Genomic DNA, 56,252 nt, shown 5'->3' on the forward strand with positions numbered 1-56,252 from the left:
TACAATCCGACGTTGTACATGTTCTTGGCAATATGGCACAGTTCTCGAAGAGTCAAGTATTCTTCTTTGGTCAAACCATTTAGCTGTTGTTTGATACAAAAATACATGTTTTCACCTCCCATCTAACTATATTATACTATATTTTACTGAATCTATCCTATTTTCAGCAAAATATAGTTAAGGCGATTCATCTCCCACTTACTCCGCTTCGCTTCGTTGAAGTGGGAGTCTTCTCGCCTAATTAAGATAAACACCAAATTCTGAAAATTAAGACTCGCATTTTTCATCCGGCAAGCAGTGGAGGAGGTGACCGGCGCCGAGGGGAGAACGCCCTCCCGACCGCGCCTAAGTATACATGGAGCAACGTACATATCGTTTGGCAAACGAAGCGAACCAGCGCGGCGCCCTGTTGTTGGCGGCAGTGGAAAAGCGGAACATCCCGACCAACGAACATGTCCAAGCTGTCCTTCAGGCGCTTGCCCAATGGGGCGCAAAAGGAAACGCTGCGATTCAGCTGGACATCCCGCGCAAACTATGGATGGAAAAACTCGCGAATGCTGGACAAAATCCGGAAATTGCAACAAACAGCTATTTCACCGTCGGTCATATACACGTTGCGCCTTCCGCTGACGCTGAGCGGGTTCGGGCGCACCTTCGTCAATTGTGCAAACAGTTTGGCTTCATTCTTCTGTTCGAAACCATCCGGCCATCCGCAGATGAAAGCGCCTTGTTTTGGCAAATCGCCATGCTGCCAGGCGATGTATTTTCGTTATCAGACCGCTTGTTTCGACTGACGGCCGCTATGGAACGCGAGCCGCACGTCCGCGTTGCTTCGCTCGGCCACACTCATGTGATCTATCAAGCATATACACTGGCTGATTTGTTGCGCGAACCGGATATATCCCATCCGTTTTTCGCCTCAGCCGCTTTGTTCGCCTATGCCAATGGGGCGGAGTCTTTCTTTTGCCATCAGCGGCTCGGTTCAGCCGGCATGCTTGTCCATTGCGGGGAAATGTCTGTTGGCGCTTTGGAAACGCTCATTTACGACCACGGTTACAGCCTGCTCGAGGCAGCCGGAGCTGCCTTTTGGCCCGACACGGCCAAACGACACAGCTTGCCGTCTATCGGACAGCTGCCGGCATGTTTGGCCGCCAGCTTCGAACAAGAAGCCGTATGGGTCGCCGGAACAGCCGGAGCGCTTTGGAAAACGGATGATTCCTCCCGTGTATTCATCGCCTCTCGTCCGCAGGGCGGCCATGCTGAACCGCTCGCTCCCGGCCAGCCGCTGGCGCTCATCCGTTCCACAACGGGGCGAACCCAATGGCTGAATGGCGACCATTTCCTCCAAGAGATGGCAATCCGCCTCTCCAATCGGCGCGATGCACATGCTCCGATCGCCTTTTGATCCTTCACGCCCTGCTGATTTCGGCAGGGCGTTATATTTTTTCCTTGCACTCATATCTAAAAGTGTGTATAGTACTGAATGGTCTACGAAAATGGAAAAGGAGAGGTTTCCATAGATGAAGCTCGGTGCCCGCATTTTCAGAACGGGGATCGCGGTGGCGCTCGCCTTGTTTTTGGCGGCGCTCTTTCACTTTCCGTCACCGGTGTTCGCCGGCATTTCCGCTGTATTTGCCATGCAGCCAACCATTTATCGCTCATATTTGTCACTCATCGAACAAGTGCAGGCGAACGTGATCGGCGCCTTGTTCGCGATTGCGGCGGTTCTTATCCTCGGCCGCGACCCGCTGGTCGTCGGCTTGACGCTCATGGTTGTGATCGCTCTTTGCCTAAAAATGCGCCTTGAATCGTCGACAATTTCCGTGGCGCTTGTCACCGTCATTGCCATTATGGAATACACGGACCGCCAATTTATCGAATTTGCGGCCATCCGCTTTTTAACGATTATGTTCGGCATTTTCGCCGCCTTTCTTGTCAACTTGATTTTCTTGCCGCCAAAGTATGAAAAGAAATTGTACGAAAAAATTCGCGATGAGACGGAAGCAATTTTGAAATGGATTCGCCTTTGTCAACAGCAGGCGGCCGATCATCATCACTTAAAGGACGAGATCGAAACGTTGCACGAGGAAATGACGAAACTGGAGCACTTGTATTTAATGTATAAAGAAGAACGCACCTATTTTCGACGCCAACGCTTCCAAAAGTCGCGCAAGCTTGTGCTGTACCGGCAAATGATCGCCTCAGCCGACCGGGCGCTGTCCGTATTAAAATGGCTCCACCGCCTTGAGAATGAGTTGGGCCGCCTGTCCGACCCGTTTCGCCATGCCATCTGCCTGCACCTTGGCAGCCTGGTTGGGTATCACGAGCAAATGTTGCTGAAGTTTGTCCATCAAGCAAAGCCGCTTCCCCATCACATGTGGGCAGAAGGCATCGATCGCGAACGGGGGCAGCTCGCTTCCATGATTTACGCCGACGGGCAGCCACCTTCCGATTACCGCCTATTTTCGTTACTCGGCGCCATCATTGATTATGGAGACCGGCTTGAGCATTTAGACAAGTTAATTGATAGTTTTCACCATTACCATTACGATGACGAATTGGCCAAACAGCTCGAAAAGTCGGCAGGCGGCCGCTCCTAGCAGGCCGCCTGTCTCAATTTTTCATCCGCGGGTCAAGCGCGTCGCGCAGCCCGTCGCCCATTAAGTTAAAGCCAAGCACCGTCAGCATGATCGCCAATCCAGGGAAAATCATCGTCCACGGTGCTTGGGTCAAGAAGTCTTTGGCATCAGACAACATTTTCTTAATATTTTTGCTTACTACTGCAACTGCTGGATCGTCAACAAATGATAATAGCTTCCTCCCTTTTCCATCAGTTCCTCATGCGCGCCTCTTTCGACAAAAAAAGCAGAAAAAACCTGCCAGCGATGCCGAACAGGCTTTTTTCATGCCGCTATTTACGTTTGGTACGCCTGAAACACTCCGTACCATTTGTCGATGAACTCGGGCGCAAACGGCCCTTTCCGCTCCTTAATCCAGCCGATCAGTTTTTGAACGTTGTTTTTTAAAATGCGGTCGATCACATCGGGATAGTGCATTTCGCGGCGATGCCGCTCATACTCATCTTCATCCAGCAGCATGTACGTCATATCGGGAAACACTTTAATATCCAAATCATAATCGATGTACTTCAGCGCTTCTTCATCCCAAACGAACGGCGAGCTTAAATTGCAATAGTAGTACACCCCGTCCTCACGAATCATGGCGATAATGTTAAACCAATGCTTAGCATGAAAAAAACAAATCGCCGGTTCGCGCGTCACCCACGTCCGGCCGTCCGCTTCCATGACGAGTGTTTTGTTATTGCCGCCGATCACATACGATGGCGTCCCTTTTAATACGACCGTTTCCTGCCAAATCCGGTGAATCGTCCCATTATGTTTGTAGCTATGGATTTGAATGATTTTCCCTTCCCGAGGGTAAACTGGCATCATTCTTCCCTACTTTCCGATGGGAGCTTCTTCGTTATATTATACCCTGTTCCTTTTGCAAAAGGAAAGAAAAGCAGGCCGCCTTACTGAGGAAAAGGCAACTGGCGCGTTGGCTCAAGGACGCAGCCTGTCCGTCAGACACCGGGTGCCATCTGCCCTAAAAATGCGCGGCGGATGGCTTCCACCTCCCGTTTCATTTGCCGCACTTCCTCGCGCAAGGCGGCGGTCGGCGCTTCACGTTCAAGTTCATCCAACTGGCGGGTGATCTCCTCGCAACGCTCCATCTCCTGTTGCAAAAACAGCGCCTCGTCGCCTACATTCGTCCATGCGTGCTCCATCGCCATTCCGTTCTCCCTTCCCCTTTGCCGTGTGATTTCCTTTCATCATTTCGCGCCCGCACCCACAAATCCCTTTCACTAATCTTGTAAAGAGATGACAGCTTTTGTCGACAAAAAAAGCAGAGGCGCGCCGCCCCTGCTTTTTCCTTCCATCTTCGGCCTATCGCCTGCGCTCTTGTAGCAACATACGCCGTCGTCACAACCGCCAGGCGTCAGCCATGGATGATCGTTGGTTATTGATTGACATTTTGCGCTTTGCGGGCTTCCGCTTGCGCATTTTGTTGTTTTACGTGTTGCACATTCGTCTCAGCCGCAAATTCCGTCGCAAATTGGCCAGCTTGAGCGGCTTGAGCCGATTGGGCATTTTGTTGTCTTACTTCTTGAATGTTTGTGCCAGCTGCTGTTTTGTTCGGTTGTTTGGCCATTGTTCTCACCTCCACGTGCTTTACTATGCCCCGGGGGTGATCGTTCTATCCGCTGACGTTACAAAAGTAAAGATCTTCCACCATCGACAATGATCGTCTGCCCGCGAATCATCTCGGCTGCATCCGAGAGCAAAAACAAAACCGCGTTGACGATATCATCGGGTTTGACCGGGCGGCCAGCCGGCGTGTTCGCAGCCGCGTCGGCGAGCAGCTCTTCACGGTTCGGGAAGTGCTTCAGCGCATCGGTATCGACCGCCCCGCCGGAAACGGCGTTGACGGCGATGTTTTTCGGCGCCAGCTCGACAGCTAAGTAGCGGGTCAGCGCTTCCAGAGCGGCTTTCGAGACGCCGACCGCCGTATAGTTTTCCAAATAGCGGATCGACCCAAGCGAGCTGATGCTCACAATTTTCCCGCCGCCAACCCGCTCCATCCGTTTCGCCGCTTCTTGGGCGCAAAAGAGAAGCGCTTTGCTGTTGATGTTCATCGTCCAGTTCCAATGCGTTTCCTCAAGTTCCAGCGCCGGGCGCAGCACGCCGGAGGCAGCGTTGTTCACGAGCACGTCGACCCGTCCGAACACCTCATCGATTTGGGCAAACATGGCGTGAATTTTCTCAACGTCGCCGACGTTCGCTTTGACGACGAGCGCTTTTCTCCCGAGCGCTTCAATTTCGCGCGCCGTTTCTTCGGCAGCTGTTTTACTGCGGGCGTAGTTGACCACGATATCGTATCCTTCCTTGGCCAGCCGCAAGGCGATCGCTTTGCCAATGCCGCGGCTGCTGCCGGTGACCACTGCTACTTTTCCGCTCATGTTTTTCACTCCTTATACATATAATATAGCCGAATTCCATAGATGAGGGAGGGGCTGCCTATGTACGTCGGCCGCGATATGACTGAGCTGTCGATGATTCCGAAAACGGAATGGACCGATGACGAACTCGCTTATTTTCATCATTCGTTCCAACAAATCGCTCCATATTTAAACGTCGAAGGGCAGACGATTCACCGTGAAATCATCGAGGAAATCGAAGCGCGCGGCGGCCTTGGGCGCCGTGAAGCAACGTATACACACGGCACGATGCCGGTGCCTGATTAATCGGGGCGGCGTACTCCGCCCGCCCATTCTTTATATTCGCGCCAAACACGTTGATGGGACACCGGAAAGGCGTACGCTTCGAGCTCATCTTCAGACACAAGCCGAAAAGGCTCCTTGATGGACTCGCTGCTGATCAGGCGGCCGGGAAACACGGTCAACTGCCAGACTAAATGGGAAAACGCATGCTCAAACGAAACGATCGGTTCTGTAAGCTCTACTTGCAAACCGTATTGCTCCCCAACCATTTGCTCGAGCTTCTCTTTTCCATCTGCACCGTCCGTTTCGCAGCTGGGGAACTCCCATAAATTCGCAAGCAAACCGGTGTTGTCGCGCTTGCGAATGAGAACGCGGCCTTCATCATCGGCCAGCACCGCTACTGCGAGCGGCACTTGTTTGACCGCTGTTTTTTTCGTTTTCACCGGCAGCTCTTCCGCCACCCCTTCGGCGAACGCTTGGCAGTAGACTTGCACCGGACAAAGAAGGCACGACGGGCGGCGCGGTGTGCAAACAAGAGCGCCAAGCTCAATCAGCGCCTCGTTAAACGCTCCCGGGTTTTCGTACGCCATAATTTCGCGGACGATTTGTTCAAATCGTTTTCTCGTCGACGGTTTGGCAATATCGTCTGTCACGAGAAACAGACGCGACAAGACACGCATTACGTTGCCGTCAACAGCCGGCTCCGGGACGCCATAAGCGAGGCTCAACACCGCCCCGACCGTATACGGTCCGACTCCTTTCAGCCTAGAAAATTCATCTGGATCGTCCGGCACTTTGCCGCCATAGCGCGTTTTCACTTCTTTCACCGCCGCGTGCAAATTGCGCACGCGCGAGTAATAGCCGAGCCCTTCCCACGCCTTCAGCACCTCGTCCTCATCAGCGTCAGCAAGCGCCTCCAGCGTCGGAAATTGCTCAATAAACTTTTCGAAATACGGAATGACCGTCTCGACGCGCGTTTGCTGCAGCATCACTTCCGACACCCATACTTTATATGGGTCGCGGCCTTTCCGCCACGGCAGGTCGCGGCGCTCGCGGGCGAACCAGTCAAGCAAATCGCGCTGAAACTCGCGCGCTGGAAATCGCTCTGTTTCTCTTGTCACTCAACGTTTCCCCCATGATGCCTATGATCCATATCCACCTTATTATATCAAAAAACCCCCGGCGTGGCTTGCCGCACGCCGAGGGGGCGTGCTCGTCACCGATCGAGTCAGAGGCAATGAACTGTTCTTGCCGATGCACTCCACAGCCAATGAGAGCGCCATTAACATGCTGACCGGCCCACAAACCGACCATCGCACGAACACGCCGGCTTACAAACAAGCCCGAGTGCACATGGAAGTCATTGAACGGTCCGACAAGACGCCGCTGCCGCGCACAAATCCGCGCTTTAAAAAGCGGCATCCGCAAAACGGCGTCGAGGTGGAGCGGAAGTGGCGGCGAAGCGACTACGTGCCGCTCACCGAGGAAAACAAGGGGGTGACGGTCGGTGGCTAAACCGATTACCGCCATTCAAAAACGCCGCGTCACAGAAGAGGAAAAACGGGCCGAAGCGCTCGCCAAGCTGAAAGCCGCCGTCGGCGACAGCGAAGAGGCGGTCCGCGAGCTCTTGGCGTTCATCGAGCAGCTCCATGAAAGCGGCCTGCTCGAAGCGGCCAACGCCTTGTTAAAAGCGCGGGAAGACGTGGCGAAAATCGTCGTCGGCCAGCTCAACCAAAAACCGGTGACAACGATGATCAACCATGCGTTCGCCATAGCTGGCCTTGTTGCTTCACTTGATCCGGAGAAAACGGCGAAACTGCTTGAGCACATCGCCGCCGGCGCCATGGAGGCGTACGAACAGACAGCTGTTGAGACGAAAAAGATCGGGCTGTTTGACCTGTTGAAGGCGCTGAACGATCCTGATGTCAACCGCGCCATTCGCTTTTTCCTGTCCGCGCTTAAAGCGATTGGCCAGCGGCTTGGAGCTGACAACTGAAACCTCTTCTTCCAAAACCAACAGCGTCCTGTGCAAAAGCAGGGCGCTGTTTTGTTTGCCAAAATACCATCCGCTGCCGGCTTGCGTCGGCCATGAATTTTAGTGATTCCGCCCCTCCCCGGCTGTCGGCGTCGTATGATACAATATCCATACCGTTGTTTGCCCCAGCTGGACAAGAGAATGGTTATTGGCCCGACCCCGGGCGGGATATACTAACAAACGACGCTGACAAAGGAGGCGCCTTCACGTTGGATACAGGCACACATGTTTTGATGGGGGTGGCGCTCGGCAGTCTTGCCTCTCTCGATCCCGCCATTGCCCATGACCCGTTTTTATCCCATGCCGTATTGATTGGCACGCTCGCCGGATCACAGGCACCCGATATCGATACGATTTTAAAGTTGCGCAATAACGCCAAATATATTCGCAACCATCGCGGCATCACCCATTCGATTCCCGCCGTCGTTCTTTGGCCGTTGCTCATCGTCAGCGTGATGGCTGCCATCTATCCGAAAACGGATTGGCTTCGCGTTTGGCTTTGGACGTTTGTTGCCGTCGCCTTGCACGTATTTGTTGACATTTTTAACTCTTACGGAACCCAGGCGTTGCGTCCGTTTACAAAAAAATGGATCGCCCTTGGCGTGATTCATACGTTTGATCCGGTCATTTTTGGGCTTCATTTGGTCGGCGTCGGCGGCTTGTTTCTCGGCGCCCATCCCGGTTATACGTTTCTTGTCGTCTACGTGCTTATCGCTGCGTATTATGGGCTTCGCTTCCGCCAGCAGGCCAACATCAAACGGCTCGTGCACGCCTCGATCGCCGGGGTGACCGAGATCATCACCGTACCGACATGGCGGCCGCGCGAATGGCATTTAGCCATTTCAACCTGCGACAAATTTTACGTCGCCCGCGTCAAACGCGGCGAGCTCATCATCCTTGACCGCTTCCAAAAGCGTGCGCTTCCCGACCATCCGGTGATGAACGCCGCCAAACGCGACGAAAATATCGCCGCTTTCTTATCTTTTTCCCCGGTTTACCGTTGGGAAATGAACGAATACGATGATTACTACGAAGTGCGCTTTACTGATTTACGCTATCGAAGCAAAGGGTATTACCCGTTTGTCGCTGTCGTCCAGCTCGACCGCGATCTCAATATTGTCAGCTCATACACCGGCTGGATTTTCAGCGAAGGCAAACTGCGCAAAAAGCTCGAACTTGCTCCAAACGGCTGATGGGCTCCGCCCCAATCATTGCCACACATAAGCGCTACAGGGTGTCCCATAATAAAAATACGTGTTGGCCATCCAACACGAGCACGCCGTTAAGGAGGGAATGTGCCGTGCGGAACAAAGCGCACAACTTCCCGAACCAAAACAACAACAAGCTCGAAGGCGAACCGCGCGCCAAGGCCGAGTACGCCTCGAAGCGGGCCGACGGCACGACCAACACCCACCCGCAAGAACGGATGCGCGCCTCCGGCGAACGAAGCGATTTCTTTTAACATGAAGGGGGAGCGCGGCATCGTTCGCCGCACTCCCCCGGCACATTCCGCAGCGAGGTGAACAATCATGGGTCACCATCGGCACAAAAAATTTTATGACAACTTTTATTCGAACCCGTTTCAGCAGCCGTGGGCCAATCCAAAACACGCCCACTCGCAAGTGAACGGCGAAACGCAGCAAACGCTTGACCTCATCATTTTAGAGCGGCAGACGCGCAAGCAGTCGTAGCGGAACAACCTAGGGAGACACCCTCCCTAGGTTTTTAGGCTCTCTTTCCGTCCGACTGTGAACTTGTCCCGCCCGTCATGATTGAGGCAAATTCGGTTTACGAAGCAGTGAAATCGGCAGCGCCTCCTCCTCTCCGTTTCCTTTCAACCGCCATCCCCAGGCAAACACTCCTTTTAAATAGCGGACTTTAAAATACTCTCCAGGCGCCCCTTCCATTTCATAAATCTCCCCAGGATGAAAATCAGCTGGATTAAGCATATACGCCTTCGCCATGGCGATTTTCCGCTCGTAGACGGCGTATTCGTTCACCATCCCCATCTGCTCCGCCTTGCGTGCCTTTTCCGTCAACATGGCGATTTCTTGTTGCAGTTCTTCTTTCGTCATTTCGCTGTACCGTTTTTGTTCTCCTTTGATCATAGGCAAGCCTCCTTTTTGAGCATTCCCGATGGATCGTTTTCATCCACATGGAACTCGGCAAAGGGCTCAGAACATCTCTTGATTTATAGAACTGAAACGATTTTGTGATCAACATTCAACGACAAAACTGATAATATCCCCTAATTTTTTCAAATCCTTTCATTCGAGATCACTCGTCATTACCGTGCATGCGCAGCCATTCATTGATCAAGTCAAGTGCGAATCCTTTTCGGTACAGGGCTTGGCGCATCTTTTGCTCATAAAGCGGCCGCGGGTGGTGCGCATAACGGCGGTGCGCTTTCTCCGCCTGAACACTGAGCGCCTCCCGTTCTTCTTGTTCAGTATGAGCGCCGCCATCCGCCAAAACGGCGGCAATCACCTCATGTGGAAACCCTTTGCGCATCAGCTGCTGCCGCACCCGTTCCAAAAACGCGCGAGCCGATTCATCCCGGCGCTGTTTTTTCGCTTTTTCGTAAAGCGAGCGGGCGATGGCCATCTGTTCATCCAACGTATACTCCGCCAAACTCTGCTCGATCAAGCGGTCGGGAACGCCGAGCCGTTCCAGTTCGGCGCGCACAAGAAGCGGCCCTTTCGCCGCCGTCTTTTTTTGCGTGCGCACATAAGCGGCGGCAAACGCCTCGTCACCGACATACCGCTCGGCGCGAAGTTTTTTGAGCACTTCATCAATCACCGAATCCGGAGCGCCTTTTTTTCGCAAGTGTGCGGCGACCTCATGCTCCGAACGCATCCGGTGCGCCAAAAAGTAAAGCGCCTGTTGATACGCCTTTTTCACCTCATCGGCATACACAATATGTTGAAGCAGGTCGTCGCTGATCTCCATCCCTTTTTTCAAGCGGAATTGAAGCAATACATCTTGATCAACTGTCAATCTCAACGATGGTGCGCCGTCACGGTGCACGACAATCCAAAATCGTTCAGCATTTTGTTCGGTTGCGGCAATGTCGGCAATCGTTCCCATTGTTTGTCCCCCTTATCTTTTATCGTATCATAAGCAGGAACTTCTGACACCAAAAGCGAAGTCATAAAATAAACCAATGGAAGAGGAATCAAGATGCGCATCGCCATCAACGGCGGCACTGGGCTGATCGGCCAGGCGCTCGCCCGCCATTTTTCCAAGCAAGGACATGAGATTTACATTTTCACCCGCTCTCCCAAACCTTCCGAAGGCAGCATTCATTATCTTTCCTTCGACAACGACCGAAAGCCTGAAGTTGTCGATGTCGCCATTAATTTAGCCGGGGAGCCGCTCAATCGAAAACGTTGGACGGCGAAGCAAAAAGAGATCATCCTTGACAGCCGCCTTCGATCCACCGAAGCGATGGGCCGCTGCATCGATTCACTGTCCCGCCCCCCGTCGTTGTTTATCAACGCCAGCGCCATCGGCATTTACGGCACTTCGGACTCCGCAACATTTACCGAACAAACGACCGATTACGGCGGCGACTTTCTAGCCCAGACCGTCCAAGCATGGGAAGCATCGGCCCGTCCGATTGAGCAGCTTGGCATTCGCACCGTCTACGCTCGCTTTGGCGTCGTGTTTGCCCGACATGGCGGCGCCTTGCCGATGATGATCAAGCCGTACCGGCTGTTTGTCGGCGGCCCAATCGGCAGCGGACGGCAATGGCTGTCGTGGATTCATCTTGAAGACGTCGTGCGCGCAGTCTCGTACATCATCGAACACGAGGAATTGTCCGGCCCGATCAATTTCACCGCTCCCCATCCTGTGCAAATGGACGAGTTCGGCCGCACAGTCTCTCGTCTTCTTCGCCGTCCGCATTGGTTTCCGGTTCCCGCCTGGGCACTTCGCCCTGTCCTCGGTGAAATGAGCATGCTCGTTGCTGATGGGCAGCGCGTCATCCCGGAAAAGCTGTTGCAGGCCGGTTTTCGCTTTTCGTTTCCGACGTTGGAAGACTGTCTCACGGACCTGTTTTTTTCAGACGCTCGACAAAAAATATCCAAAAAAAATTAACAAAAAAGCAATTCCCTTTTTACACTTGATCGTGTATGATAAAAGAGACTTCAGGCCAGTTGTTGTTCATAACCGCATACTGACAAGAATGAGGGGAAGGCAAATGGTGCGCCACCAGCGCTCGCGCTGGTTCTAGTGGGTTCGATTCCCACCCCGAAATTTTTTTAACGATGTTTTTATAAAAAAATTTCGAGGGTGGTTTCCCGCTAGGAGGCTGCCCTCGGGACTAAAGGAGGGATTGGCCATGCTGAAAAAACGCGAGCTGCAAGACTGTCATGCGCTGTACGAGCTGATGGTGCACCCGGATGTCTTCCCTTTTGTGCGCCAAAAAGCCGGCTCGTATGAGGAGTTTTTGTTCATGACGAAACAGCTCATCGAGGCGGAAGAACGAGGCGAGCTCATTTCGCGCACGATTTTGGACGAATGGGGAAACCCGATCGGCACGATCAGCCTCTTTGATATCCAAGATGGCGCCGGCTTTTTAGGAACGTGGCTTGGCAAACCGTATCACGGGCTCGGTTACAATCGGCGCGCCAAGGAAGCGTTTTTCCACGAACTGTTTTATGAGCTTTCCATCGAAACGGTGTTTTTGCGCATCCGCAAAGTCAATGTGCGCTCGATCAAAGCGACGGAAAAACTGCCGTACGTCACGCCGGCCAATGAAACGCGGCGGGCGCTGCTCGAGCAAATCGGCGCGGATGTATACAATTTGTACGAAATTACAAAAGACAACTACACGCTCTATACAATGCGCCATCCTTCCTTTGCCCACAATGAAGAACAGCGCAAAGAGGCATAAGCCGCGCAAGAGCGCATCTGATGCAAAAAGAGGCTGTCCAAACGGACATCCTCTTTTTTACGCATAAAAACGGCTGGTTTTGCGCAAAATGGAACTAAAGGAATATTGATGCAAAGCGAGGGAACAAGCGATGGCGGAAAAACGAAAACGCGAAAAATCGAAGCATACGCTGACAAGCGCCCAAGAAGTAAGCTATGCCCGCGATTTTAAAATGGCGGACCAAGCGGGCGGCTATACGGCCAAAAAGGCGCGCCACTAGAAACGATTGCTATTTATACGCTGGCGCCGTCCATGCCATGCTAATGAATGAATCGTACGATTCACACTTCTTTATAGGGGGCATGGATGATGGGCCGTTCTCGCGGACAACGGACGCGCGACAAAAACAAGGCGACTTTGCCGCAGGTTCCCAAACAATTGAAATCTGACGGCATTGACGTCGAATATTCGGCGGAATTTGCCGACCGTCAACTACCCCCACTTCGCGAACGCTTGAAGTGGGGGCTTGCAACTCCCCAGAAGTGCAAACGGACTTCGTCCTCCTTCCTTGACTTGGGGTTGCATCAGGGGGCAGGTTGACGACTACCCAACGACGCAGGTCATGCCTGCATCGTTACCGATTCTCTCGGTGTGTCTGTTGGCAGTACTTGGCTTCCACACACAACAGACAGACCTACGCTCGATGTTTTACGGTTGCAACGTTTCCTGCAACCAACTCCATCCATCGAGCAGCCGTTATTGGAGTGCCTTTATTGAACGGTTTTCTCCATGCCTTTATTATATCATACACAAAAGAAAGGGGGAACGCACATTCCTCTCCCACTTACTCCCTTTGGTCGTTGAAGTGGGAGTCTCCTGCGCGAAATAGGATGAAGACCTCGAGGCGCAGGCGCGCGCTGCGGCAGCCGGCATCCGCCGGCAAGAGCGCAAACAGTAATCGAACATGGCGCCCGCTTTGATGGGGCGCCTTTTTCCTGTGAACCGCTTCCACTTCGCTTTGCTTGAAGTGAGAGACTTTCTTTGGTGAACTACCCACCACCTACGCTTCGCTTAGAGGTGGGGGCTTCAAGCGACTTGTGTGTGTTCGCTGAACGGTAAGCCACACACAAGAACCCTTTACGCTTCCCTTCGTTCCGAAGGTGTCCGTTCTAGCCATATTCTATCATATTCGTTGGCTAACGCCAACCGAAATTCATCTCCTACTTTCACTGGTGCTGGCGCACCTTCACGTTTAGAAGTAGGAGACTTCTTTCGGAGGGAAGTTAAACACGTCTCTCAAGCCGCGCTACACCGTCGCCTCGCCCTCGAGCTCCAACACTTGGCTGTACCGTTTGTAAAACCGCCCCAACTCCCCTTTGTAATTGTCTTTCCACGGTTTTTCCTTGCCGCAATAATGGATAAAAACGGTGTTTTCCTCAATCCAAGCTAAATCGTGTTTCGGGTTGGGCAAAAGCTGCAAAAAGTCATAATAGCGCGCGTCGTAGTTGTAGCGGTAGCAGTCGACCGGTTTAATTTTGTCCCAGTACAACCCGTTTAAGACGTCTTGGTCAGGAAGAACAAGCTTGAACCGGTTGTCGCGAATGAACTGGTAAATGTCCGCAAGCCGAACGTGTTCGCGCATCGCCGCGATGTTCATCATCATGACGCCCGTGTTGAAATAGCCTTTCGCGTTCGGCGTTTTTAACCGCAACTTGTTGAACAAGTTTGCCACCTTCGTCGAATGGGTATGCTCAGCCGCAATGAACAAGTTCCCTTCAAAATCCATGTCATACAGCTCATCCATCGGGTTGATCGCCACAATATCCGGATCAAGGTACAAGACACGGTCGACGTCTGGCGGCAAAAACAAATGCGCCGCCAGACGGTAATACATCTCCACCGTATAGTGGCGGAAAACAGGCGCATCATGAAACAGTTGCGGATCAACGTAAATCGGCACCAGCTCATGCCCCTGCCGGCGAACAAACTCGCCAAGCGCCTGAATCTCTTCCTCGGCAATGCGCGAGTAAAGCAAGTAAAACGTAAACGGGCGCCGGTTGTTGCAAAACAGCGAATGCATCAAGACTCTCAGCGGCGGAAGATAATTAGCGTCTGTCGTGACTAACACTTGAAACATGCACCATCACTTCCTTTTTTGCGTCATCGATTCCCCTTTCTCTACAATTATATAGAAATTTAGGTGAATGTTGCGCCCTTTTCATGCCAAATTGTCCGACCGGGCGACGATTTCTTTTCATTCATTTGTATCGAAGAGCTATTCACGCGGCTACGTGCATCTTCTCCTCGCCAGCCGGCTTTCGCTGACGAATTTCTTGTTCGACTATTTACAATTATCAAACAAATCACTATAATAAACGTATAAGCCGTCTCCTGCCAGCTTGGCCGCTTGTGCAGACCGGACGGCCCCTGCCATCTGTCCGATAGCCCCGTTGCCTGACAGGCAGCGTTGGCAGCTTTTATGCATCGACCACAAAAAGAACTGTACGGCCTGACGGCATCTCCGCGCCGGAATGCCTTCTCAGTCCGTTCAAGCCGGTTCCTATCTTGCACGCTGTATAGGAACCGGCTTTTTGCATGTAAACAGAAAGGAGGGAAATCGATGCCAGGAGCGCTCGATGGCGTGCGCGTGCTCGACTTATCGCGCGTGTTGGCTGGTCCGTATGCGACGATGATTTTAGGCGATTTAGGCGCTGATGTCATCAAAGTCGAAGCGCCCGGGGGGTCGGATGACACCCGGTTTTGGGGGCCGCCGTTCCAAAACGGCATGAGCGCTTACTATACCGCTGTCAATCGAAACAAACGAAGCATCACCGTCAATTTAAAATCGGCAGAAGGACAAGAGACGATCCGCCGCCTCGCCGAAACAGCTGATGTCCTCATTCACAATTTTAAGACCGGAACGATGGAACAGTGGGAACTTGGCTATGAATCGTTGTCACGCCTCAACCCGCGCCTCATCTACTGCTCGATCACCGGGTTCGGCGAAACCGGTCCGCTCGCTTCGCTTCCCGGCTACGACTACATCATTCAGGCGATGAGCGGCTGGATGAGCATTAACGGCACTGCGGACACCGGCCCGCTCAAAGTCGGCGTCGCCGTCACGGATGTGTTCACCGGCCTGTATGCCGCCATCGCGATCGAAGCGGCGCTTTTGGCTCGTGAAAAAACGGGGCGCGGACAAAAAATTGATTTATCGCTCTTTGACTGCGCTGTCAGTGCATTGGTGAATGTGGCGGCGAACTACTTAATGTCAGGTGACATTCCGCAGCCGCTTGGCAATGAGCATCCGAACATCGTTCCGTATTCAACGTACGAGGCAAGCGACGGTCCGATCGTCATCGCCGTCGGCAATGACCGACAATTTCAAGCGCTTTGCTCGTTGTTGTCCGATCACTCGCTTGGAACCGATCCGCGCTTTCAAACCAATCCCGGCCGAGTCGCCCATCGCGAAGAGCTGAACCGGCGGCTGAACGAGGAAATCAAGCGGCGGACGCGGGCCGAGTGGCAGCGCCTTCTCGCCGAGAAAGGCATTCCATGCGGACCGGTGCAGACGCTCGATGAACTGTTCCGCCATCCGCAAACGGCGGCGCGCAAGATGACAGTCACGGTGCACCATCCAATCGTCGGTCCGTTAACGCTTGTCGCCAGCCCACTGAAACTGTCTGACACGGCGGTGTCTTATCGGCTGCCGCCCCCGCTGGCCGGCGAGCATAACGGCGAGGTCGAAGCTGGATGGCAAGGCAAACCGGCCGCTGAAAACGGTCCGTACGACAAAAACCAATGAATAAACCGTTGCTCTCCTCAACCGCTTCAGCGCCCGCTGAAACAAGGGAAACGAACGTTGACACGAAAACCATGAAAAACAAACAGTTGCATAGGGGGATGGAAACGATGATGAACTTCGACTTTACACCCGAACAAGAAATGCTCCGGCAAACGGTGCGCAAATTCGTCGACAAAGAGATCATGCCGTATATCAAAGAATGGGACGAACGCGGCGAATTCGACCGCAACATTTTCAAACGGCTCGCCGAGCTCAATTTAATGGGAGTGTGCATCCCGGAAGAATACGGCGGCATGGGCATGGATTACAACTCGCTTGCCATCGTCTGCGAAGAGCTCGAACGCGGCGATACGGCGTTTCGCACCGCCGTATCGGTTCACACCGGGCTGAACAGTTTGACGCTCCTTCAGTGGGGAACTGAAGAACAAAAGCAAAAATATCTCGTCCCACAAGCCCGCGGGGAAAAAATCGGCGCGTTCGGCCTGACCGAACCGAATGCCGGCTCAGACGTCGCTTCGATCCAGACGACCGCTGTCCGCGATGGCGATGACTATATTTTAAACGGACAAAAAACGTGGATTTCCCTCGCTGACATCGCTGACCATTTTCTCGTATTCGCCTATACGGACAAATCGAAAAAGCACCGCGGCATTTCCGCCTTTATCGTCGAACGGACGATGCCCGGCTTTTCGTCGCGCCCGATCAAAGGGAAGCTTGGCATTCGTTCCGGAAACACTGGCGAGCTGTTTTTCGACAACGTCCGCGTCCCGAAAGAAAACTTGCTCGGGGAAGAAGGCGAAGGATTCAAAATCGCCATGTCCGCGCTTGACAACGGCCGTTTCACCGTCGCCGCCGGCGCGGTCGGCCTCATTATGGCATGTCTTGAGGCGAGCGTGAAATACTGCCACGAACGAAAAACATTCGGCAAAGAAATCGGCCGCCATCAGCTCGTCCAGCAAATGATCGCCCGTATGGAAGCCGGCCTGCAAATCAGCCGCCTGCTCGTGTACAAAGTCGGCTTTTTGAAAAACGAAGGCCGCCGCTGCACGCGGGAAACATCGCTCGCCAAATGGATCGCCTGCGACTACGCGAACCAGGCGGCCGACGATGCCGTGCAAATCCATGGCGCCTACGGCTATTCGAACGAATACCCGGTCGAGCGCTACTTGCGCAACTCGAAAGCGCCGGTCATTTACGAAGGAACACGGGAAATTCATACGATCATGCAGGCCGAATATGTGCTCGGTTACCGCCAAGACAAACCGTTGCGCAAAACGCTGCCGGCATGGCGGCCAGCTGAAAACTGAATCACGAACGAAATCATGGGGGGCCAAACCGCTGACCCGCACCAAAACGCCGCTGCCCCCCATCAACCGATGAGGGGGCAGCGGCTTATGGCTCTTTCTCCTCCATTTTGCAATATTGTTTGTACAAATCTTTCAGCGCCGCGCACAGAGCAGAATGGGCTTTCCCTAAATACCCTTCGTCAAGCTCCGCCAACAGCTCGTCAATGCCGTCGCGCAGTGAATGGCCGCGCAGCAGCCGGGCGACATAATCGCGCCCATGTTCAGTAGCCAGTGTGCATGATGCCTCCACGATCACCCCGTATTTTTTATCAATTTCCGCTGTGATCGTCAGCGTATCGTAAAGGCTTTTGGCCGCCATTCCGGCCGGCAGCCGCGCATGGCCGGCGATAAACTGCGTTTTCATCCGCTTTCCCTCTTTCCTCGTCTTTCTTGTTGCTGTTATACCAACTATTATCTTGTTTCGCGGCGTACATCCATTTTCCCTGCCTCATTTGGCAGTCAACGAAAAAAAGCCGCCCGCCAAGCAAACTCGGCAAGCGGCAAATCGTTGCTTTTTAGCGCTTCTGCCTTGATGCAAGACGGCCTGCCGCCCAGTTCACCCACGCCCCGCTGTCTGGGTCAATCGAGGCGAGACGGAGCCAACCGTTTTGCACTTTGCGACGAAACTCTTCATTTCTGTCGAGCAGCTGCTCGATATAATAGGACGGCGCTTCGATGATGACAAGCAACCGAAGCGGAGCATGAAACAGTTCGCGATCGGACGCGGCGACCGACTGCCATGGAAAGCCGGCTAACAAGTCGCTCCCGTTCCCTTGCATGACGCCGATGCCGCCGGTCACCGTCTGGGTCGTTTTATCGCCGCTCCCATAGTAGTGCGGTGCGACTGTTGAAGCGTAATATTGCAAGTTAATCCATTGTCCGACGGTCGCCGGCCCGGCGATAATGCCGGCGAGCGCCTCACCGGTCGGATCTTCGCGCCAATCGTAGCTATGCAAAAACACCCGGCCGTCTAAGTCCTTTCCTTTTGTCAACTTGCGGCGGCCGATCAAGAACGCAGCGTTCCGAGCCAATCCCCATTCTGGACGGATCTCGCTCCAATCAATGGCGCGCCGTTGCGCTTCCGCCACCGGATCGCGCGGCGTCTGTCCGACATGGGGGAGCTTTGCCATCCGCTCAGCGTTCGCACGGCGGCTCGCTTCGCCAAGCGCCTGCTTCAGCTGTCGAAACGCCGCCTCAGCCGCTGCGGGCAACGGCGGCACATCAAGCCAGCGGACTTCATCGACGGTCGTAATATGTTCCGCAGCGACAAACACCGTTTCATCCGGAATGTTGATCCCTTCAGCCGCCAGTCCAGCGCGCACTTCCGGCAAGTTGGCCAACGCGGCGAATACGCGGGCGTTGAACGCCCCGGCCGCACCGCCGCACGCCCCGCAATCGAGCGCCGAAGCGTACGGGTTGTTGGCCGTCTCGCTTTCATGGCCGCAAACAACCACAAGCGGAGCGAACGAAGACGTCAAGCCAATGTTGACGAGCAGCTGCTTCACGTATTGCACTTGTTCCTCGGTTGTAAAGCCGATCGGCAGTCCAGACGATTCATCCTTTCCATGGCGGTGGAGCGACAAGTCCGTCTTCGGCTTATGTTCGGCTGCCGCTTCCGCCTGGCGGACGACCCGGCCAGCCCAAGCCGGCGCGGCGCTGCGGGCGAAGGTATGAAGGCCGAGCCATGGTCCGCTCATTTCCGGAAGCAATAAGCCGGCCAACATATGCTGTTTGATCTTTTTAAACGTCTGGCCGACAAAGCGGAATGCATCGCGCCGGCGACGGTACGGACGCGCCGCTTCCAAAGCGGCGGTTTCGTTGATTTCATGCTGCGGCGCGACGATCGCCGGGCATGACGGGTGAGCGTCATCGCTGTCAAGTGCGCGCGTTTGAATCGGCAAGCCGAAAAAGCCGGCGCAGCCATACGTTTCAAACGGTCCGGCCGCTTCCAAATGGCGGCGGAACGGCTCGGAACGGACGTCGATGCAAAACAATAGCTGCGCTGCCGCCTTCTTCGTCTCATCCATCGGCTGATGCGCCAATACCGCTTCTTTCAATTTCGCTTCATACGTATCTTCCCACGCTTCAAGCCAAAGATGACACCGGTCAATTCGCCAAAACCGATCGATAAACGCCAACCGGGCGCGCTGCTCTTTGCCGGACAGGTTCCGCCAGTCTTCCAGCGTCATCCCTCCCCAATGCAGCCAAGCGGCCAACAGTGAAAGAGCAGCGCCGATGTCCGCATGATCCTCCCGTTCAAGCGGCAAATATGGCGCCACAAGCGTCCATTCAAGCGACAGACGGACCGCCAAATAGTCAATCAATCCCCGCAATTCGTCGCCCGTCCGGCGCGACTGCCATACAACCATGCCAGCCCAGCCGGGCAACGCCAACAAATGCGCCTCCAAGTAAGCGGCGGTCTCTTCCTCCTGTACGCCAAGCTTCATCAACGCTTGACGCAGCGCCTCTTCCCCGTCGTGCGGCCAATCGGCAAGCCGCTTCCGTTCCTCTTTCGAGAGCGCCGGGTCGGCGGCGATGAGCCGGCGCCATGCTCCGTAAAACCCCAGCTCGCGATGTGGAAGCGCCCATGGCGCCGTGTTCGAACCATAAAACAGTTTGCACCATTTGACGGTTTGTTGGTCAAGGCGTTGGCTTACGCCGTGCAACGCGGCGCCCGCCGTCCGAACAGCCGCCGGACGCCATGCCGCCGCATGCGCCAGCTCCGCCAGTTCCGGCAGACGAAGCGCCTCGTTGGGCACCGTCTCATTCCAAAGGAGGGCGCGGCACATTCGCTCTGCTTCTTGGCGCCGCACCGGGAGCGGCTTGTTGTCAAGCCAACGCTGCAGCCGCCGCTCGACGAATACAAGGTCAATCTCCCCTTTTGCCATCGCCGCATGGAAAACCGCCATCGGCGGATACAAATCAATTCCATGCGCCTGCTGCAGGCGGTCGGCTGCGTCGGAAAACGTCTGCTCTTCAAGCCCCATCCACGGATGGCGGGCGATAAAGGCGGAAATCGGCCAAAGCGGCGCAACCGCCTTTGCCGCTTCGCTGACAAGCATAGCAAGCGGGCGGGCTTCTGCGCCGGTGGGCTTCGATTCCCCCGTTAGCCGTTCAAGCGGCATTGCACTTTTACTCATGAGCCATTCCCTCCTTCAGATAGGATGCCAAATAACGGGGATGCGCCTCCATAGCCGCTGGGCGCGGCTCCCCGAGATGAACGAGATGCATATACACCCGAACGGCAAGCGCCGATGTGCGCCGGTTTGCCAGCCAGGCAGCGGTCAATGCCGCCATCGCAAACAAGACGCCTACTGTCCATTCAAACGCGGCAGGCGGCACAAAAACCGTCGCTTCCCCCTGGCCGAGCAGCGTCAAAAACTGATGGCGCACCGTTTCCGAACCAAACGCCAACACAGCCACCGCCGCCAGGCCCATCCAGCGGCCTTCGCGGAAATCGGCTAGCCGTCCCCAAGCGACCGCCGCCGAGGCCCCAAGCAAAAGTGCGCTCAGCAGGCGGGCCGGTTCATTCGGGGAAGCGAACCAAAAAGACACCCCAAGCAGCACGCCAAGGAGAAGACCTCCCTGCCATGACCCGCTTCCTCGTTGGAATCCCGGCCGGCCGATCCTCGGAACAACCGAACCGGACTGCAGAAAAAGCGTCGCTTTAAACAGCCCGTGCAGCACCAAATGCACAACCGCCGCCCCGTAGGCGCCGAGAGCGCATTGCACAAGCATAACTCCCATTTGCGCCATCGTGGACGCGACCAGCTGGCGTTTATAGTCCGCCTGCACCAAACTAATGCCCATACCAATCAAAATCGAGCAAAAGGAGATCACAAACAATGCGATATGCGCCCCCGTCCCGCTAAAGAGCGGGGAAAAGCGCCAAAGCAACAGCCCGCCGGCATTGACGAGCCCCGCATGCATCACCGCCGACACCGGCGTCGGCGTCACCGCCGATTCCATCAGCCAACGATGGAACGGCCATTGTCCAGCCGGGATAATGGCAGCCAAAATAAGCAGTCCGTTCATCACCGCCTTCTCCCAGGCGTCTAGGCGGGCAAGGCGCTCCGCCGACAGCGCAGAAGCAAGCTGCCATTCGCCGGCCGCCGTTCCGAGCCAGACGACAGCGATGACGACGGCCAGCCAACTCAGGCTGAACACGACCGCCATTTGCCGGGCGACAAACTGCGCCGGCCTCCATTCTTTTTTCAATGCCGTTAACGCCACAAGGCCCATCAATGGAAGCCCCCAGCAGACGGCAACGAGGCGCATGTCGCCGCTTGCCCATGTCAGAGAAGCGGCCGACACCGTCCACGTCAACAAGGAAAAATAGCGCCGGTAAGCGCGGTCGCCATGCAAATAGCGAACGGCAAACCGTTGAATCGCCCAACTGAGAAGTGAAATATAGACGGCCACCAACCAACTGACCGCATCAAACCGCCACGGCCCGGCCTCTGCGTTGCCGGCGCCGATCCATCCGGCGGCAGCCGCCGCTCCCGGAAGAAGCAACAGCCAGACGTGCACATGCACATACCGCTCCGGCATGCGCGGATGCAGCCATGCGGCTGCGCTGATGAAAACGATGGCCACTGCGGCGAGCCATCCCCATATGAACCATTGTGCTGCCATCACATTCTCCTCCCCTCGTCCTTTGTCTTCGTTCGGGAGAAAAAAGAAAAAACCGGCTATGTCAATCAGGCAACGCGACCAAAAAGGCCGCACCATTGCCTATCGATTGCCCATAGCCGGTTTACCTTCAACCAATCGTGAGGCGATTGTTTGAAGATCTCCCGCTGTGCAACAGACACCGGTCGGTTTCCCTTCAACGAACCTAAACGACGTTTATGTAGGTTTTTTGAAGGACTCCCGACCTTATCGTTTCCATTTGATTTTATATTCACTATACAAAAGTTGTTTTAATTATACAACAACTTTGTCAACATTTCATCCATGAATTTATTTTGCAAGCTGCTTTTCTAAATCGTTGAACAGCTTGAAGACGATCACCCGCTCGCCCGTTCGGGTGCTTAAATCCGTATGGAAGCTCTTCACCTTCTCGCCGGTGATTTCAAAAATCATTTCTTTCAAGTCATCGACTCCAGACTCCACTAAACTCGTCCGCGACCGCTTCACCGATAACATTCCTTCTTTTGATTCGCAAAGCGCGTACTCGGCGGGCGTCAGGATGCCGTGCAACGAAACGATGATCATATCGCGCAAAATATCGGTTTTCACCGATACCGAACCGCGGCCAAGAAAATCTTTTTCCCATTTTGTCAATGCTTTGCTGATTTCCGATTCAATCGAACCTTTTGACTTGCCCATGCCTCGATCCCCCTTCAGCCAAACCGCGGCCTCCCCGCCGCCAGCCGTTTCATTGAACTGATAAACATAATTATAACGATAATCGAAAGGGGATGCTAGACAAAATCAACGGAAACGAAAAGCGAAAGCGGGTTCAATCCGCTTCCGCCCGCAATGGTTCAGCGTTGGCGGCAACGGAGCGTCCGCAGCCGATTGAGCGCCGCCGCCAGCTCGAATCGGCGCGGGCGGGCAAGTTCACCCGGATGCCCTTTTCGGAACGAAACGGAGCCCAAGCCTTGGCGATCCCATTGTTCTTCGATCGCATCGAGCAGTTGGCGGACGGTTTTCTTTCCGTCGAACCATCCTTTTCGTTCCATATACAGCAGCGCCGCGGCAATCGCCCGCGTTTGGCTGTCATCGACCAGCTGCTCAAGCGCATAAAGCAATAGATCGGTTTGCCCGTATTGAATGACGTGCCGTCCGCGCGCGACCGCTTTTTCTTTTTTTCCTTTTTGGCTGTTTAAACTCCCAGGCAGCGGAATGCGCTCATGAATGCAGCCGAACGACTCGCCGCCTTCCGCTTTCCGTCCCGACGGCATCTGCAAGGCGATTTGTTTTGCCTCTGCCGTCACATCAAACGGGGCGTACTGTTCCATTTTGATCACGCAATCCGCGATGTCCAAGTAATCCCCCAACCCGCCGACGACAAGAACGGTCGAAATGCCGTAATCGCGAAATAGTTGGCGCGCCTTGTCGATATACGGCGTGATTGGTTCGGCATCTTTCGCCACAAGCGCCTGCATGCGTCCATCTCGGATGAGCAAATTCGTCGCGCTCGTATCTTCATCAATCAAAAACGCCGATGCCCCCGCTTCAATCATTTCGATCATGCTCGCGGCCTGTGAGGTGCTGCCGCTCGCGTTTTCCGTCGAAAACTGTTTCGTCTCTTTTCCATACGGCAGCGTGCCAATGAGCGGAGAAATGTCAACACTGGCGACGCTCCGGCCGTCTTCGGCGCGAATCTTCACCGCCCCGCTGTCGGTGATGACAAACTCCCGCCCGTCGCCGGCGACATGATCATACACGCCGTGCTCAAGCGCCTGCAGCAGCGTCGATTTGCCGTGGTAGCCGCCGCCGACAATCAGCGTAATCCCTTTGCGGATGCCCATGCCTTTGATCGGTTCAGCGCGATGCGGAACGGGGATCGCAATCTCCAGCTCTGGCGGACTTTGAAACGGCACCGCTCCACGTTGCAGCGGCTTGTCGCTCACTCCGCTCTCCCGCGGCAAAACCGCACCGTTCGCGACAAACGCCACCAATCCGTGTTCACGCAAATAGCGGCGAATGGCGTGCTGCTGATCGGCAAGCTCGACTGCCGCACGAATATCCTCCTCCCGAAGGCCGTACACCGCCCGCTCGATGACGGATGGAATTTGCTCGAAAAAGATGGCCTCGGCTTCTTTCGCCAAAATGCGCCGCCCGTTCGCCGGCAACCCGACCGACAAACAGACAGTGACCGTCTCGTCCGTCACTTGCACTGCTGTCCGCTCGAGCACCTTCTGCTCCGGGGCATCGATCAAGACGAGCCCGCTTTTTCCCGATCCACGCGCCCGCAGCGGCCATTGCCGCAATTCATGATAGACGCGGCGCGCCAGCACGTCTTCGCAGCGAACGCGGCGCGGTTTCGTATTCGTCCACTCCGATGTCAACACCGTCTTCGTCCGCGGCACGAGCACCCGAATTTTCGACGGTTCGGCAAACGGATCGCCCTGCACGTGGTCAATCGCGAGCGTAAACAATGGAAACGAATACGTCCCTTCGATCGTTTTATACGCTTTATATCCCTTTTGATCAATGGATCGCAGCCGTTGTCTGAGCGTTTCCATACATACAGCTCCTTTCATCCCGGTCATTTTTTCTATATTGGTTATGTACATCCTTCCGCCATCTAGATTGTACCGAAAACCGCCCCGTACGTATAGCGGCCGGCAAAAAAAAACGCAGCCTGCCTTCAAACGAGGCAGGCTGCCGATCAATTAGCCGTTTTTCATCCCGGTATAAATCAAAATCGCTTCTTTCAAAAATTCAGCAGCGCCTGGATGAACATTGTCATAATACGCTTTGAACCGTTCGTCGTCGACATACATTCGGGCCAGCCCGGCATGCGCTTCCTTCGAGTAGCTGTCCCAATAATAGCTGAGCCACTGCCGGTGGAGATCAGCCGCTTTTTGCGCCTTCTCCCCGGCTGGGTCGCCGGTCAAAATGGCTTCTTTCAATGCGTCGAGCACTTCTTTGCCGAGCCGTTCCGCCTCATCAAACTGCTCTTTTGTCATTTGCCGCAGCTTTTCGTTCGAGCGGTCGATTTGTTCATCGCCATATTTTTCGCGGATTTCCCGGCCGTATTTCCGTTCGTTTTCTTCAATCAATTGTTCCTTAAACGCAGCAAATTTTTCTTTGTCGTCCATCGGTATTCCTCCTTCTTTTGACGCTAATGTTCGTTCGACATTGGCGATCAGCGCATCGAGATGCCGCCGTTTCAAAAGCAGCTGCTCACGGTGCTGTTTGAGCACCTTGATTTCATCAAATGACGGGGAGTGGATGATTTGCTTAATCGTTTCTAAATCAACGCCAAGTTCACGGTAAAAGAGAATTTGCTGCAGCAAGTCGACTTCCTTCGGCCCGTACAGGCGATACCCTGCTTCGCTTAATCGGGCTGGTTTGAGCAATCCGATCTCATCATAATACCGCAGCGTCCGGCTCGTCACCCCTGCCAGTTTTGCCAGCTCATGCACCGTGTATTTCACTTCCCTCACCTCCCCATCGATGACGATATACCTTGACGCAACGTCAAAGTAAAGAGAAAAAATGAAAAATGGGCAAAAAAACTTTGTTTAAAAAATAAATAAAGGGGCTCGGCATTCGGATGAGCCCCTTTACGCGTCAACGGAAGGTCTGTTTGATTGTTTACGAAAACAGTCCTCGCAAATAAACTTACCTTCATTTCGCAAGTACGCTTGGATTTCCGTGAATCCTTTACGCTCCGGATAACGCATTTTCACAAAAACAGCCTCACCGCCTTTGATTTCTTTTCCGCAAATCGAACATGCAGGTTTTTTCGAGAACACTTGCCATCCCTCCACGAAACAAATGGAGACGGGAACATCCGCATACGGTTACCCGCCTTTGCTTCCTAACAATCTCGATACGGCCAAACAAATTCCTCCAGCCAACCATATGACGGCAGCCAGCCACCAACCGCCTGCTGCGAACGAAGCAATGAGCACATATAGCCCTAATGCCACAACGAACCAACCAATGACAAAGAAAACACTGAAAAAAATTCAGACCACATTCTTTTCCCTTCACCGTTCGGCCGCTGCTACGGGCGATTGGCGTCTATTTGCGGCATTTTCGTGATCACAATCGGATCATCCAAATTGACGTTTGGCAGCAGCTGCGGCTCGTTTTTCTCTTCCATCGCGCCAGCCTTTTTCACCTCAGGCGGAAGCGGGTCATCAACGGAATCACGGATGATGACGCGCTGGCGAAAGGGTTCGACCGTCTTTGACTCTTTTGGCTCATTAGACAAAAACAACTGGAGGCTGAATACGGCTAAACAAGCCAACATAACTGCAACAGAACATAACATTCCTTTTCGTCGCATTCCCAACACCTCTATCAATATAGACGAAGGCCGCCCGTTTTTCGTTTCACCCTTATTTCGGATCAAACCGCCATCCAGCCGATAGCGCAAAAAAGGGCCTCAAAGGCCCCACAGTCATTCCTAACCCGCCTGTTTCCTTTCACGTCCCGCAAAACGTCCGGTACGGGCGGTCGGACGGCGGAGGCAGTTCCGCGTATTTCTCTTGTTCCGGCGAGTAGGCGTACGGGTCAGACAGCGCTTCAAGGAAACGCTCCATCACGCCGTAGTCGCCGTCATGGACCGCGGCGGCCAACGCCTCTTCAACCCGGTGGTTGCGCGGGATCACAGCTGGATTATGGCGGCGCATCCGCTCATACGCTTCTTCCCTTGACACCGATTCTTGGCTGAGCCTTGTTTGCCAGCGCTCCTGCCACTCCCGGAACTCAGCGGAATCAAACAGCGCCATTCCCGTATACTCGCCTAACGTCAACGCCCGGAACGTGTTCGTGTAATCAGCGCGATGTGCTTCCATCAGCCGCAATAAATCCGCAATAAGCTCCTGATCCCCTTCCTGCCCCTCGGCAAGGCCGAGCTTCGCCCGCATCCCGCTAAACCAATGGTGGTGATACCGCTTCGGATACTCATCAAGCGCCCCTTGGGCAAGCGCGATCGCTTTTTCTTCATTCTCATCAAGCAACGGCAACAAGCTTTCCGCAAACCTTGCCAAATTCCAGCCCCCGATGTACGGCTGGTTTCCGTACGCATACCGCCCTTCCGTATCAATCGAACTGAACACCGTCTCCAGGCTGTATGTGTCCATAAACGCGCACGGCCCATAGTCGATCGTTTCCCCGCTGATCGTCATATTGTCCGTGTTCATCACCCCGTGGACAAAGCCGACAAGCTGCCATTTCGCGATCAGTTCCGCTTGGCGTTCGATCACTTGTTCAAGCAAAAACAAATAGCGGTTCTCAGCTTCCTCAAAGCCAGGAAAATGGCGCCAGAGCGCATAATCGGCCAGAGCGCGCAACTCCTCTATCGTCCCCCATTGCGCCGCGTATTGAAACGTCCCGACGCGCAGATGGCTCGAGGCGACACGGGTCAACACCGCCCCAGGCAATTCCGTTTCGCGCATAATGGTCTCTCCCGTTGTGACGACCGCAAGACTTCGCGTTGTCGGGATGCCAAGCGCGTGCATCGCCTCGCTCACAATGTACTCCCTCAGCATCGGCCCAAGCGCCGCCCGCCCATCGCCGCCGCGCGAATACGGCGTCCGGCCCGAGCCTTTCAGCTGGATGTCCACCCGCTCCCCGCTTGGGGTGACGTGCTCGCCCAGCAACACCGCCCGTCCGTCGCCAAGCATCGTAAAATAACCGAACTGATGCCCTGCATACGCCTGCGCCAGCGGCTCAGCTCCGTCTGGAATTTGGTTTCCACCGAACACAGCCACCCCATCTTCACTTCGCAACGCTTCCTCATTCAACCCAAGCTTGACTGCCAACGAACGATTGAGCACCGCAAGCTTCGGCGCGCGCACCGGCGTGGGGAGGACTTTGCTGAAAAAGCGCTCCGGCAGCCTTGCATAACTGTTGTCGAACTTCCATCCTGCGTCCAACATCGTCATCTCCTTTGCGGCCAAAACAGCCTTTTTATATGAGTTTATTGTACGGCAAAGCGGACGGCATGATAAACCGAAAACGCGCGATCCTAAACCAAAAACCGAACCGTCAACGTTCGACGAAAACCACCATATTTTCTCTTTCTTTCTCGCCCCGTTTCTTTGTATAATACCTGTGAGGAGGTGAGAAAAAGTGGAAGAGAAAACAATCATTCAAGCGGTGCTTCAAGCGCTCGAACAGCATTCTGACAAAATTAGCTCGAAAATGCAGGAAATGGAGCAACGACTGCATCATGAAATGCAAACGATGGAACAGCGACTGCATCATGAAATGCAAACGATGGAACAGCGACTTCACCATGAAATGCAAACAATGGAGCAACGACTCCGCAGTGAAATGCAAGAGATGGGACAACAGCTCCGCAACGAGATGCAAGAAATGGGACAACAACTCCGCAACGAGATGCAAGAAATGGGACAACAACTCCGCAACGAGATGCAAGAAATGGGACAACAACTCCGCAACGAGATGCAAGAAATGGGACAACAACTCCGCAGCGAGATGCAAGAAATGGGGCAACAGCTTCGGGCAGAAATCCACGCTGTTGAGACTCGGCTTGAGGCCAAAATCGACTCCCTTCGTGAGGAAATGCAACAGATAAACAGACAACTGAACGAACGAATCGACCACCTTGAAGAAGAATTAACAGATACTCAAGCCTCGGTCGAAGTGTTGACAACAAAAGTGCTCCACCACGACCGAAAACTTCGCCAACTGACCAAGCAAGCGTAACTCCTCTCAGTTAGCCAGCCATTTTCCCTGTCCACCGCACGTCAAAAACCGCTTCCGTTTCATCTTCCATGTTCATCGTGATGAAACGGAGCGGTTTTGGTGTTCACAGAACACCTACTCCCTATCAAAAAATGAATCGCGTTCGACATAGCATACTCTCAATGCATAGCGCTTGTGCCACTCACACGCTCCTCATTTCACCAAGCCATGCCGAAACGCGTAAATGACCGCTTGCGTCCGGTCTTGGACGCCGAGTTTGGCGAGGATGTTGCTTACATGCACTTTCACCGTTTTAAGTGAAATGAACAATTCATCGGCCATTTCTTGATTCGTTTTCCCTTGCGCCATCAACAAAAGCACTTCCATCTCCCGGCTCGTGAGCTGCTCATGCGGCAGGCGCTCTCCTTGTTTCCGATAGTTTCGCATCACTTTTCCGGCCACTTCCGGTTCGAACACCGATTGCCCGTGGAACGTGGCGCGAATGGCGTCGGCAATTTCGCTCGCTTTCGATGTTTTCAGTGAACTACCCCCACTTAATTTTCTAGCGAAAATTTGAAGTGGGGGTAGTTCACTGCCTCTGGCTTAATTCATTTTTCTCTCATTTCGATCTTTTTTCCTTTCTTTTCCAAGGGTTCCCCCACTTTTTCTTCCTCTCTTCTTTCTCCCAAAAAGGAGTGGAAGAACCCGATTTCATTTTCCATTGACACTCCACACGGCTGAAGACGCGTGGAGTGTCAAAATTGCAGCGTTAATTTCGCCACCGCTTCCACATGCGCCGTGTGCGGAAACATGTCCACCGGCTGGATGTAGTCGACGCGATATTGTGCAGCCAAGGCATCGAGATCGCGGGCGAGGCTGGACGGGTTGCATGAGACGTAGACGACCGTTTTCGGGCGGACGTGGAGAATCGTTTCAAGCAACGCCCGGTCGCAGCCGACGCGGGGCGGGTCGACGATGATGACGTCCGGCTTCCAGCCTTCGTTCACCCATTTTGGCAGCCAATATTCGGCTTTGCCGACGACATAGTGCGTGTTGGTGAACCCATGCTTTTTGGCGTTGTTTTGCGCGTCTTCGATCGCTTCCGGAATCGTGTCCATGCCGCGCACTTCTTTGGCATCGCGAGCAAGCCACAAACCGATCGTGCCGACGCCGCAGTAAGCGTCAACGATCCGCTCCGTTCCGGTGAGGGCGGCCGCTTTTTTCACTTCGTCGTACAATTTCACCGTCTGCAACGGGTTGAGCTGGAAAAAGGCGCGCGCCGACAGTTCAAACGACAAATCGCCGAGCGTTTCTTGAATGTATTCGTCGCCGGCGAGCACTTCTGTCTCGTCGCCGAAAATAAGCGACGTTTTTTCGCCGTTGATGTTTTGCACGATTGATTTCACTTCTGGAAGACGGCGGCGGATTTCCTCGATCAACAGCTCTTTGCGCGGAATGTCTTTTGTCGCTGTCACAAGCACAAGCTGGATGTCGCCGGTATGAAAGCCGACGCGGGCGACGATCGTCCGCACGACGCCCATTCTTGTCCGCTCGTTGTAAATCGGGATGTGCAAGTCTTGCAAAATCGTTTTCACGATGTTCGTGACGCGCGTCGTTTGCGGATGCTGGACGCGGCATTCCGATAAATCGATGAGCCGGTGGGAGTTGAGGCCGTACAGGCCGGCGAGCACCTTCCCTTCCTTCATTCCAACTTGAAACTGGCTTTTGTTTCGGTAATGCCACGGGTTGTCCATGCCGATCGTCGGGCGGATGTCAAGCTTGTCGACATCGAGGCGCCGGGCATGGCGGCGGAGCGCCTGGATGACAATGTCGCGCTTCGCCTCGAGCTGCGCCTCGTACGCCAAGTGCTGCAACTGGCAGCCGCCGCACTGGTCATAGAGCGGACAGGGCGGCTTGATGCGGTTTGGCGAGCGCTTGCGGATGCGCTTGATTTTCGCCTCGGCGTAGGTTGGGTGGATGTCCGTCGATTCGACGACGACTTCTTCACCCGGCAACGCGCCGGGGACGAAGACGACTTGTTTTTGGAAATAACCGACCCCTTCGCCGTTAATGCCGATCCGTTGAATCGTCACGGGAAATTGCTCGCCTTTTTTGATTTTGATGTTCATTTGTTGCTTTGCCATATCGGTCCCTCTCATTCAATGCTTCGCCATAAATAAAGCGCCGCATAGCTGGCGTACGGCTTCCATCGTTCGCCAAGCGCCGCCATCTCTTTTGTGGTCGGCCGCTTCGGAAGCCCGAACCATTTTTCGACCGCCCGCTGCAAACCGATATCCGCCGGCGGGAAGACGTTTGGGCGGCCGAGGCCGAAGAGGAGGAAATTTTGCACGGTCCACGGACCGATGCCGCGCACGGCGGTCAGCCTCTCCATCACCTCGCCGTCTTCCATCTGCTCGAGTTCATCAAGCCGCAGCTTCCCCTCGGCAATGAGGCGCGACACATTGACGATATATTCGGCTTTCCGCCCGCTCAGCTGCAAGGCGCGCAAGTCCTCGTACGAGCGGGCCGCGATCTCTTCTGGGCGCGGGTAAAACCAAACGCCGTCCCGCTCCTCGCCGAACGTTTTCACAAACCGCTCTGTGAGCCGATAGCCGACTTTGAGATGAAGCTGTTGGTGGATCAAACATTTGACGAGGCAAAAATACAAATCAAAATCAAGCACCAACGGCAGCCCCTCATAACGGGCAAACAGCGGCGCCAGCTCGGTCGCCTGAAAGTAGCCGTGCACCGAGGCAAGGGGCGTCCGCCATTGAAACAGATGAGAAATCCGTTCGATGATCTCCTGTTGCCGCTCGGGATGCGGCCCCGACACGATAAAGCGCGGGGCGTCTTTCGCGCCGATGCTTTCCACCACGACAGGCACCTTTACGTCATCGAGATGAAGCGGCACGGTGACGCGCTGCCGCTCTAGATCAACCGCCAGCAGCGGATCGAGCGCCAATCGCTCCAACGCATGCGCAAAATCGTACGGCGCGGGCACGGTAATCGTTTGCTTCCACATCGTTCTCACCTTTCTCATTTGTCCGTGCCCCTATTATAACGAAAAACGCCCCGTCGAACCAACTTGTTGGCAGGACGAGGCAGCGGCATATGGTTCGGTTGACAGAACGAGGCGGGTTTTCGAATGGTCCAACACACAACGTTTCGTACCACTTTTGCGCTCAAGTGATGAAAGCGGCTTATGGGCGAAACAGCCGCGGATGGAGGCCCATCTTTTTCACCATCAACTCATCTAAGCTGGCAAACGTATACCCTTGTTTGCGCAAGTCGTCGATCACCTTCGGCAGCGCTTCGGCATTGTCTTTGGACACGGAATGCAACAGCAAAATCGCCCCCGGATGGATTTGTTTCATGATTTGGTCGTAAGCATATTGCCAGCCGCGCTGGCGGTCGGTTTGCCAGTCGACGAACGCCAGCGACCAAAAGACGTGATAATAGCCAAGGTCGCGGGCGAGAGATAACGTCCGTTCGCTGAAAATGCCGCGCGGCGGGCGAAGGTACGCCATCCCTTTTTGCCCGGTCAATTCCTCGGTCTTTTCTTTTACTTTTTCCAGCTCTTCACGAAACCGCTCTTCGCTTGCCGCCGTCAAATCGGGATGGTGCCATGAATGGTTGCCGATGATATGCCCTTCCGCCGCCATCCGTTTGACTAAATCGGGCGCTGTTTGCAAATAATGACCAGTGACAAAAAAGGCGGCTGGCACATGTTTTTCCTTTAACACGTCCAAAATTTGCGCCGTATAGCCGTTTTCATACCCGTTGTCAAATGTTAAATAGATCGTTTTTTCGCTCGTGTCGCCTAAATAAAAGGCGTCATGTTTGGCGAGCAGTTCATCGAGCTCTTTTCCCGCCGATGGGGGCTCGTGGTTTTCGCTTCGCTTCAATCCCCAATGGATCGGCGCATTGCTTATGGCAAAAGCAGGGGCGGGAAAAAGCGAGAGCGCTAAAACGAGAGAAATGAGCCATCTCATGCCTAGTTCCTCCTTGGCCGCCATCTTTTCCTCTTTCTTATTGTTTTCACCCCTGACCGCTTTACGCGCGCCATTTTTTGCAAAAAAAGGCCCCAAAAGCAAGCGCTTTGGGGACAGAGAAGAAAACGGGATCAGCTTGTTTGAATACCAATAGCCATGTGCTTGAAATTCAGCTCTCCTTCTTACTTGAACACCGGCTCTTTGAACTGAGCCAGCTTTTCAAGCGACGATTTTTCCACATCTTCATGCAAGCTGTTGCCGTGCGAATCCATCGTGACAACAGCAGTGAAGTTTTCGACGCGCAAATGCCACATCGCTTCGGGGATGCCAAACTCCAGCAAATCAACGCCTTCCACGGATTTGATGCAATCGGCGTAATATTGCGCCGCGCCGCCGATGGCGTTCAAATACACGCCGCCGTGTTCTTTTAACGCTTGCAGCGTCTTCGCGCCCATGCCGCCTTTGCCGATGACAGCGCGGACACCGAATTTTTTCATGATGTCGCCTTGGTACGGCTCTTCACGGATGCTTGTCGTCGGGCCGGCAGCTTTGGCGTGCCAGCGGCCTTCTTCATCTTTTAACATGACCGGGCCGCAATGATAAATGATTTGCCCGTTCAAGTCGACCGGCGCGTCATGGTCCATCAAATATTTATGAATGGCATCGCGGCCGGTGTAAATGACACCGCTGATGCGGACGACGTCGCCGACGCGAAGCTGGCGCACTTGTTCTTCCGACAGCGGCGGAACAAGGTCGATGACGCGTGTGTCGCCTTGTTCAAGCGCCGCGGCTGCTTCCGCTTTTTCCAACTCTTTTGCAAAATCGACGTCTTCGCCGTCTTGGTACAACCATTCGATGATCTCACCGGTCGCCGGATCGATTTTCACGCCCATGCGGCGGAACGCCCAGCAATTGTAAGCCACGGAAACGAAGAAGCTCGCCGGGATGCGGTGCATAACGCCGATTTTACAGCCAAGCAGCGTCGATTCGCCGCCAAAGCCCATCGTGCCGATGCCAAGTTTGTTGGCGTTTTCCATAATGTATTCTTCGAGTTGGCGCAATTCTTCAATCGGATTGACATCATCGACCGGACGGAACAGCTGCTCTTTCGCCAACTCATAGCCCGATGAGCGGTCGCCGCCGATGCCGACGCCGATAAAGCCGGCGCTGCACCCTTGCCCTTGCGCTTGGTACACCGCATGCAAAATGCATTTGCGGATGCCGTCAAGGTCGCGGCCGGCGCGGCCGAGCCCCTCGAGTTCACACGGAAGGCTGTATTGAATGTTTTTGTTTTCACAACCGCCGCCTTTTAAAATGAGGCGAACGTCAATGTAATCGTTTTCCCATTGTTCGAATTTAATGACCGGCACGCCTTCCCCTAAGTTGTCGCCGCTGTTTTTGCCGGTGAGCGAGTCGACCGAGTTCGGACGCAGCTTGCCGTTTTTCGTCGCTTCGGCAATGGCGGACCGGATCGCTTTTTTCATTTCGATTTGGTTGACGCCGACCGGCACTTTGATTTTAAACGTCGGCAAGCCGGTGTCCTGACAGATCGGCGACACGTTTTCGTCCGCCATTTGAATGTTCTCGACGATCGTATCGAGCGCCATCGCTGCCCGTGTACCGGCGTTTTCGCGCACTTTCGCTCGAGCGATCGCTCGGCGAACGTCCTTCGGCAGCTTCGTTGATGTCTCAACGATCAAGTCATACATGCTTTGCTGGAATTTTTCCATGCTGATTCCACGCCCTTTCCTTTTGGATCGCCCTATTGGCAGTTGTCTCATCTTCTTCTATTATACTGCTTTTTCTCGGTTATGGAAAAAATCTTTCTTTTCTGTCTCATCAGTCCCCCGCCCGCCTCATAGGAATGGGATAGAGGATCAGCGGCCAAAACGATTGACAAGCGGAGTGACTGTTGCCGATAATGAACGTTGGGACTTTGAATGGAAAGAGGAGAAGACCATGCGCTCATCCACCATGCCAGCCATTACACCGGCGTATGACCCTTGGGAAGCGTACGTCGATATTGAAGAATATGGAAAACTACAACTGACGAATATTGAGTTTACCACAACGACGCTTTGCAATATGCGCTGTGAGCATTGTGCTGTTGGCTATACGTTGACAATGAAAGATCCCGAGGCGCTGCCGCTTGATATGTTGCTCCGCCGTCTCGAGGAAATTCCGCATTTGCGCTCCTTAAGCATCACCGGCGGCGAGCCGATGCTGTCATTAAAATCCGTCGAACAATACGTCGTTCCCCTTCTCCGCTACGCGCACGAGCGCGGGGTGCGGACGCAGCTTAATTCGAACTTGACGTTGGATTTGTCTCGCTATGAACCAGTCATTCCGTATTTGGATGTGCTCCATATCTCGCACAACTGGGGGACGATCGACGACTTTGTCGAAGGTGGTTTTGCCATGATGGAGCGGAAGCCGACGCGCGCCCAACGTGAGAAATACTTCCAGCGCATGCTTGACAATGCAAAAGCGCTGGCCAATGCCGGCGTGATGGTATCGGCGGAAACGATGTTAAACAAACGAACCGTCCGCCACTTGGAAACGATCCACCGCCAAGTTGTCGAGGCAATGGGCTGCCGGCGCCATGAAATCCATCCGATGTATCCGAGCGATTTTGCCAGCGCTTTGGAGACGTTGAGCTTGGACGAATTGCGCGAAGCGATTCACCATTTGCTTGACATTCGCGACGAAAACGTCTGGATGCTGTTTGGCACGCTGCCGTTTTACCCGTGCAGCGACAACGAAGAAGATGTGCGCCTATTGAAGCGGCTGTATGAAAGCAAAAACGTCACCGTGCGCAACGATCCAGACGGACGTTCACGGCTCAATGTCAATATTTTCACCGGCGATGTCATCGTCACCGATTTCGGTGATGAACCGCCGCTTGGCAACATCATTCACGATTCGCTGCCAGACGTGTATGACAAATGGCGGCGCTCAAAGCTTGCTAGGGAGCTTCTTTGCCACTGCCCGTCGGCACGCTGCCTCGGACCGAACGTCCTTGTGAAGCAGACGTATTACCGCGGCGTCGATTTTACGAAGCGGTCCGCGCGCATTGGCCGATAAAAAACGTCAAGGAGCTTTTCCTTGACGTTTTATCTTGGCTGTTCACTCACCACATATGACATGTACAGGCGATCCTGCACCGGAATCCATGCCCCAACCCCTCTTGTCGTCACGTTTTTGACGACAATTTTCTTTTTGTTTCCTTTGAGCACGACGTACACTTCCCCGTATGTTACTTTCCCTTTTTCATTCACCGCCGGAGCGTACGCGTACAAATAACCTATTTTTTTCGCCGGTACGTTGTACGGTTGGTCTTTTTTCGTGCCAAGGCCGACAACCGTGCTGAAAGAGAGCGGCAAGTTCGTCTTTTCCATCGCTTTGTTTAACATCATCCGCTTAACCGCGTCTTCATTCGGCACTTTCACCGTCAACCCGCCGCGGACGTATTTTTGCATTTCTTGTTTATAGTACAACTTTTGCGCCGTATCGCCGCCGCGGTTATCAAGGAAATTCGTGTTGACCTTTTGATATTCCCAGTTCGTCGACGTTTCGATCGACTGGTAATTGAGCGGCCATTGGCCTAAATAAATCGTCGCTCGATAGCCAACGGCCCATGGCGTGTCGGTCGCCGAAGATTCATTAAAGAGATGGATCAATTCGGGATTCTCAATTTTCACATTCGCCGATCTTAGCAGCTGTTTTGTAAACGAGCTCGGTTCCAAATGCGGCAAATCTTGCGTCGGGTTCGGATACGTATTTTCTTTCGATATATCAATCACCGCACCGGGCGCCGGTTTGCCGGCAGCCGCCAGCGCCGAAAACGCCGCCGCATAAAGAAGAAGCACGCTCACGAACAGCGAAACAGCCCACTTTTTCATCGTCTTCACTCCTTTCTTCCCACGTTATTCACTGTTAGTTTCTTTCAAAATGCGCCGTTTATCCGCGGCGGCGAAAATTTTCCCCGTTTGGCGCCCCACTTCCCGCACCCGCCAAAAAAACACCCGGACGGCGAATACCCGGATGCAGTCACTTACAGCAAGTAAAAACCGATGCCCATGATCTCGTATAGGCAGCGAGCAATGTTGCTCCTTCAAACCAGTTCGTATCACCATCATTTGACAGCACGATCATCAAAAGGACGGAAGCAGCCATCGCCACCAGCTCAGGAAGTGAAAAGACAAGCGGCATTTTTTCCGGAAACAAAAGCGAAACGAGCACAAGCACCGGCGCAACGAACATGGCGATTTGCAATGTCGAGCCGACGGCAATTTCCACCGCGACATTCATTTTGTTTTTGTACGCCATAATCACCGCGGAAGCGTGCTCCGCCGCATTGCCGACGATGGCCACGATGATGATCCCGATAAACAGCTCGCTCCAGCCGAATGACTCGGCGACCGTTTCAAACGTATGAACGAGCCGTTCCGATAAATAGGCGACCGCAACCGTCGCCAGCGCCAAAATGGCGGTCGCTTTCCCTTTGCCCCATTCGGGCTCTTCATGTTCTTCCACTTCTTCTGATTTATGCTGATATACGCCGCTGGGTGACAAGCCGGAAATAAAGGGCAGCGGCGTAAAGCCAATGAAGAAACCCGCCGATGACCGACACCGGCACGCCGATCCATGTCATCCAAGCAAACACCTTGTTCATTTCTCTTCCACCTTTCCTCTTGATTGTTTTCGTTGCATTGACCGCCGTTTCTATGTACGATGGATAAGGGCATTCATTCGCCCTAGGAAACATCCAGCCTCGCTTGTTTGATTGGCCTGCGATTTCAACTGAAATGGGGATGCACGATGCGTTTTGCCATCTTAACCGGGATTGTCGCCGTCTCTGGTCTATCGCAAGGGATGTTGCTGCCGCTTTTGGCGATGCTTCTTGATGAAAACGGCGTCTCTTCGTCCGTTAACGGGGCGCACGCCGCCGCCCTGTATATCGGTGTCTTGACCATTTCGCCATTTTTGGAACGGCCGCTGAGACGCTATGGCTATCGGCTCCTCATTCTCCTTGGTGGTTTCATTGTAATATGTTCGCTTATTCTTTTTCCACTTTTTCCTTCTCTTTTCTTTTGGCTTGTTCTTCGCTTTGCCATCGGCATCGGCGATCATATGCTTCATTTTGCGACACAAACGTGGATTACGGACTTTTCGCCGCCGACTGAACGCGGACGGCGATTGTCGCTGTATGGGTGGGCGTTCGGCCTCGGCTTCACCATCGGCCCGCTGTTGGCTTCACTCGCTTCGGTCGAGAAGGCGCTTCCGTTTTATTTAGCTGCTCTCCTTAGTTTCGCCGGTTGGATCGGCGTCTTTTGGCTGCCGAACGAAAAACCAAAGCCGCTTGAACGTTCTTCGTCGGCGGCCGGTCGGTTTATTGGCGCTTGGAAACAGGCATGGCCAGCGCTTTTGTTGCCGTTTGCCTACGGTTTTTTAGAAGCGGCTGTCCATTCCATCTTCCCGCTGTACGCCTTGCGCAAGCAGATGGGCGCCGAACAAATCGCCTTCATTTTGCCGTTTTTCTCGTTGGGCGGCATCGTCTTTCAGCTCCCGCTCGGGGCGCTCAGCGACCGGTTCGGGCGGCGCGAGATCATCACCGGTGCACTCTTGGCCGGCGCCGGTTGTTTTTTGATTGCCCTCACTGTCGGTGCGTCCACGGTTGGGTTGGCTGCTTGTTTGTTCACCGCTGGCATGTTTACCGGCTCGCTCTTCTCGCTCGGCATCGCCTATATGACCGACCTGTTGCCGAAAGAGCTGCTTCCCGCCGGCAATTTGTTGTGCGGGATGCTATACAGTCTCGGCAGCATGACGGGCCCGCCGCTTGCCGGCAGCGTGGTTGATCTCTCTGCTCGCGCCTTTTTCCTTGCGGTCAGCGCTGTCCTCCTCGTTCCGGCCATTTGCCTCGTCAGCCGCCGGGAACAGGAAACAGCGGCTTGACCGTTTTTTGTTTTTATTTTTTATTTTTTTCAAAAAAATCGTTGACCATTTTGTTCCCTCTGTTATATAATAAAACCAAGATATCAAGTTTCTGTTTTAAAACAGTATAAAGGAGTGGCGATCATGAGCAGAACGGAACGGAAAAATATGATCGAGTTTATCGAAAAAGTGCGGGGATTGTCGCGCGAGGAACTCGCCTATATGACCGATGCAGAAATTGAATACATTTATGAGCGCTATTACCACCATCACGAAGAAATCGTTGAATAAAGCGGCGGCGGCTCGATGCGCCTGTGTTTGCATGAAAGAAAGGGGCTGACCCAAAAGTCCGCCAAAAAGCGGACTTTTGGAGTCAGCCCTCTCTGGTTTTTGTATATTTTACCAAACGGAACAAAATTCCGACTCTGTTCTCCCCCTCATTTACGCCACCAAGGACAATTGCTTGTCCCTAGCGGCTTTTTTGAGAAGATTGTGGGCAGCACAAACCAGCCCCCATTCGATGGAAACTTTTTGGAGGCCTCGCAGGACAAAGCGACGAAACCCGCGATTTTGTTTGATTTGCCCAAATACACTCTCAATGTCGGTTTGGCGTTGGCGGTATCGGGCTTGCCCTTCTTCACTCTCCAACCGTTCGCGGGCTTTCTGTTTTTGTTCATGATAGACGGGGTTCCATTGCGTGGTTCGTCCATACTTGGAAGTCGTGCAGGCCGAACGGAACGGACATCCTTCGCATTCATGGCATTGGTAGTGTCGGGTGACCGAGGTGTATCCTGATTCCGTGGTCTGTTTCGAAGTTCCGGTGCGAACCAGCTTTTTCCCATTGGCGCAAATCCAAACGTCTTCTTCTTCCACATAGGTCCAATTCTGCTGATGATGCGGATTTTTCTTGACCTTGCGCGTGTTCTCCTTCTCATACGTATGGTACTTGATCAAGGCCGATATGTGCTTCTCTTCCAGCTTCACGTAGTTCTCTTCCGAGCCATAAGCCGCGTCAGCGATCAAACGTTCGGGTTCCATGCCGTACTTCTCTCGAATGGTCTCCAAATGCGGGAGAAGACAACGAGTGTCGCCCGGCCTCTGATGAAGGGAATACCCCAAAATAAATTGGCCGGAAGAACCCACCTGTACGTTATAGGCCGGCTTGAGCTGGCCGTTTCGCATGTGATCCTCCTTCAACCGCATGAAGGTGGCATCCACATCGGTCTTGGAATAGCTGTTGCGATCCCCGCATACATGGAGTTGGTGTTCATACTTTTCACTGCGGGGCAAGTAGTCCTCCTTCATCTTCTTGATGGCCTTCTTCAACGGTTGGTTGTCCGGCTCGGCCTCCAACCGTTTTTCCCACTCCTCGGTTTTCTTTCGGATTTCTTCTGACGTAAAGGCCGGCGAAGGGTCGATGTCTTCCGCCTTTTCTTCTTCCACGATCGCCTCGATCTGGGCAATCAGCCGATCGACATTGGCTTGGAGTTTCTCCTGGTACTTCTCAGCCGATTTGCGCCAAACGAAGGTGTACCGGTTGGCATTCGCTTCAATTTTCGTTCCATCCACAAAATAATCTTCCATCTTGACATAGCCGTCGGCCACGAGCAGCGTGATCATTTCCCGGAACAGGTCGTCAATCAGGTCTTTCATCCGCTCCGAACGAAACCGATTGATGGAGCGGAAGTCCGGCTTTTGAAATCCACTTAGCCACATGAGGGGAAGGTGGACTTCGAGCTGCCGTGCAATCTCACGGCCATGATACATTTTTTGGGTGTAAGCGTAAAGGAGGATTTTGGTCATCATTTTCGGATGATAGGCGGAGGCGCCCCCTCCTTTGTAGTAAGCAAGAAACGTCTCCATCGGGATGCGTTCAACCATCTCATGAACCACGTGGGCCATGTTATCCCGTGGAATTGAGATCGGCGATGTTGCTTGGCAAAGAGAGGTTGTCCATGGTATACTCTTTAAAGGAAATATGATCATGTTTCATAAAAGAATCGCCCTTCTTTCGGTGGTAGTGGTTTTGGTGACTCTATTCTACCAGAAAAAAGGGCGATTCTTCTATATTTGAGGCAAAAAAGTGGGGGCTGATCCCAAAACGCATTCGCGTTTTGGGTCAGCCCCTTTTTTGATTTCCATCTATACACATAAAACGACCGCCGGGGCACAATATTACAATATGTTGTGCTATGTTGAACGAAGAACCACCTTTTGAGGCAGCTTCTTTCAATGATAGCCGTTTTGGCCGTTGGCACTGCCACTCGTCTTATGCTTTGGTCTGTTTTTTCCTTTTTGCTTCGTGCCCCCGTCTTTTTTCGTATGTTTCGTCATCTTGATCCCCCCTATGCCAAGATCCCCTGCATTGTTACGATATCCCGCCTCGGCACCGTTTATGCACGCTAACGCTGCCGTCTTTTCCCTTCGCTCTCACAGTCAAACATGGCGTTGAGTTCCCCGCCCAAGACAAGAATCATGCCGGACAAATAAAACCAAACCATCAACACGATCATCCCGCCAAGGCTGCCATACATCGCCGTGTAATCCGCAAAGTTGTTGACATAATACGCGAACGCCAGCGACGCCGCAATCCAGCCGGCGGTGGCAAACAGCGCGCCGCGCACGACGTTGACGCAGCGAAGCTGTTTGTTCGGCGCGAAATAATAAAGGGCAGTAAAGACAGCAAACAATAACAGCGAACTCGTCACCCAACGAAACGCGTTCCAAACCTCCAAAAACTGTTGCGACAACCCGAGAGCAGAGAACAAAAACAGCCCGATTATCCGCCCGAAGACCGGAAGCACGAGGGCAACGATGATGACAACGATCATGCCGAGCGTCAACACAATCGACAGCCCGCGTACGATCCAAAACGGCCGGTCTTCTTGCACATCATAAGCGCGGTTGAATGCCCTCATAATGGCACTCATGCCATTAGACGCTGACCAAATAGCTGCGATGATGCTAAACGACAACAATCCCCCATTTTGCTCATTCATGAGACGATAAACGTTCGTCTCGATGAGGTGAAGCGCCTCTTTCGGGGCGTATTGCCGCACGAGCGCAAGCACATCTTCATGCGGAATTGGCAAATACGCCAACAGCGTCATTAAAAACAACAAAAACGGAAAGAGCGACAGAAGAAAGTAATACGCCAATTCCGCCGACAAACGCGGGACTTCATCTTCCGTAAAACGGCGGGCCAACTCACGGATGAACGCCAAATTTACGACCATCGGCTGCCCTCCTTCCCCGTTTTTCCCTAGACAGGTGCGCCGCCCTCAAAGTCATTTTGTTTCCTCCACACCAAGTCGATGGTCGCGGATGATCCTCTCAAGCAAATGCTCGCACCCTGAGCGGACGAGGCGATACACTTCGGCAAAATTCCCGGTATAATACGGATCAGGCACATCGTCTTTTTCCCGGTCGGGAACAAAGTCAAGCAACCGGGCGAGCACCGCTTTCGAACGGGAGCCAGCCAATCGGCGCAAATCGTTCAAGTTGGCTGCGTCCATGGCGATGATGTAATCAAATTCTTCCAAGTCACGATGATTCACTTGCCGGGCGCGGATGCCGGAGTAGTCGATCTTATTTTCAGTCAAAACCCTTCTTGTCCCCACATGCGGCGGCTCACCGACATGCCAGCTGCCTGTTCCCGCCGAATCAACGGCAATCAGACCGTCAAGCCCCCGCTCTTTCACCAAATGACGGAAGACCGCTTCCGCCATCGGCGAGCGACAAATGTTTCCAAGACAAACAAACAGCACTTTAATCATCCAAACAGCCACCCCTCTCTCTATGTCCACGGTGCTTTCCACCGTTAGTTTTCCTTCATTTCTTTTCATCTAGCCCTTTTTGTCCCTAGAAGGACGGGGATGTAACGAAAAAACAACTCCAGCGGGGGAGCGTGTGCGAATGGGCCAACAACTTTTGTGCGCGTTCACGACAACCATTTTGAAGAAAACGAGGTGTTTCACCAACCTTTTAGACTGGCACTATGCATGTGCACCTACATTTTACCACATCATCCGTTTTTCATCAGAAAAGCAAGCCAGGCAATCTCTCCCCATTCTTCCTGCACCTATGGTACAATACATAGTAACTTGCCATGAAAGGAGTAAACGAATGGATTTATCAAAACGGTCGGCGGAAAACGTCGCCTACATGATCGAACAGTTGAAGCAAAAGTTGAAAGTGCTGAACTTGGATGCCATCAAGCCGTCCCATTTTTCCGAGGAATGGTACGATGAGTTGAGAGACATTTACGAGATGGTGATGAAACGCGAGACGTTCAGCCCAAGCGAAATGCAGGCGATTGTCGAAGAGCTCGGAAGCCTGCGCAAAAAATAACGCTCCCATCTGCTGCTAGGCAGGCAATGCAGCTGTTTCGTATAAAAACAATTCCTATCGAAAAACTATGATTGACATTATCGTCAATTGTGCTAAAATTTTAATCAATCAAATGACATTGCGTTGCATACGTTGCTCGGGAGTGAGGGAGGAATTGGCTCAATGAACTCCGTCAACCTGCCGCCTATAGCAAAGTGCCAATTCCAGCTAAAGAAGATCTTTAGTAAAATAAGGGGCACCCTTTCTCCCGCTCTTTCTGATTCATGCAAGGAAGGATTTTCGCCGCCGAATTGCCGTTTGGCCGCTATATATCCGACTAATTACGTGGATTTTCTTTGATTTTGTGAGGAGGAGAAACCGATGCTCACGTATGATCAGTGGGAAAAGGCGGAAAAACCGTCTTTTCCGTCCGATAATGAAACAAAAGGGGCGCTTGACGTCCTTGCTTGGGCGTATCGCGAATACGGCGATGAGATCGTATACGCGTGCAGCTTCGGCATCGAGGGGATTGTGCTGATTGATCTCATCTCCCAAGTCAAACCGGACGCCGAAATCGTCTTTTTGGATACCGGCCTGCATTTTCCAGAGACGTACGATACGATCGCGAAAGTGAAAGAAAAATATCCGTCGCTTCGCATCGTGATGAAGCAGCCGCGCTTGACGTTGGAAGAACAGAAGGCGCAGTTTGGCGACGAGTTATGGAAACGCGACCCGAACAAATGCTGTGAGCTGCGCAAAGTCATTCCGCTGCGCGAGGTGCTGACCGGGGTGACGGCGTGGATTTCCGGCTTGCGCCGCGAGCAATCGCCGACGCGGCGTCATGTTGAATACATCAACAAGGACGACAAATTCCGTTCGGTCAAAGTCTGTCCGCTCATTCATTGGACATGGAAAGACGTATGGAACTATGTGTATAAACACAATCTTCCATACAACGTGCTTCATGACCGCGGCTACCCGAGCATCGGTTGCGCCCCGTGCACCGCTCCGGCTACAGATCCGAACGACTTGCGCTCCGGGCGCTGGGCCGGCCAAGGAAAGACGGAATGCGGTCTCCATCTCGCTTAAGGAGAGAAAAACGATATGCTCCTTGCCATTGCTTTGATCGCATCCTTTTTCTTCGCCATGAACATCGAGGCGAGCGGCGCGGCGGCCTCGATAGGCGTCGCTGATGAATCGGACGCCATTCCGAATCGTCAAGCTGCTGTTTGACAGCGACGTCTATACGGTCATCACCATCTTGAGCGTCTGCTTGGCGTCATTAGCCTGAAAAAAGAACGCTTGCCTCATGAACATGGCAGCGGCATTTCACAACATCTATCAATCTAGGAGGTTATGAACATGAGCGTAAGCATCCCGCATGGCGGCACATTGATCAATCGTTGGAATCCGGACTATCCGCTTGATGAGGCGACCAAAACGATCGAGCTCTCCAAAGCCGAACTGAGCGACTTGGAGCTGATCGGAACGGGCGCCTACAGCCCTCTCACTGGTTTTTTAACGAAAACGGATTACGACGCGGTTGTTGAAACAATGCGTCTGTCTGACGGCACCGTCTGGAGCATTCCGATCACGCTCGCGGTAACAGAAGAAAAAGCGAAAGAGCTCGCCGTCGGCGATAAGGCGAAACTCGTTTATCGTGGCGACGTCTACGGCGTCATTGAGATCGCTGACATTTACCGCCCAGACAAAACGAAAGAAGCGAAGCTCGTTTATAAAACGGATGAACTTGCTCACCCAGGCGTGCGCAAACTGTTTGAAAAACCGGATGTGTATGTCGGCGGGGAGATTACGCTTGTCAAACGGACCGACAAAGGCCAATTCGCCTCGTTTTATTTTGATCCAGCAGAAACGCGGAAAAAGTTTGCTGAGTTTGGCTGGAACACCGTTGTCGGCTTCCAAACGCGCAATCCGGTTCACCGCGCCCATGAATACATTCAAAAATGCGCGCTCGAGATCGTTGATGGCTTGTTTTTAAACCCACTCGTCGGCGAAACGAAAGCGGACGATATTCCGGCTGACATCCGGATGGAAAGCTATCAAGTGCTGCTGGAAAACTATTACCCGAAAGACCGCGTTTTCCTCGGCGTCTTCCAAGCTGCGATGCGCTATGCCGGTCCGCGTGAAGCCATTTTCCACGCGATGGTGCGCAAAAATTTCGGCTGCACGCACTTCATCGTCGGCCGCGACCACGCTGGTGTCGGCAATTATTACGGTACGTATGATGCGCAAAAAATCTTCTTGAACTTTACGGCTGAAGAGCTTGGCATTACGCCGCTCTTTTTCGAACATAGCTTTTACTGCACGAAATGCGAAGGGATGGCATCGACAAAAACGTGTCCGCATGACGCGAAATACCATGTCGTCCTTTCCGGCACGAAAGTTCGTGAAATGCTGCGCAACGGCCAAGTGCCGCCGAGCACGTTCAGCCGCCCGGAAGTGGCAGCCGTCTTGATCAAAGGGCTGCAAGAACGCGAAACGGTCGCCCCGTCAGCGCGCTAAAGGAGGATCGCGATGAGCACGAACATCGTTTGGCATCACACATCGGTCACAAAAGAAGATCGTCGCAAGCGCAACGGCCATCATAGCGCCATCCTTTGGTTCACCGGGTTGTCCGGCTCCGGCAAATCGACGGTGGCCAACGCTGTCTCCAGACGACTGTTTGAGCTCGGCATTCAGAATTATGTCTTAGACGGCGACAACATCCGGCACGGGCTCAATAAAGATCTCGGCTTTTCCGCCGCCGACCGGACGGAAAACATCCGCCGCATCGGCGAAGTGGCAAAGCTGTTTGTCGACAGCGGCCAGTTTGTGCTGACGGCGTTCATCTCGCCGTTTGCCGAAGACCGGGCGCTCGTCCGCCGCTTAGTCGAAGAAGACGAGTTTATCGAAATTTACGTCAACTGCCCGCTTGAAGAATGCGAAAAGCGCGATCCGAAAGGGCTGTATCAAAAAGCTCGCCGCGGGGAAATCCGTGAATTTACGGGCATCGACTCGCCGTACGAAGCGCCGGAAGCACCGGAGCTGACGATCGAAACACACCGTTATTCGGTTGACGAATGTGCCGAGCAAGTGCTCGCCTACCTGCGCGAGCGAGGAATGATCCCGGCCGCGAAAACAGACTGATTCCCCCGTCCTCTGCCAAAAAAGAACGGGAGGTCATTTGACAAGGTCGTTTTCATCCCAAGGCAGACCATTTACAATAAAAGCAGCCGAGCATCCATGCCGCTTTCCAGCGGCTGGCTGAATCATGCACGAAGGGGCTGAAACAACGATGGGCAAAGTATATCTTGTCGGCGCCGGCCCCGGCGACCCGGAACTCATTACCGTCAAAGGATTAAAATGCATCCAGCAAGCGGATGTCATTTTGTACGACCGTCTCATCAATGAAGAGTTGCTTTCATATGCCAAGCCGGACGCCGAACTCATCTTTTGCGGCAAGCTGCCCGGCTTTCATGCCATGCAGCAGGAAACGATCAACCATGCGCTCGTCTGGCATGCCAAAAAAGGAAAAACGGTCGTCCGCTTAAAGGGCGGCGATCCGTTCGTGTTCGGGCGCGGCGGCGAAGAGGCCGAGGCGCTGGCCAAACATGGGATCGAATTTGAGATCGTTCCCGGCATCACCTCCGCCATCGCGGCGGCGGCTTATGCCGGCATCCCTGTCACCCATCGCGCGTTCAGCTCAAGCGTCGCCTTTGTCACCGGGCATCGGCGCGACGGAAGTCGTGACGAGATCAAATGGGAAAGCCTCGCCAAAGGCATCGATACGATCGCCATTTACATGGGGGTTCATCACTTGCCATACATTTGCGGCCAGCTGATGAAATACGGCAAAGCGCCGGAGACGCCGGCGGCGGTCATCGAATGGGGAACGACAACTGCTCAACGCACCGTCACCGGCACGCTCGCGACGATCGCCGGAATCGCCGCCAAGGAAAACATCCAAAATCCGAGCATGATCATGATCGGAGACGTCGTCCGGCTGCGCGCCAACATTCAATGGTTTGAGCCGTTGCTTGCGTCATCCGCAGCCGCTGGCGCAACATCGTGAGGCGATGGCGATGGAAGCTGTTTTATATGTCAGCCACGGCAGCCGCATTGCCGCCGCGCGCCATGAAGCGGCGCGTTTCGTCGAACAGTGCCGGAGGGCCATCGATATTCCGATTCAAGAGCTATGCTTTGTCGAGCTCGCGGAACCGGACATTGTCACCGGCGTTGACCGTTGTGTCGCCCAAGGGGCGACACGCGTCATCGTCGTTCCGCTTCTCCTTCTTTCTGCAGGGCATGCCAAACACGATATTCCAGCAGCATTGGACATCGCGAGACGGCGCCATCCGTCCGTTGATATCCTCTGTGGCGCTCCGTTCGGCGTCCATGAAGCGATGATCGACATCATGATCGACCGCATCAGCGAACAGTCCGCACCGCTTGACGGTGAATCGATGATCCTTCTTGTCGGCCGCGGCAGCAGTGATCCAGACACGAAGCGCGACATGTCCGCCATCGCTGCGCTTTTAAAAGAAAAAACGAACGTGCCGCACGTGGACGTTTGTTTTCTCGCTGCCATCCGCCCGACGCTTGATGAAGGGCTCGAACGGGCCCACGCATCGGCGTATCGGCGTGTGTTTGTCGTCCCGTACTTATTGTTTACCGGCGTCTTAATGAAAACGATCGAACGGAGGCTGCAGGGGTTCTCTGTTTCCGACAAGCAGTGGCATTTATGCTCTTACCTAGGCGATCACCCGCGGCTTGTGCTACTCATTCAACAACAAGTATTATCGCTATCATCCGTAAAAAAAGGAGCTTGAACCATCAAGCTCCTTTTTTCATGTATTTTCCGCCTCATCTATTGTATGATGGAAGCAGAACAACCGTGATGAAGGAGGACTCATCGGCGTGAAAAGAGTTCATGTCATCGTGGAAGGGCGCGTGCAAGGCGTCGGGTTTCGATACTTCGTCCAACACGAAGCGCTAAAACGGCAGCTGACCGGTTGGGTGAAAAACAATGATGACGGAACAGTGGAAATGGAAGTTCAGGGGAATGAAAGCGCCCTTCAACTCTTTTTGGACACCATTGAAGCCGGAACGATGTTTGCCAAAGTCGCCCGCATGCACATCGAGCCGCGCGATGTCCGCTCCGATGAAAAACAATTTCGCATTATGTACGGGAGCGGCTTTTGACAACTAGGCTCATCCCCTCAAGCAGCGGCCTTCCCGGCTTTTTCGGCCATCGGGCCGGCAGAAGCGCCGGCCCGATGGCCAAAATCCGAAGGGACAGCGTCTTCCTTGCTTTTCTGATCGCCAAACCAAAAGCGGTTCTGCCTTTCCCGCGCTTCTCGCCGCTCACGCCGGCCGCAAATGCGGCGCCGCATAGTGGAAATATGTCTCCAAGATGGCCATGTTCGCCTGCTCATTTTTTCCCCGCGCTTCGCGACAAAGCGGGTCGAACATGTCGACAGCGGAGGGCGGGTATTCGCCGCATATGTCCACGCCGAGCACTTTTTTATGGAATAAAAGCAACCGCAGGCAGGCGAGCAGCTGGGATAGCGGAATCACTCCTTGATCCCAGTTCGTGACCGCGTCTTCGCGGCGAAGAGCGTCTTTATCGATGCTGATATAGATGCTTCCGGTCGGGATGGCCTCGATGAGCGCTTTTGGCCATTCATCATGATCATCAAATGGAAGAACAGTCATGTTCGGAGATAAACGGAGTTGATGCGAAGAAGCAGTTGGGCCAACGATAACGACTTTTTGCAACCGCGGATGCTTAAGTGCATAGGAGACCCATGAGCCGCACGAAATGACATCATCCCCTCCTTCAGCATCCGTATGGCGGTCAAAAAGCACAAGCGTAAACGGTTCGTTGATTTCTTTAAGCAATAAATACGTGACATAATGATAGTTGCCGCTGCCGATCAGCACCGCCCCGCGCTTCCGCCGCCGCTCAAGCCGCCGCTCAATTTCAGCAAGCGCCGCTTCGCAGCAATACAAATTCGTCCCCGGCACGTCGGCAAGATCGACCCATTCGTGCGGAAACTGAAACAGCCGCTTTTGCGGTCGGTACACGCCGTCAAAATTCAGTATCGTGACACCATTGCCTTGAACCCCCATCGATCATCACCTTCTTTCGTTGAATCAGCATTCAACGCTTTGTAGGTGCGGATGAGTCCAAGATGTGTCTCTTTTTTTATTATACAATAGGAGTCGAAATATTTCCGCTCACACGCCTCGGTCATGTACAATAATAGAAAAACAAACAGCAAGGAGGGAGCCGCTTGCAACCGATCGACACGGCCGCTGTACAAGAGGCGCTGAATCGTTTTGCCAATCGCGACGTGTATATTCATTTGGAAACGACGAACGGAGCATACGCCTCCCATCATAACGAAGGTTTTTATTCCGTCGGCGCCTACATCCGCAATGCCTGCATCCGCTTCACCCGCGGCAAGATCACCGGCCCCGGGCCATATCGCGTCGGACTGAAGCTTGATCTTGGCTGGGTGTACGCCGAAGGGCTGACCCATTGGGAATGGACAGAAAAAGGACAGTTGCTGCTAGCAGGCCATGATGATCAAGGGAAATTGGCCGTGGCTCTCGAACTGAGCAACGAACCGTTTGTGTAAGGAGGGAGTTCCGTTGAACGAACGACATGTGCTCGTTGTTTTTCCCCACCCGGACGATGAAGCGTTCGGTGTGTCGGGAACGATTGCCGAGCATGCGCAAAACGGCACGCCGGTGACGTACGCTTGCTTGACGCTCGGAGAAATGGGGCGCAATATGGGCGTTCCTCCGTTTGCCAACCGCGAAACGCTTCCACACATCCGCAAGCAAGAACTGGAGGAAGCATGCCGCATTCTTGGCATTCATGATTTGCGCCTGCTCGGCTATCGCGACAAGACGGTCGAGTTTGAGGATGAAGAAGAGCTGGCTGACCAGATCGCCGCCATCGTGGCAGAAACGAATCCATCGCTTGTCATTACGTTTTACCCCGGCTACAGCGTCCACCCCGACCATGATGCGTGTGGAGCCGCTGTCATCCGCGCCTTAAAGCGCTGGCCGAAAGAAGAACGGCCAACCGTCCATTGCGTTGCGTTTGCGAAAAACTGCGAACAAGACCTTGGCCAGCCGGATGTCGTGCGCGATGTCAGCTCGGTGATCGATACGAAGCTGGCCGCCATTCGCGCCCACCGTTCGCAAACCGAAGGACTGATGCAAGCGGCATCCAAACGCGGCGATGCACTTGCTTGGCTCAAAACAGAACGGTTTTGGACGTATCGGTGGGATGACTAAACGTATACAGGCGCCGGCCGCACCTCCAAGCTGGCTGAACCGGCACGGCCGGCCCGCCGCCGAAAAAAGGAAGCCCGCCTTTCACGTGAGGCTTGGGCGCCTTTTTCGTTGGCATAGGCAGTGAAGAAAACACCAGCCCGCCCAACCGGATCCGGAACAGGCATTGTTTCCGCTGGAATGTTTCAGATGGGTTGCAATCCGAAAGCGGCCTCGGCGGCCAGATCCCCTTTCAGCACGGTGACGGCTTTTCCTTCGAGCTGAACCCTCTCGCCTGCCACCATCACCCGCACAATGCCGCCGCGGGCTGAAGCTTGGTAGCCGACTAACGTCGCGGTGAACGCATCGACAATATACATCGGAATGTTCATTGCTCTTTCCCTCTTTCTCCGTTTCGTTCTTTTTCGTTCGCCAATAGCTGGGCCAACTCTTCATCCCATCGCCCGCGCTGCCGGAAGGAATCAGCAGCGAGCGCCTGAAACAGCCGCTTCCGTCCCTCAGCGTCCTCCACTTCGCGCAATACGATGCCGCGGGCCCGCTGCAAAAACTCAAGATACAGCCTGTACTCTTCGCCATACTTCTCCTCAAGCTCGCGGCGAATGCGGCGGGCAACCGCCGGACTTGCCCCTCCGGTCGACACGGCAATTGTGAGCGGACCGCGGCGGATGACAGCGGGAACGTGAAAATCACACCGCTCCGGATCATCCACGACATTTACGAGTTGACCGGGTGCTGCTGCTTGCGTCACCGCTTCATTCACCTTGCGATCATTCGTCGCGGCAATCACCAAAAAGGCCTCCGCCAAATCGTCTGGGTCAAACCGCTTTTTCTTCCAAACGATCATCCCCCCCGCGGCCAACGCTTGAAGCTCCGGCTCCGCTTCAGGCGCAATCATCACGATTTCCGCCCCTGCCTCTAACAATCCATGAATTTTCCTTGCCGCCACCTTCCCGCCGCCGACAACGACCGCCCGACGGCCGCGCACATGAAGAACAATCGGATACCCCACGGCGCAACCCCCCATTCCGGCATCCATCAGGCAGACTGAGTCGGTTTCTGCGCACAAACAGGCGCAATCTTCCCCGACCGCCTGCCTTGGCTGACAACAAAAAGTAAAAAAAGAAGCCGTGCATCGAACACGGCCTTTTTCTTCATTATATCATCCTTGTTTCACTTCTTGAAGCCATTTCGCCAACCGTTCATTTTTCTTTTTCATATGCTCAAGCCATTGCGGGAGCAGTTTTTTCATGGCCTCCTGATCATTGTTCTCCATCGCTTGCCTCGTTTGTTCATGAAGCTGATGAAGCTGTTGTTTTTCTTCTTTCGTCATCCACCGTTTCATTTTATGCAACTGTTTCAGCTCTTGTTTAAACTGTTCTTTGGTGATTTTTTTATTGGCCAGCTGATCGATGAGCCGGTCAAGCGCCGCTTCACGCTCTTTTTTCATCTTTTTGCACTTTTCTTTAATGGCCTGTTTCACGTTCTCATCGTTCAACTGCTGACGCAACGCGTTCCGCTCGTCGAGCACTTTTTTCCATTCATCTGCCTGTTCAGGCGTATACGTTTGAACCATCTCCATCCACTTTTGCTCATCCAATCTGTCGTGCTCCCACATATGGCCGACCGGCAGATGCACATCGGCTGCCTCTCCTTTATGGCTGCCGGCAGCCACCCATGACGGCATCGCCAGCATGAGTGAAGCAAAAAAGGCAATCCATACGTTTCTCACGATGTTCACTCCTTTTCCTTTTCCTTTCACTCACCATTCACCTACGACTAGACAGCTGGGATTCATCATCCGCTTTTGCTCTTCTTCGCGCCGCCTCCTTTCCAACCATTGACTCCTCCCCTATTTTCCCCGTTTTTTGGATATCCTTGCATAAAAAATGGGAAGACCTACAAAAACGAGGTCCTCCCCTTCATGTTGAAAAAAAACGTTTAGCGAAATTTCTCTTCAATACGCCGCCCATAGTCGCGCAGCGCCTTCGAGTTTGCCGGTTGCCGTTTTTTCATCAGTTCGGCAAAACGAAGCTGTTTTTCCGTCCATTTTTTCGTAAGTTCCTGCTTTTTCTCGTCATCCTCGCAGCAACGAAGCAAGTCCTCGAGCGTCAAAAGCTCTTTGCGCAGCTCCGCTTCTTCCCTCACATAGCCGGCGTTTTTCAGCAACAAATACCCGAGCCGCAGCTCCTCTGGAATGCGGGAAAGGTCTTCAATCTCAAGCGGTTTGCCGAAGCCGGGCAAGTTGTCGAACTCGCCGTTTTTCATCGCTTCGCGAATTTTCTCCTCGGCGATGCGCCAAAATCCGTCCATGTTACGTCAGCTCCTGCGCCTGCCGCCTCACGCGCTGCCCGTTTAAGAACCGGACGAGCTCGTCATACGGAAGCGGCGGGGAAAAATAATAGCCTTGCGCCTCGTCGCACCGTTTTCCTTGCAAATAGGCCGCTTCGGTCTCCGTTTCGACCCCTTCGGCCAACACTTTGACACCTATATTATGCCCGAGGCGGATGATCGCCGGCAAGATGACATCTTTTTTTCCTTGAATATGCTGAACAAACGAACGGTCGATCTTCAGCCGATCGATCGGCAAATCCGTCAAGTAGCTGAGCGAACTGTAACCAGTGCCGAAATCATCCATGCTGATCGTCACACCAAGCCCCTTCAGTTTCGAGAGAATATCAAGCGCACGTTCTGTATCCATGGTCATCCGCTCCGTAATTTCCAGATCTAAATGGTGCGGCGGCAGCCCGGCGTCGGCGAGCAGGCGGGCGAGTTTATCCACAAATCGACGGCTTTCAAATTCATATGGCGATAAGTTGATGGAAACGGACAAGTCAGGAAAACGACCAAGCAGTTGCTTCGTCTGCTCACAAGCCGTGCGGATGACCCATTCATTGATCGGGATGATCATGCCGGTCTGTTCGGCAACCGGGGTGAACTACCCCCACTTAATTTTCTAGCGAAAATTTGAAGTGGGGGCTTCCAAAGAAGTTTGACTGCTTCAAGCAATCCTTATTCTTTGAGGCGTGTCCACTTCGCCGCTAGAGCATAAGACACTCAGGTCTACAGCTTTACTTTTCTTTAAGATGTTTAATGCGCCATTGACATCAGCATTAATTAGTTTGCCAGACTTTGTTCGATACAAGCCGCGCTTAATACGTTTGCCGCTGAACTTATATTCTTTTGGATTGTCGGCATTATATTCAGGAATCTCATCGCCGTCAAAAAAGCTGGCTTGAGACGTATAGGATTCTTCCTGTTTCAAGAATTCAATGCCGTAAAATTCACAAAGATATTCTAGTTTTTCTTTTATGTTACCGAGAGGAATATTGACAAAGTTTTGATTTGTCTTTTTTCCTAGATTCATATTGCGTTGCCATGTTTCCGCATAGCCAATGACAAGTTTGCCAATTTACAATCCGACGTTGTACATGTTCTTGGCAATATGGCACAGTTCTCGAAGAGTCAAGTATTCTTCTTTGGTCAAACCATTTAGCTGTTGTTTGATACAAAAATACATTTTTTCACCTCCCATCTAACTATATTATACTATATTTTACTGAATCTATCCTATTTTCAGCAAAATATAGTTAAGGCGATTCATCTCCCACTTACTCCGCTTTGCTTCGTTGAAGTGGGAGTCTTCTCGCCTAATTAAGATAAAAATCGTTGATCGTTTTCATCCCACTCACTTCTAATGGTATAAGCCTTTAGGACGAGGTGCTATATTTGTAACGGCGCTGTAACATTATTTAATCCAACTGTAAAAAACAAGTCTAGTTTCCTATGCTATACTCTAGTTGAGATACGTCGAATCGGAAAAGATTTTGTCGGGGGTTAGGGGAAATGAAAAAATGGTATTCTCTCCTGTTCGTATCCATGATCGTTCTATTTTCCTCCTTCTTTGTAAGCACTTCCAATTCAGATGCAGCCGCCAACAAGACGAGGCTGATCGCCGAGGCCAAAAAACTGGTCGGCACTCCGTATCGGTATGGCGGCACAACGCCAAAAGGATTTGACTGCTCAGGATTTGTCTACTATACCTATAAAAAAGTTGGCGTCACCTTGCCTCGCACCTCTCGAGAAATGTACAAAAAAGGTACATACGTAAATAAGTCCCAATTACAGCCAGGGGATTTAGTGTTTTTCGACACTTCCAAACAGACGAAAGGCGTCTCCCACGTGGCTATTTACATCGGCAACAATCAAGTCATCCATGCCGTTTCCCGTGGCGTGAAAATCGACAGTTTAAACAGCAGCTACTGGAAAACGAAGTATATCGGAGCCAAACGGCTGTAACAGCTCCGTCGGAAAAGCTCTCTGTCATATTAAGTCCGCTTAATAGACAGGGGGTTTTTATTATGCAAAAAAAAGCGGCCCTCCAAAACCGGAGAGCCCAATGCTATATTTCATAGGGGATCGGGGGAATACTTGGAAAACGTTACGCTATTATTCATTTCCTCCCTTTTCGTTTTTTATACATGAAAACAAAAAAATTTTTTATGATCCCCAGCCGCAACGGCTGCCCCCTCCCGTTTCGACAATATGGACATAAAGCCGCGGCTCTTGTCGAATGTTATAGATGATGACTGGTTGTCCGTTCATCGATTTTTGACAAAGGCGGGTGTTTCCGTTGTTCGCTTCCTCACAGCTGGGCGTTGATTTAGGGACGATGAATGTCAGGCTGTTCAGCCAGACGAAAGGGCTTCTGTTTGACGAACCAGCAACGGTCGCCTATAACCGCCAGGCGGACAAGCTTATGGCAATCGGCCAAAAGGCAAAACAAATGATCGGCAAGACTCCGCCCCATGTTGGGAGGCGCCTTGCTGCATGGCATCGAGCAATGGCTGAGCACGGAACTGCACGTGCCGGTGCATGTCGCGCCCAATCCAGCTGAAGCGGTCGCCATCGGCACGGGGAAGGCGCTTCAGGCGATGCCAAAGCGCCTCGATGCAGCGCTGTAGCTCATTTCCAACTCCCGATCATTGAATCAACTCAAAACCCCCGCGCCATCGCGGGGGTTCTTGTTAGACCAGCTATGGGCATTCCTGGCACGGAGAGGCCGCCCACTGTGGTGTTAGGACGTCTGCCGAATGCGCTCCTCCCCTTGCGTTGCTTGTGCTCCCTCGGCGGCCTCAAGCAGCAAATCCACAATATGGACGGCGCGGACGCTTCCTGACAGCCCGGCCCGTTCAATGCCAAGCTTCATTTGTAGCAAACACCCCGGGTTGGCGGTGACGATCGTCGTCGCTTTCGTTTGTTTCGCCATTTCCATTTTGTGGTCTAAAATTTGCATTGACATCTCCGGTTCCACAAGGTTGTAAATGCCGGCCGATCCGCAGCAGCGGTCAGCATCGTTCATCTCGCGGAACTCGACGCCGTCAATCGCCCGCAACAAACGGCGCGGGGCGGCCGCCGTTTTCATGACGTTGCGCAAATGGCACGAATCTTGGTAGGTGATCGTTTGCGGCGCCACGCGAAGCGGTAGTTGGTGAAACCCGAGTTCAACCAACACTTCAGAAATGTCTTTGATTTTCGCCGCAAACGCCTCCGCCCGGTCGCGCCATTCGGGATCATCCTTTAACAGGTGGTCATATTCAAGCAAAAACGCACCGCAGCCGCCGGCGTTCGTCACAATGCAGTCGACATCAAGCTGCTCAAAAGCGGAAATGTTTCGCTTGGCCAACTCTTTCGCCATCTCTTTTTCCCCGCCATGGCCGTGCAACGCCCCGCAGCACCCTTGGGACGGCGGGATGATGACTTCGCAGCCGGCGAGCTGCAATAGACGCAGCGTCGCATCGTTTGTTTCCATAAACATCGTATCCATCAAACAGCCAGCGAAAAAGGCGACCCGTTTTTTCACCGTACCGTCCGGATTCAAACGATGCGGCCGGTTTTTCATCTCTTTTGCCGTCGGCACGTCCGGCAGCACGCGCTCCATTTGCCGGAACGAGGCCGGAAGCAGGCGAAGCAGCCCCGTTTTGCGGGCAAGCGTCCGCAAGCCGG

General features: G+C 53.4%; 56 protein-coding genes, 9 pseudogenes and 1 riboswitch (1 of these 66 only partly in view). Of the genes and pseudogenes, 30 read left to right on the forward strand and 35 right to left on the reverse strand.

The window, feature by feature from the left end; translation table 11 throughout:
- The first annotated feature begins 376 nt into the window (after window positions 1-376).
- Window positions 377-1,405, forward strand: coding sequence for a glutamate synthase (locus CD000_RS13220; protein WP_096226296.1), 1,029 nt, complete (start codon window positions 377-379; stop codon window positions 1,403-1,405).
- A 115-nt stretch (window positions 1,406-1,520) separates the two neighbouring features.
- Window positions 1,521-2,600 carry an FUSC family protein gene (locus CD000_RS13225; protein WP_096225828.1) on the forward strand — a complete coding sequence of 360 codons (1,080 nt, stop codon included), beginning with the start codon at window positions 1,521-1,523 and terminating at the stop codon, window positions 2,598-2,600.
- A gap of 13 nt (window positions 2,601-2,613) precedes the next feature.
- Here the strand turns inward: CD000_RS13225 and CD000_RS13230 are convergent.
- The 5 genes and pseudogenes from CD000_RS13230 to fabL form a co-directional block, all read right to left on the reverse strand.
- A pseudogene (locus CD000_RS13230) lies at window positions 2,614-2,760 on the reverse strand (ABC transporter permease); the annotation flags it as partial.
- Between the two features lie 155 nt (window positions 2,761-2,915).
- Entirely contained in the window at window positions 2,916-3,449 is a 534-nt protein-coding gene (gene ntdP / locus CD000_RS13235; RefSeq protein ID WP_011229972.1) for a nucleoside tri-diphosphate phosphatase, read from the reverse strand.
- A gap of 134 nt (window positions 3,450-3,583) precedes the next feature.
- On the reverse strand, window positions 3,584-3,793 hold the full coding sequence (locus CD000_RS13240; protein WP_011229971.1) for a YgaB family protein: 210 nt from the start codon (window positions 3,791-3,793) through the stop codon (window positions 3,584-3,586).
- 227 nt (window positions 3,794-4,020) lie between these two features.
- Complete coding sequence (locus tag CD000_RS13245) at window positions 4,021-4,212, reverse strand: gamma-type small acid-soluble spore protein (RefSeq protein WP_011229970.1); 192 nt, start codon at window positions 4,210-4,212, stop codon at window positions 4,021-4,023.
- A 58-nt stretch (window positions 4,213-4,270) separates the two neighbouring features.
- Window positions 4,271-5,020, reverse strand: a complete 750-nt coding sequence (gene fabL, locus CD000_RS13250) for an enoyl-[acyl-carrier-protein] reductase FabL (RefSeq protein ID WP_096225829.1) — start codon at window positions 5,018-5,020, stop codon at window positions 4,271-4,273.
- A 60-nt stretch (window positions 5,021-5,080) separates the two neighbouring features.
- On the opposite strand from fabL, the gene CD000_RS13255 reads away from it, so the two are divergent.
- Window positions 5,081-5,305: a hypothetical protein gene (locus CD000_RS13255; RefSeq protein ID WP_011229968.1), complete on the forward strand. Its 225-nt coding sequence runs from the start codon at window positions 5,081-5,083 to the stop codon at window positions 5,303-5,305.
- On the opposite strand, the gene mutY is transcribed toward CD000_RS13255, so the two are convergent.
- Window positions 5,302-6,402, reverse strand: coding sequence for an A/G-specific adenine glycosylase (gene mutY, locus CD000_RS13260; RefSeq protein WP_096225830.1), 1,101 nt, complete (start codon window positions 6,400-6,402; stop codon window positions 5,302-5,304). The genes CD000_RS13255 and mutY overlap by 4 nt on opposite strands.
- Before the next feature lie 88 nt (window positions 6,403-6,490).
- On the opposite strand from mutY, the pseudogene CD000_RS13265 reads away from it, so the two are divergent.
- The 5 genes and pseudogenes from CD000_RS13265 to CD000_RS13285 form a co-directional block, all read left to right on the forward strand.
- Window positions 6,491-6,796, forward strand: a pseudogene (locus CD000_RS13265) (molybdopterin dinucleotide binding domain-containing protein); the annotation flags it as partial.
- The gene (locus CD000_RS13270) at window positions 6,789-7,277 is read left to right on the forward strand and encodes a helical membrane plugin domain-containing protein (RefSeq protein ID WP_096225831.1); all 489 of its coding nucleotides are present in this window, start codon (window positions 6,789-6,791) and stop codon (window positions 7,275-7,277) included. The pseudogene CD000_RS13265 and the gene CD000_RS13270, both read left to right, overlap by 8 nt.
- A 248-nt stretch (window positions 7,278-7,525) precedes the next feature.
- Window positions 7,526-8,509 (forward strand): metal-dependent hydrolase, encoded by a 984-nt coding sequence (locus CD000_RS13275; RefSeq protein ID WP_096225832.1) that lies wholly within the window; start codon window positions 7,526-7,528, stop codon window positions 8,507-8,509.
- A gap of 107 nt (window positions 8,510-8,616) precedes the next feature.
- Window positions 8,617-8,778, forward strand: a complete 162-nt coding sequence (locus tag CD000_RS13280) for a small, acid-soluble spore protein K (protein WP_011229959.1) — start codon at window positions 8,617-8,619, stop codon at window positions 8,776-8,778.
- 67 nt (window positions 8,779-8,845) lie between these two features.
- The gene (locus CD000_RS13285) at window positions 8,846-9,007 is read left to right on the forward strand and encodes a YpzG family protein (protein WP_011229958.1); all 162 of its coding nucleotides are present in this window, start codon (window positions 8,846-8,848) and stop codon (window positions 9,005-9,007) included.
- 75 nt (window positions 9,008-9,082) lie between these two features.
- Here the strand turns inward: CD000_RS13285 and CD000_RS13290 are convergent, their stop codons facing one another.
- Together CD000_RS13290 and recX are read right to left on the reverse strand one after the other, a co-directional pair.
- Window positions 9,083-9,424: a YfhH family protein gene (locus CD000_RS13290; protein ID WP_025949110.1), complete on the reverse strand. Its 342-nt coding sequence runs from the start codon at window positions 9,422-9,424 to the stop codon at window positions 9,083-9,085.
- A 169-nt stretch (window positions 9,425-9,593) separates the two neighbouring features.
- Window positions 9,594-10,403 carry a recombination regulator RecX gene (recX, locus tag CD000_RS13295; RefSeq protein ID WP_096225833.1) on the reverse strand — a complete coding sequence of 270 codons (810 nt, stop codon included), beginning with the start codon at window positions 10,401-10,403 and terminating at the stop codon, window positions 9,594-9,596.
- 93 nt (window positions 10,404-10,496) lie between these two features.
- On the opposite strand from recX, the gene CD000_RS13300 reads away from it, so the two are divergent.
- The 4 genes and pseudogenes from CD000_RS13300 to CD000_RS13315 form a co-directional block, all read left to right on the forward strand.
- Window positions 10,497-11,414, forward strand: coding sequence for a TIGR01777 family oxidoreductase (locus CD000_RS13300; protein ID WP_096225834.1), 918 nt, complete (start codon window positions 10,497-10,499; stop codon window positions 11,412-11,414).
- A gap of 244 nt (window positions 11,415-11,658) precedes the next feature.
- A complete protein-coding gene (locus CD000_RS13305) occupies window positions 11,659-12,213 on the forward strand; it encodes a GNAT family N-acetyltransferase (protein ID WP_096225835.1) in 555 nt (184 codons plus the stop codon).
- Between the two features lie 130 nt (window positions 12,214-12,343).
- Window positions 12,344-12,472, forward strand: a complete 129-nt coding sequence (locus tag CD000_RS13310) for a YfhE family protein (RefSeq protein WP_011229953.1) — start codon at window positions 12,344-12,346, stop codon at window positions 12,470-12,472.
- An 89-nt stretch (window positions 12,473-12,561) separates the two neighbouring features.
- A pseudogene (locus CD000_RS13315) lies at window positions 12,562-12,684 on the forward strand (YfhD family protein); the annotation flags it as partial.
- Window positions 12,685-13,498: 814 nt separating this feature from the next.
- Here the strand turns inward: CD000_RS13315 and CD000_RS13330 are convergent.
- On the reverse strand, window positions 13,499-14,329 hold the full coding sequence (locus tag CD000_RS13330; RefSeq protein ID WP_096225836.1) for a glycosyltransferase family 8 protein: 831 nt from the start codon (window positions 14,327-14,329) through the stop codon (window positions 13,499-13,501).
- Between the two features lie 483 nt (window positions 14,330-14,812).
- Between CD000_RS13330 and CD000_RS13335 the strand changes: the two genes are divergently transcribed.
- Entirely contained in the window at window positions 14,813-15,997 is a 1,185-nt protein-coding gene (locus CD000_RS13335) for a CaiB/BaiF CoA transferase family protein (protein ID WP_096225837.1), read from the forward strand.
- A 107-nt stretch (window positions 15,998-16,104) separates the two neighbouring features.
- Window positions 16,105-17,304, forward strand: a complete 1,200-nt coding sequence (locus tag CD000_RS13340) for an acyl-CoA dehydrogenase family protein (protein ID WP_023633705.1) — start codon at window positions 16,105-16,107, stop codon at window positions 17,302-17,304.
- A gap of 85 nt (window positions 17,305-17,389) precedes the next feature.
- Here the strand turns inward: CD000_RS13340 and CD000_RS13345 are convergent, their stop codons facing one another.
- The 8 genes from CD000_RS13345 to CD000_RS13385 form a co-directional block, all read right to left on the reverse strand.
- Window positions 17,390-17,707: a DUF3870 domain-containing protein gene (locus CD000_RS13345; RefSeq protein ID WP_033005473.1), complete on the reverse strand. Its 318-nt coding sequence runs from the start codon at window positions 17,705-17,707 to the stop codon at window positions 17,390-17,392.
- A gap of 151 nt (window positions 17,708-17,858) precedes the next feature.
- Entirely contained in the window at window positions 17,859-20,483 is a 2,625-nt protein-coding gene (locus tag CD000_RS13350; RefSeq protein WP_096225838.1) for a DUF2309 domain-containing protein, read from the reverse strand.
- The gene (locus CD000_RS13355; RefSeq protein ID WP_096225839.1) at window positions 20,476-21,978 is read right to left on the reverse strand and encodes an NADH dehydrogenase subunit 5; all 1,503 of its coding nucleotides are present in this window, start codon (window positions 21,976-21,978) and stop codon (window positions 20,476-20,478) included. The genes CD000_RS13350 and CD000_RS13355 overlap by 8 nt, the downstream gene beginning before the upstream one ends.
- Before the next feature lie 327 nt (window positions 21,979-22,305).
- Entirely contained in the window at window positions 22,306-22,674 is a 369-nt protein-coding gene (locus CD000_RS13360; RefSeq protein WP_044742064.1) for a Na-translocating system protein MpsC family protein, read from the reverse strand.
- Window positions 22,675-22,832: 158 nt separating this feature from the next.
- On the reverse strand, window positions 22,833-24,539 hold the full coding sequence (locus CD000_RS13365) for an ABC-ATPase domain-containing protein (RefSeq protein WP_096225840.1): 1,707 nt from the start codon (window positions 24,537-24,539) through the stop codon (window positions 22,833-22,835).
- Between the two features lie 150 nt (window positions 24,540-24,689).
- A complete protein-coding gene (locus CD000_RS13370) occupies window positions 24,690-25,457 on the reverse strand; it encodes a MerR family transcriptional regulator (RefSeq protein WP_233130449.1) in 768 nt (255 codons plus the stop codon).
- Window positions 25,458-26,032: 575 nt separating this feature from the next.
- Window positions 26,033-26,317, reverse strand: coding sequence for a hypothetical protein (locus CD000_RS13380; RefSeq protein WP_096225843.1), 285 nt, complete (start codon window positions 26,315-26,317; stop codon window positions 26,033-26,035).
- 139 nt (window positions 26,318-26,456) lie between these two features.
- Window positions 26,457-27,914, reverse strand: coding sequence for a protein adenylyltransferase SelO (locus tag CD000_RS13385; protein WP_096225844.1), 1,458 nt, complete (start codon window positions 27,912-27,914; stop codon window positions 26,457-26,459).
- 373 nt (window positions 27,915-28,287) lie between these two features.
- Between CD000_RS13385 and CD000_RS18885 the strand changes: the two genes are divergently transcribed.
- Window positions 28,288-28,707, forward strand: a complete 420-nt coding sequence (locus CD000_RS18885) for a DUF1640 domain-containing protein (RefSeq protein ID WP_483299630.1) — start codon at window positions 28,288-28,290, stop codon at window positions 28,705-28,707.
- A 192-nt stretch (window positions 28,708-28,899) separates the two neighbouring features.
- Here CD000_RS18885 and CD000_RS13395 read toward each other — a convergent pair.
- The 5 genes and pseudogenes from CD000_RS13395 to CD000_RS13415 all read right to left on the reverse strand — a co-directional run.
- A pseudogene (locus tag CD000_RS13395) lies at window positions 28,900-29,226 on the reverse strand (response regulator transcription factor); the annotation flags it as partial.
- A gap of 215 nt (window positions 29,227-29,441) precedes the next feature.
- Complete coding sequence (gene rlmD, locus CD000_RS13400) at window positions 29,442-30,845, reverse strand: 23S rRNA (uracil(1939)-C(5))-methyltransferase RlmD (protein WP_096225845.1); 1,404 nt, start codon at window positions 30,843-30,845, stop codon at window positions 29,442-29,444.
- Window positions 30,842-31,708, reverse strand: coding sequence for a DNA-3-methyladenine glycosylase family protein (locus tag CD000_RS13405; RefSeq protein WP_014194896.1), 867 nt, complete (start codon window positions 31,706-31,708; stop codon window positions 30,842-30,844). The genes rlmD and CD000_RS13405 overlap by 4 nt, the downstream gene beginning before the upstream one ends.
- Window positions 31,709-31,886: 178 nt before the next feature.
- Window positions 31,887-32,678, reverse strand: a complete 792-nt coding sequence (pdaA, locus tag CD000_RS13410) for a delta-lactam-biosynthetic de-N-acetylase (RefSeq protein WP_096225846.1) — start codon at window positions 32,676-32,678, stop codon at window positions 31,887-31,889.
- A 182-nt stretch (window positions 32,679-32,860) separates the two neighbouring features.
- Entirely contained in the window at window positions 32,861-34,408 is a 1,548-nt protein-coding gene (locus CD000_RS13415) for a fumarate hydratase (RefSeq protein WP_096225847.1), read from the reverse strand.
- Window positions 34,409-34,637: 229 nt separating this feature from the next.
- On the opposite strand from CD000_RS13415, the gene yfkAB reads away from it, so the two are divergent.
- Window positions 34,638-35,762: a radical SAM/CxCxxxxC motif protein YfkAB gene (gene yfkAB, locus CD000_RS13420; RefSeq protein WP_011229929.1), complete on the forward strand. Its 1,125-nt coding sequence runs from the start codon at window positions 34,638-34,640 to the stop codon at window positions 35,760-35,762.
- A 29-nt stretch (window positions 35,763-35,791) separates the two neighbouring features.
- Here yfkAB and CD000_RS13425 read toward each other — a convergent pair whose 3' ends face one another.
- Window positions 35,792-36,580, reverse strand: a complete 789-nt coding sequence (locus CD000_RS13425) for a YfkD famly protein (RefSeq protein ID WP_011229928.1) — start codon at window positions 36,578-36,580, stop codon at window positions 35,792-35,794.
- A 152-nt stretch (window positions 36,581-36,732) separates the two neighbouring features.
- Window positions 36,733-37,281, reverse strand: a pseudogene (gene cax, locus CD000_RS13430) (calcium/proton exchanger); the annotation flags it as partial.
- Window positions 37,282-37,499: 218 nt separating this feature from the next.
- On the opposite strand from cax, the gene CD000_RS13435 reads away from it, so the two are divergent.
- Window positions 37,500-38,633, forward strand: a complete 1,134-nt coding sequence (locus CD000_RS13435) for an MFS transporter (RefSeq protein ID WP_096225848.1) — start codon at window positions 37,500-37,502, stop codon at window positions 38,631-38,633.
- Window positions 38,634-38,756: 123 nt separating this feature from the next.
- Entirely contained in the window at window positions 38,757-38,903 is a 147-nt protein-coding gene (locus tag CD000_RS13440) for a BH0509 family protein (RefSeq protein ID WP_011229925.1), read from the forward strand.
- A gap of 150 nt (window positions 38,904-39,053) precedes the next feature.
- Here the strand turns inward: CD000_RS13440 and CD000_RS13445 are convergent.
- The 3 genes and pseudogenes from CD000_RS13445 to CD000_RS13455 form a co-directional block, all read right to left on the reverse strand.
- Window positions 39,054-40,605, reverse strand: a pseudogene (locus CD000_RS13445) (IS1182 family transposase).
- A gap of 409 nt (window positions 40,606-41,014) precedes the next feature.
- A complete protein-coding gene (locus CD000_RS13450; RefSeq protein ID WP_096225849.1) occupies window positions 41,015-41,848 on the reverse strand; it encodes a YihY/virulence factor BrkB family protein in 834 nt (277 codons plus the stop codon).
- Between the two features lie 51 nt (window positions 41,849-41,899).
- Window positions 41,900-42,388 (reverse strand): low molecular weight protein-tyrosine-phosphatase, encoded by a 489-nt coding sequence (locus tag CD000_RS13455; RefSeq protein WP_013146347.1) that lies wholly within the window; start codon window positions 42,386-42,388, stop codon window positions 41,900-41,902.
- A 349-nt stretch (window positions 42,389-42,737) separates the two neighbouring features.
- On the opposite strand from CD000_RS13455, the gene CD000_RS13460 reads away from it, so the two are divergent.
- The 7 genes from CD000_RS13460 (at window position 42,738) to CD000_RS13495 (ending at window position 48,143) form a co-directional block, all read left to right on the forward strand.
- Window positions 42,738-42,962 (forward strand): DUF1128 domain-containing protein, encoded by a 225-nt coding sequence (locus CD000_RS13460; protein WP_011229922.1) that lies wholly within the window; start codon window positions 42,738-42,740, stop codon window positions 42,960-42,962.
- A gap of 130 nt (window positions 42,963-43,092) precedes the next feature.
- A riboswitch (SAM riboswitch) is annotated at window positions 43,093-43,197 on the forward strand.
- 125 nt (window positions 43,198-43,322) lie between these two features.
- A complete protein-coding gene (locus tag CD000_RS13465) occupies window positions 43,323-44,030 on the forward strand; it encodes a phosphoadenylyl-sulfate reductase (protein WP_096225850.1) in 708 nt (235 codons plus the stop codon).
- Window positions 44,031-44,303: 273 nt separating this feature from the next.
- On the forward strand, window positions 44,304-45,464 hold the full coding sequence (sat, locus tag CD000_RS13475) for a sulfate adenylyltransferase (protein ID WP_011229919.1): 1,161 nt from the start codon (window positions 44,304-44,306) through the stop codon (window positions 45,462-45,464).
- Between the two features lie 12 nt (window positions 45,465-45,476).
- Entirely contained in the window at window positions 45,477-46,088 is a 612-nt protein-coding gene (gene cysC / locus CD000_RS13480) for an adenylyl-sulfate kinase (protein ID WP_011229918.1), read from the forward strand.
- A 148-nt stretch (window positions 46,089-46,236) separates the two neighbouring features.
- Entirely contained in the window at window positions 46,237-47,013 is a 777-nt protein-coding gene (gene cobA, locus CD000_RS13485; protein ID WP_011229917.1) for a uroporphyrinogen-III C-methyltransferase, read from the forward strand.
- Window positions 47,014-47,023: 10 nt separating this feature from the next.
- Complete coding sequence (locus CD000_RS13490; protein WP_011229916.1) at window positions 47,024-47,770, forward strand: sirohydrochlorin chelatase; 747 nt, start codon at window positions 47,024-47,026, stop codon at window positions 47,768-47,770.
- A gap of 88 nt (window positions 47,771-47,858) precedes the next feature.
- Entirely contained in the window at window positions 47,859-48,143 is a 285-nt protein-coding gene (locus tag CD000_RS13495) for an acylphosphatase (protein WP_011229915.1), read from the forward strand.
- Between the two features lie 162 nt (window positions 48,144-48,305).
- Here CD000_RS13495 and CD000_RS13505 read toward each other — a convergent pair whose 3' ends face one another.
- Window positions 48,306-49,073: an arginase family protein gene (locus CD000_RS13505; protein WP_096225851.1), complete on the reverse strand. Its 768-nt coding sequence runs from the start codon at window positions 49,071-49,073 to the stop codon at window positions 48,306-48,308.
- A gap of 164 nt (window positions 49,074-49,237) precedes the next feature.
- On the opposite strand from CD000_RS13505, the gene CD000_RS13515 reads away from it, so the two are divergent.
- Together CD000_RS13515 and bshB2 are read left to right on the forward strand one after the other, a co-directional pair.
- Entirely contained in the window at window positions 49,238-49,585 is a 348-nt protein-coding gene (locus tag CD000_RS13515; protein WP_011229912.1) for a YojF family protein, read from the forward strand.
- A 13-nt stretch (window positions 49,586-49,598) separates the two neighbouring features.
- Window positions 49,599-50,252, forward strand: a complete 654-nt coding sequence (gene bshB2, locus CD000_RS13520) for a bacillithiol biosynthesis deacetylase BshB2 (RefSeq protein ID WP_011229911.1) — start codon at window positions 49,599-49,601, stop codon at window positions 50,250-50,252.
- Window positions 50,253-50,434: 182 nt separating this feature from the next.
- Here bshB2 and CD000_RS13525 read toward each other — a convergent pair whose 3' ends face one another.
- From CD000_RS13525 to CD000_RS13550, 6 genes and pseudogenes are all read right to left on the reverse strand, one after another.
- Window positions 50,435-50,620, reverse strand: coding sequence for a hypothetical protein (locus CD000_RS13525; RefSeq protein ID WP_233130450.1), 186 nt, complete (start codon window positions 50,618-50,620; stop codon window positions 50,435-50,437).
- Window positions 50,617-51,258 (reverse strand): precorrin-2 dehydrogenase/sirohydrochlorin ferrochelatase family protein, encoded by a 642-nt coding sequence (locus CD000_RS13530; RefSeq protein ID WP_096225853.1) that lies wholly within the window; start codon window positions 51,256-51,258, stop codon window positions 50,617-50,619. Before CD000_RS13530 ends, CD000_RS13525 begins: the two co-directional genes overlap by 4 nt.
- A 150-nt stretch (window positions 51,259-51,408) precedes the next feature.
- Window positions 51,409-51,978, reverse strand: coding sequence for a PX domain-containing protein (locus CD000_RS13535; protein WP_096226297.1), 570 nt, complete (start codon window positions 51,976-51,978; stop codon window positions 51,409-51,411).
- Between the two features lie 209 nt (window positions 51,979-52,187).
- A complete protein-coding gene (locus tag CD000_RS13540) occupies window positions 52,188-52,559 on the reverse strand; it encodes a DnaJ family domain-containing protein (RefSeq protein WP_063211824.1) in 372 nt (123 codons plus the stop codon).
- 1 nt (window position 52,560) lies between these two features.
- A pseudogene (locus CD000_RS13545) lies at window positions 52,561-53,184 on the reverse strand (EAL domain-containing protein); the annotation flags it as partial.
- A gap of 63 nt (window positions 53,185-53,247) precedes the next feature.
- Window positions 53,248-53,658 (reverse strand): annotated as a pseudogene (locus CD000_RS13550) (zinc ribbon domain-containing protein); the annotation flags it as partial.
- A 434-nt stretch (window positions 53,659-54,092) separates the two neighbouring features.
- Between CD000_RS13550 and CD000_RS13555 the strand changes: the two are divergent.
- The 3 genes and pseudogenes from CD000_RS13555 (at window position 54,093) to CD000_RS19255 (ending at window position 55,210) form a co-directional block, all read left to right on the forward strand.
- On the forward strand, window positions 54,093-54,545 hold the full coding sequence (locus CD000_RS13555) for a C40 family peptidase (RefSeq protein WP_096225854.1): 453 nt from the start codon (window positions 54,093-54,095) through the stop codon (window positions 54,543-54,545).
- A gap of 334 nt (window positions 54,546-54,879) precedes the next feature.
- A pseudogene (locus CD000_RS19595) lies at window positions 54,880-55,059 on the forward strand (rod shape-determining protein); the annotation flags it as partial.
- 10 nt (window positions 55,060-55,069) lie between these two features.
- The gene (locus CD000_RS19255) at window positions 55,070-55,210 is read left to right on the forward strand and encodes a rod shape-determining protein (protein WP_233130451.1); all 141 of its coding nucleotides are present in this window, start codon (window positions 55,070-55,072) and stop codon (window positions 55,208-55,210) included.
- Window positions 55,211-55,323: 113 nt separating this feature from the next.
- Here the strand turns inward: CD000_RS19255 and CD000_RS13565 are convergent, their stop codons facing one another.
- On the reverse strand, window positions 55,324-56,252 hold the 3' portion of the coding sequence (locus CD000_RS13565) for a (Fe-S)-binding protein (protein ID WP_023633717.1). Its footprint extends 436 nt past the window's final position; only the last 929 of its 1,365 coding nucleotides appear in the window; its start codon lies off the right edge, out of view — the gene reads right to left on this strand; the stop codon is at window positions 55,324-55,326.

This window comes from Geobacillus sp. FJAT-46040, assembly GCF_002335725.1.
GTDB classification, from domain to species: domain Bacteria; phylum Bacillota; class Bacilli; order Bacillales; family Anoxybacillaceae; genus Geobacillus; species Geobacillus thermoleovorans.

Excerpts from the sequence above, each read along its gene's own strand:
- CD000_RS13225 (WP_096225828.1), top strand. The coding sequence starts at position 1,521 with ATGAAGCTCGGTGCCCGCATTTTCAGAACGGGGATCGCGGTGGCGCTC.
- ntdP (WP_011229972.1), bottom strand. The coding sequence starts at position 3,449 with ATGCCAGTTTACCCTCGGGAAGGGAAAATCATTCAAATCCATAGCTAC.
- CD000_RS13240 (WP_011229971.1), bottom strand. The coding sequence starts at position 3,793 with ATGGCGATGGAGCACGCATGGACGAATGTAGGCGACGAGGCGCTGTTT.
- CD000_RS13245 (WP_011229970.1), bottom strand. The coding sequence starts at position 4,212 with ATGGCCAAACAACCGAACAAAACAGCAGCTGGCACAAACATTCAAGAA.
- fabL (WP_096225829.1), bottom strand. The coding sequence starts at position 5,020 with ATGAGCGGAAAAGTAGCAGTGGTCACCGGCAGCAGCCGCGGCATTGGC.
- CD000_RS13255 (WP_011229968.1), top strand. The coding sequence starts at position 5,081 with ATGTACGTCGGCCGCGATATGACTGAGCTGTCGATGATTCCGAAAACG.
- CD000_RS13285 (WP_011229958.1), top strand. The coding sequence starts at position 8,846 with ATGGGTCACCATCGGCACAAAAAATTTTATGACAACTTTTATTCGAAC.
- CD000_RS13290 (WP_025949110.1), bottom strand. The coding sequence starts at position 9,424 with ATGATCAAAGGAGAACAAAAACGGTACAGCGAAATGACGAAAGAAGAA.
- recX (WP_096225833.1), bottom strand. The coding sequence starts at position 10,403 with ATGGGAACGATTGCCGACATTGCCGCAACCGAACAAAATGCTGAACGA.
- CD000_RS13300 (WP_096225834.1), top strand. The coding sequence starts at position 10,497 with ATGCGCATCGCCATCAACGGCGGCACTGGGCTGATCGGCCAGGCGCTC.
- CD000_RS13305 (WP_096225835.1), top strand. The coding sequence starts at position 11,659 with ATGCTGAAAAAACGCGAGCTGCAAGACTGTCATGCGCTGTACGAGCTG.
- CD000_RS13310 (WP_011229953.1), top strand. The coding sequence starts at position 12,344 with ATGGCGGAAAAACGAAAACGCGAAAAATCGAAGCATACGCTGACAAGC.
- CD000_RS13330 (WP_096225836.1), bottom strand. The coding sequence starts at position 14,329 with ATGTTTCAAGTGTTAGTCACGACAGACGCTAATTATCTTCCGCCGCTG.
- CD000_RS13335 (WP_096225837.1), top strand. The coding sequence starts at position 14,813 with ATGCCAGGAGCGCTCGATGGCGTGCGCGTGCTCGACTTATCGCGCGTG.
- CD000_RS13340 (WP_023633705.1), top strand. The coding sequence starts at position 16,105 with ATGATGAACTTCGACTTTACACCCGAACAAGAAATGCTCCGGCAAACG.
- CD000_RS13345 (WP_033005473.1), bottom strand. The coding sequence starts at position 17,707 with ATGAAAACGCAGTTTATCGCCGGCCATGCGCGGCTGCCGGCCGGAATG.
- CD000_RS13350 (WP_096225838.1), bottom strand. The coding sequence starts at position 20,483 with ATGAGTAAAAGTGCAATGCCGCTTGAACGGCTAACGGGGGAATCGAAG.
- CD000_RS13355 (WP_096225839.1), bottom strand. The coding sequence starts at position 21,978 with ATGGCAGCACAATGGTTCATATGGGGATGGCTCGCCGCAGTGGCCATC.
- CD000_RS13360 (WP_044742064.1), bottom strand. The coding sequence starts at position 22,674 with ATGGGCAAGTCAAAAGGTTCGATTGAATCGGAAATCAGCAAAGCATTG.
- CD000_RS13365 (WP_096225840.1), bottom strand. The coding sequence starts at position 24,539 with ATGGAAACGCTCAGACAACGGCTGCGATCCATTGATCAAAAGGGATAT.
- CD000_RS13380 (WP_096225843.1), bottom strand. The coding sequence starts at position 26,317 with ATGCGACGAAAAGGAATGTTATGTTCTGTTGCAGTTATGTTGGCTTGT.
- CD000_RS13385 (WP_096225844.1), bottom strand. The coding sequence starts at position 27,914 with ATGTTGGACGCAGGATGGAAGTTCGACAACAGTTATGCAAGGCTGCCG.
- CD000_RS18885 (WP_483299630.1), top strand. The coding sequence starts at position 28,288 with ATGGAGCAACGACTCCGCAGTGAAATGCAAGAGATGGGACAACAGCTC.
- rlmD (WP_096225845.1), bottom strand. The coding sequence starts at position 30,845 with ATGAGAGGGACCGATATGGCAAAGCAACAAATGAACATCAAAATCAAA.
- CD000_RS13405 (WP_014194896.1), bottom strand. The coding sequence starts at position 31,708 with ATGTGGAAGCAAACGATTACCGTGCCCGCGCCGTACGATTTTGCGCAT.
- pdaA (WP_096225846.1), bottom strand. The coding sequence starts at position 32,678 with ATGAGATGGCTCATTTCTCTCGTTTTAGCGCTCTCGCTTTTTCCCGCC.
- CD000_RS13415 (WP_096225847.1), bottom strand. The coding sequence starts at position 34,408 with ATGGAAAAATTCCAGCAAAGCATGTATGACTTGATCGTTGAGACATCA.
- yfkAB (WP_011229929.1), top strand. The coding sequence starts at position 34,638 with ATGCGCTCATCCACCATGCCAGCCATTACACCGGCGTATGACCCTTGG.
- CD000_RS13425 (WP_011229928.1), bottom strand. The coding sequence starts at position 36,580 with ATGAAAAAGTGGGCTGTTTCGCTGTTCGTGAGCGTGCTTCTTCTTTAT.
- CD000_RS13435 (WP_096225848.1), top strand. The coding sequence starts at position 37,500 with ATGCGTTTTGCCATCTTAACCGGGATTGTCGCCGTCTCTGGTCTATCG.
- CD000_RS13440 (WP_011229925.1), top strand. The coding sequence starts at position 38,757 with ATGAGCAGAACGGAACGGAAAAATATGATCGAGTTTATCGAAAAAGTG.
- CD000_RS13450 (WP_096225849.1), bottom strand. The coding sequence starts at position 41,848 with ATGGTCGTAAATTTGGCGTTCATCCGTGAGTTGGCCCGCCGTTTTACG.
- CD000_RS13455 (WP_013146347.1), bottom strand. The coding sequence starts at position 42,388 with ATGATTAAAGTGCTGTTTGTTTGTCTTGGAAACATTTGTCGCTCGCCG.
- CD000_RS13460 (WP_011229922.1), top strand. The coding sequence starts at position 42,738 with ATGGATTTATCAAAACGGTCGGCGGAAAACGTCGCCTACATGATCGAA.
- CD000_RS13465 (WP_096225850.1), top strand. The coding sequence starts at position 43,323 with ATGCTCACGTATGATCAGTGGGAAAAGGCGGAAAAACCGTCTTTTCCG.
- sat (WP_011229919.1), top strand. The coding sequence starts at position 44,304 with ATGAGCGTAAGCATCCCGCATGGCGGCACATTGATCAATCGTTGGAAT.
- cysC (WP_011229918.1), top strand. The coding sequence starts at position 45,477 with ATGAGCACGAACATCGTTTGGCATCACACATCGGTCACAAAAGAAGAT.
- cobA (WP_011229917.1), top strand. The coding sequence starts at position 46,237 with ATGGGCAAAGTATATCTTGTCGGCGCCGGCCCCGGCGACCCGGAACTC.
- CD000_RS13490 (WP_011229916.1), top strand. The coding sequence starts at position 47,024 with ATGGAAGCTGTTTTATATGTCAGCCACGGCAGCCGCATTGCCGCCGCG.
- CD000_RS13505 (WP_096225851.1), bottom strand. The coding sequence starts at position 49,073 with ATGGGGGTTCAAGGCAATGGTGTCACGATACTGAATTTTGACGGCGTG.
- CD000_RS13525 (WP_233130450.1), bottom strand. The coding sequence starts at position 50,620 with ATGAACATTCCGATGTATATTGTCGATGCGTTCACCGCGACGTTAGTC.
- CD000_RS13540 (WP_063211824.1), bottom strand. The coding sequence starts at position 52,559 with ATGGACGGATTTTGGCGCATCGCCGAGGAGAAAATTCGCGAAGCGATG.
- CD000_RS13555 (WP_096225854.1), top strand. The coding sequence starts at position 54,093 with ATGAAAAAATGGTATTCTCTCCTGTTCGTATCCATGATCGTTCTATTT.